This window comes from Clostridium sp. 1001275B_160808_H3 (assembly GCF_015550425.1).
GTDB lineage: Bacteria > Bacillota > Clostridia > Clostridiales > Clostridiaceae > Clostridium.
On record NZ_JADNAT010000008.1, the window covers coordinates 1 to 57,671 of the forward strand.

The 57,671-nt window shown below is 29.1% G+C and carries 50 protein-coding genes, 2 riboswitches and 2 other annotated features (1 of these 54 running past the window's edge); of the genes, 11 read left to right on the forward strand and 39 right to left on the reverse strand.

Going from position 1 to position 57,671, the window contains the following annotated elements:
• Positions 1 to 144: 144 nt before the first annotated feature.
• Together I2A75_RS07350 and I2A75_RS07355 are read right to left on the reverse strand one after the other, a co-directional pair.
• Complete coding sequence (locus tag I2A75_RS07350; protein ID WP_207733780.1) at positions 145 to 1,641, reverse strand: SIR2 family protein; 1,497 nt, start codon at positions 1,639 to 1,641, stop codon at positions 145 to 147.
• A 148-nt stretch (positions 1,642 to 1,789) separates the two neighbouring features.
• Positions 1,790 to 3,265, reverse strand: coding sequence for a leucyl aminopeptidase (locus tag I2A75_RS07355; RefSeq protein WP_195263833.1), 1,476 nt, complete (start codon positions 3,263 to 3,265; stop codon positions 1,790 to 1,792).
• A gap of 546 nt (positions 3,266 to 3,811) precedes the next feature.
• Between I2A75_RS07355 and I2A75_RS07360 the strand changes: the two genes are divergently transcribed.
• Positions 3,812 to 5,752 (forward strand): penicillin-binding transpeptidase domain-containing protein, encoded by a 1,941-nt coding sequence (locus tag I2A75_RS07360; protein WP_243242075.1) that lies wholly within the window; start codon positions 3,812 to 3,814, stop codon positions 5,750 to 5,752.
• Between the two features lie 148 nt (positions 5,753 to 5,900).
• On the opposite strand, the gene I2A75_RS07365 is transcribed toward I2A75_RS07360, so the two are convergent.
• The 6 genes from I2A75_RS07365 to I2A75_RS07390 form a co-directional block, all read right to left on the reverse strand.
• On the reverse strand, positions 5,901 to 6,473 hold the full coding sequence (locus I2A75_RS07365; RefSeq protein WP_195263835.1) for a xanthine phosphoribosyltransferase: 573 nt from the start codon (positions 6,471 to 6,473) through the stop codon (positions 5,901 to 5,903).
• Positions 6,474 to 6,567: 94 nt separating this feature from the next.
• Positions 6,568 to 6,669, reverse strand: a riboswitch (purine riboswitch).
• A gap of 418 nt (positions 6,670 to 7,087) precedes the next feature.
• The gene (gene nrdG / locus I2A75_RS07370) at positions 7,088 to 7,597 is read right to left on the reverse strand and encodes an anaerobic ribonucleoside-triphosphate reductase activating protein (RefSeq protein WP_195263836.1); all 510 of its coding nucleotides are present in this window, start codon (positions 7,595 to 7,597) and stop codon (positions 7,088 to 7,090) included.
• Positions 7,598 to 7,643: 46 nt separating this feature from the next.
• A complete protein-coding gene (locus I2A75_RS07375; protein WP_195263837.1) occupies positions 7,644 to 8,936 on the reverse strand; it encodes a CapA family protein in 1,293 nt (430 codons plus the stop codon).
• 119 nt (positions 8,937 to 9,055) lie between these two features.
• Positions 9,056 to 10,978, reverse strand: coding sequence for an aconitate hydratase (locus I2A75_RS07380; RefSeq protein WP_195263838.1), 1,923 nt, complete (start codon positions 10,976 to 10,978; stop codon positions 9,056 to 9,058).
• A 21-nt stretch (positions 10,979 to 10,999) separates the two neighbouring features.
• Positions 11,000 to 12,163, reverse strand: coding sequence for a homocitrate synthase (nifV, locus tag I2A75_RS07385; protein ID WP_195263839.1), 1,164 nt, complete (start codon positions 12,161 to 12,163; stop codon positions 11,000 to 11,002).
• A 317-nt stretch (positions 12,164 to 12,480) separates the two neighbouring features.
• On the reverse strand, positions 12,481 to 14,598 hold the full coding sequence (locus I2A75_RS07390; protein ID WP_195263840.1) for an anaerobic ribonucleoside triphosphate reductase: 2,118 nt from the start codon (positions 14,596 to 14,598) through the stop codon (positions 12,481 to 12,483).
• 326 nt (positions 14,599 to 14,924) lie between these two features.
• Here I2A75_RS07390 and I2A75_RS07395 point away from each other — a divergent pair, with 326 nt between their 5' ends.
• The 3 genes from I2A75_RS07395 (at position 14,925) to I2A75_RS07405 (ending at position 16,502) form a co-directional block, all read left to right on the forward strand.
• Positions 14,925 to 15,770 (forward strand): DegV family protein, encoded by an 846-nt coding sequence (locus I2A75_RS07395; protein WP_195263841.1) that lies wholly within the window; start codon positions 14,925 to 14,927, stop codon positions 15,768 to 15,770.
• A 1-nt stretch (position 15,771) separates the two neighbouring features.
• Complete coding sequence (locus I2A75_RS07400; protein ID WP_195263842.1) at positions 15,772 to 16,233, forward strand: PadR family transcriptional regulator; 462 nt, start codon at positions 15,772 to 15,774, stop codon at positions 16,231 to 16,233.
• A gap of 68 nt (positions 16,234 to 16,301) precedes the next feature.
• Positions 16,302 to 16,502 carry a hypothetical protein gene (locus tag I2A75_RS07405; protein WP_195263843.1) on the forward strand — a complete coding sequence of 67 codons (201 nt, stop codon included), beginning with the start codon at positions 16,302 to 16,304 and terminating at the stop codon, positions 16,500 to 16,502.
• A 35-nt stretch (positions 16,503 to 16,537) separates the two neighbouring features.
• On the opposite strand, the gene I2A75_RS07410 is transcribed toward I2A75_RS07405, so the two are convergent.
• The 13 genes from I2A75_RS07410 to I2A75_RS07470 form a co-directional block, all read right to left on the reverse strand.
• A complete protein-coding gene (locus I2A75_RS07410) occupies positions 16,538 to 16,726 on the reverse strand; it encodes a ferredoxin (protein WP_008681536.1) in 189 nt (62 codons plus the stop codon).
• Between the two features lie 71 nt (positions 16,727 to 16,797).
• The gene (locus I2A75_RS07415) at positions 16,798 to 17,640 is read right to left on the reverse strand and encodes an Mrp/NBP35 family ATP-binding protein (protein ID WP_195263844.1); all 843 of its coding nucleotides are present in this window, start codon (positions 17,638 to 17,640) and stop codon (positions 16,798 to 16,800) included.
• A gap of 12 nt (positions 17,641 to 17,652) precedes the next feature.
• Positions 17,653 to 18,492: a hypothetical protein gene (locus I2A75_RS07420; RefSeq protein WP_195263845.1), complete on the reverse strand. Its 840-nt coding sequence runs from the start codon at positions 18,490 to 18,492 to the stop codon at positions 17,653 to 17,655.
• Positions 18,493 to 18,630: 138 nt separating this feature from the next.
• Positions 18,631 to 19,071, reverse strand: a complete 441-nt coding sequence (locus I2A75_RS07425; RefSeq protein WP_243242076.1) for a hypothetical protein — start codon at positions 19,069 to 19,071, stop codon at positions 18,631 to 18,633.
• A 108-nt stretch (positions 19,072 to 19,179) separates the two neighbouring features.
• Positions 19,180 to 20,631 (reverse strand): hypothetical protein, encoded by a 1,452-nt coding sequence (locus I2A75_RS07430; protein WP_195263847.1) that lies wholly within the window; start codon positions 20,629 to 20,631, stop codon positions 19,180 to 19,182.
• A 167-nt stretch (positions 20,632 to 20,798) separates the two neighbouring features.
• Positions 20,799 to 21,641 (reverse strand): 16S rRNA (adenine(1518)-N(6)/adenine(1519)-N(6))-dimethyltransferase RsmA, encoded by an 843-nt coding sequence (rsmA, locus tag I2A75_RS07435; RefSeq protein ID WP_195263848.1) that lies wholly within the window; start codon positions 21,639 to 21,641, stop codon positions 20,799 to 20,801.
• Positions 21,641 to 22,195, reverse strand: coding sequence for a ribonuclease M5 (gene rnmV / locus I2A75_RS07440; RefSeq protein ID WP_195263849.1), 555 nt, complete (start codon positions 22,193 to 22,195; stop codon positions 21,641 to 21,643). The genes rsmA and rnmV overlap by 1 nt, the downstream gene beginning before the upstream one ends.
• A gap of 135 nt (positions 22,196 to 22,330) precedes the next feature.
• Positions 22,331 to 23,383 (reverse strand): G5 and 3D domain-containing protein, encoded by a 1,053-nt coding sequence (locus I2A75_RS07445; RefSeq protein ID WP_195263850.1) that lies wholly within the window; start codon positions 23,381 to 23,383, stop codon positions 22,331 to 22,333.
• Positions 23,384 to 23,638: 255 nt separating this feature from the next.
• Complete coding sequence (locus I2A75_RS07450) at positions 23,639 to 24,424, reverse strand: TatD family hydrolase (protein WP_195263851.1); 786 nt, start codon at positions 24,422 to 24,424, stop codon at positions 23,639 to 23,641.
• 167 nt (positions 24,425 to 24,591) lie between these two features.
• Complete coding sequence (locus I2A75_RS07455) at positions 24,592 to 26,205, reverse strand: Na/Pi cotransporter family protein (protein ID WP_195263852.1); 1,614 nt, start codon at positions 26,203 to 26,205, stop codon at positions 24,592 to 24,594.
• A gap of 337 nt (positions 26,206 to 26,542) precedes the next feature.
• Complete coding sequence (metG, locus tag I2A75_RS07460; protein WP_195263853.1) at positions 26,543 to 28,171, reverse strand: methionine--tRNA ligase; 1,629 nt, start codon at positions 28,169 to 28,171, stop codon at positions 26,543 to 26,545.
• A gap of 170 nt (positions 28,172 to 28,341) precedes the next feature.
• Positions 28,342 to 30,285: a methionine--tRNA ligase gene (gene metG, locus I2A75_RS07465; RefSeq protein ID WP_195263854.1), complete on the reverse strand. Its 1,944-nt coding sequence runs from the start codon at positions 30,283 to 30,285 to the stop codon at positions 28,342 to 28,344.
• Positions 30,286 to 30,357: 72 nt separating this feature from the next.
• Positions 30,358 to 30,596 (reverse strand) — a binding site (T-box leader).
• 57 nt (positions 30,597 to 30,653) lie between these two features.
• On the reverse strand, positions 30,654 to 30,992 hold the full coding sequence (locus I2A75_RS07470) for an SdpI family protein (protein WP_195263855.1): 339 nt from the start codon (positions 30,990 to 30,992) through the stop codon (positions 30,654 to 30,656).
• Between the two features lie 257 nt (positions 30,993 to 31,249).
• Here I2A75_RS07470 and I2A75_RS07475 point away from each other — a divergent pair, with 257 nt between their 5' ends.
• Positions 31,250 to 31,762 (forward strand): aromatic acid exporter family protein, encoded by a 513-nt coding sequence (locus I2A75_RS07475; protein WP_195263856.1) that lies wholly within the window; start codon positions 31,250 to 31,252, stop codon positions 31,760 to 31,762.
• A gap of 37 nt (positions 31,763 to 31,799) precedes the next feature.
• A complete protein-coding gene (locus I2A75_RS07480; protein WP_195263857.1) occupies positions 31,800 to 32,291 on the forward strand; it encodes an aromatic acid exporter family protein in 492 nt (163 codons plus the stop codon).
• A gap of 352 nt (positions 32,292 to 32,643) precedes the next feature.
• Here I2A75_RS07480 and I2A75_RS07485 read toward each other — a convergent pair whose 3' ends face one another.
• Positions 32,644 to 34,410 carry an aminopeptidase P family protein gene (locus I2A75_RS07485; RefSeq protein ID WP_195263858.1) on the reverse strand — a complete coding sequence of 589 codons (1,767 nt, stop codon included), beginning with the start codon at positions 34,408 to 34,410 and terminating at the stop codon, positions 32,644 to 32,646.
• Between the two features lie 174 nt (positions 34,411 to 34,584).
• On the opposite strand from I2A75_RS07485, the gene I2A75_RS07490 reads away from it, so the two are divergent.
• Positions 34,585 to 35,040, forward strand: a complete 456-nt coding sequence (locus tag I2A75_RS07490) for a DUF5680 domain-containing protein (RefSeq protein WP_195263859.1) — start codon at positions 34,585 to 34,587, stop codon at positions 35,038 to 35,040.
• Between the two features lie 136 nt (positions 35,041 to 35,176).
• Here I2A75_RS07490 and I2A75_RS07495 read toward each other — a convergent pair whose 3' ends face one another.
• The 6 genes from I2A75_RS07495 to I2A75_RS07520 form a co-directional block, all read right to left on the reverse strand.
• Positions 35,177 to 36,904 carry a Na+/H+ antiporter NhaC family protein gene (locus I2A75_RS07495; RefSeq protein WP_195263860.1) on the reverse strand — a complete coding sequence of 576 codons (1,728 nt, stop codon included), beginning with the start codon at positions 36,902 to 36,904 and terminating at the stop codon, positions 35,177 to 35,179.
• 119 nt (positions 36,905 to 37,023) lie between these two features.
• A riboswitch (Lysine riboswitch) is annotated at positions 37,024 to 37,199 on the reverse strand.
• A gap of 85 nt (positions 37,200 to 37,284) precedes the next feature.
• On the reverse strand, positions 37,285 to 38,517 hold the full coding sequence (locus I2A75_RS07500) for an aminopeptidase P family protein (protein ID WP_195263861.1): 1,233 nt from the start codon (positions 38,515 to 38,517) through the stop codon (positions 37,285 to 37,287).
• 18 nt (positions 38,518 to 38,535) lie between these two features.
• A complete protein-coding gene (locus tag I2A75_RS07505) occupies positions 38,536 to 38,976 on the reverse strand; it encodes an ACT domain-containing protein (RefSeq protein WP_195263862.1) in 441 nt (146 codons plus the stop codon).
• Between the two features lie 110 nt (positions 38,977 to 39,086).
• A complete protein-coding gene (locus tag I2A75_RS07510) occupies positions 39,087 to 39,299 on the reverse strand; it encodes a hypothetical protein (protein WP_195263863.1) in 213 nt (70 codons plus the stop codon).
• A gap of 122 nt (positions 39,300 to 39,421) precedes the next feature.
• Positions 39,422 to 39,946 (reverse strand): nucleoside recognition domain-containing protein, encoded by a 525-nt coding sequence (locus tag I2A75_RS07515; protein WP_195263864.1) that lies wholly within the window; start codon positions 39,944 to 39,946, stop codon positions 39,422 to 39,424.
• 17 nt (positions 39,947 to 39,963) lie between these two features.
• Positions 39,964 to 40,539, reverse strand: coding sequence for a nucleoside recognition domain-containing protein (locus tag I2A75_RS07520; RefSeq protein ID WP_195263865.1), 576 nt, complete (start codon positions 40,537 to 40,539; stop codon positions 39,964 to 39,966).
• A 115-nt stretch (positions 40,540 to 40,654) separates the two neighbouring features.
• Here I2A75_RS07520 and I2A75_RS07525 point away from each other — a divergent pair, with 115 nt between their 5' ends.
• Positions 40,655 to 40,840: a hypothetical protein gene (locus I2A75_RS07525; RefSeq protein ID WP_195263866.1), complete on the forward strand. Its 186-nt coding sequence runs from the start codon at positions 40,655 to 40,657 to the stop codon at positions 40,838 to 40,840.
• Positions 40,841 to 41,099: 259 nt separating this feature from the next.
• Here the strand turns inward: I2A75_RS07525 and I2A75_RS07530 are convergent, their stop codons facing one another.
• Together I2A75_RS07530 and ileS are read right to left on the reverse strand one after the other, a co-directional pair.
• Positions 41,100 to 42,098, reverse strand: a complete 999-nt coding sequence (locus I2A75_RS07530) for a LacI family DNA-binding transcriptional regulator (RefSeq protein WP_195263867.1) — start codon at positions 42,096 to 42,098, stop codon at positions 41,100 to 41,102.
• Between the two features lie 362 nt (positions 42,099 to 42,460).
• Entirely contained in the window at positions 42,461 to 45,571 is a 3,111-nt protein-coding gene (ileS, locus tag I2A75_RS07535) for an isoleucine--tRNA ligase (RefSeq protein WP_195263868.1), read from the reverse strand.
• 183 nt (positions 45,572 to 45,754) lie between these two features.
• Positions 45,755 to 46,011: a binding site (T-box leader), on the reverse strand.
• Positions 46,012 to 46,312: 301 nt separating this feature from the next.
• Between ileS and I2A75_RS07540 the strand changes: the two genes are divergently transcribed.
• Positions 46,313 to 46,531, forward strand: coding sequence for a (2Fe-2S)-binding protein (locus I2A75_RS07540; protein ID WP_008681498.1), 219 nt, complete (start codon positions 46,313 to 46,315; stop codon positions 46,529 to 46,531).
• An 81-nt stretch (positions 46,532 to 46,612) separates the two neighbouring features.
• On the opposite strand, the gene I2A75_RS07545 is transcribed toward I2A75_RS07540, so the two are convergent.
• The 7 genes from I2A75_RS07545 to I2A75_RS07575 form a co-directional block, all read right to left on the reverse strand.
• Positions 46,613 to 46,795: a hypothetical protein gene (locus I2A75_RS07545; RefSeq protein ID WP_195263869.1), complete on the reverse strand. Its 183-nt coding sequence runs from the start codon at positions 46,793 to 46,795 to the stop codon at positions 46,613 to 46,615.
• Between the two features lie 129 nt (positions 46,796 to 46,924).
• Positions 46,925 to 47,287 carry a hypothetical protein gene (locus I2A75_RS07550; RefSeq protein ID WP_195263870.1) on the reverse strand — a complete coding sequence of 121 codons (363 nt, stop codon included), beginning with the start codon at positions 47,285 to 47,287 and terminating at the stop codon, positions 46,925 to 46,927.
• Positions 47,288 to 47,309: 22 nt separating this feature from the next.
• Complete coding sequence (locus tag I2A75_RS07555; protein WP_195263871.1) at positions 47,310 to 48,275, reverse strand: oligopeptide/dipeptide ABC transporter ATP-binding protein; 966 nt, start codon at positions 48,273 to 48,275, stop codon at positions 47,310 to 47,312.
• Positions 48,268 to 49,314: an ABC transporter ATP-binding protein gene (locus tag I2A75_RS07560; RefSeq protein ID WP_195263872.1), complete on the reverse strand. Its 1,047-nt coding sequence runs from the start codon at positions 49,312 to 49,314 to the stop codon at positions 48,268 to 48,270. The genes I2A75_RS07555 and I2A75_RS07560 overlap by 8 nt, the downstream gene beginning before the upstream one ends.
• 14 nt (positions 49,315 to 49,328) lie before the next feature.
• Complete coding sequence (locus tag I2A75_RS07565) at positions 49,329 to 50,252, reverse strand: ABC transporter permease (protein WP_195263873.1); 924 nt, start codon at positions 50,250 to 50,252, stop codon at positions 49,329 to 49,331.
• Positions 50,253 to 50,268: 16 nt separating this feature from the next.
• Positions 50,269 to 51,222, reverse strand: coding sequence for an ABC transporter permease (locus I2A75_RS07570; protein ID WP_195263874.1), 954 nt, complete (start codon positions 51,220 to 51,222; stop codon positions 50,269 to 50,271).
• Between the two features lie 81 nt (positions 51,223 to 51,303).
• Positions 51,304 to 53,016 (reverse strand): peptide ABC transporter substrate-binding protein, encoded by a 1,713-nt coding sequence (locus tag I2A75_RS07575; protein ID WP_195263875.1) that lies wholly within the window; start codon positions 53,014 to 53,016, stop codon positions 51,304 to 51,306.
• Between the two features lie 356 nt (positions 53,017 to 53,372).
• Here I2A75_RS07575 and I2A75_RS07580 point away from each other — a divergent pair, with 356 nt between their 5' ends.
• Together I2A75_RS07580 and I2A75_RS07590 are read left to right on the forward strand one after the other, a co-directional pair.
• Positions 53,373 to 54,548: a class I SAM-dependent rRNA methyltransferase gene (locus I2A75_RS07580; protein ID WP_195263876.1), complete on the forward strand. Its 1,176-nt coding sequence runs from the start codon at positions 53,373 to 53,375 to the stop codon at positions 54,546 to 54,548.
• An 849-nt stretch (positions 54,549 to 55,397) separates the two neighbouring features.
• Positions 55,398 to 55,694 (forward strand): hypothetical protein, encoded by a 297-nt coding sequence (locus I2A75_RS07590; RefSeq protein WP_195263877.1) that lies wholly within the window; start codon positions 55,398 to 55,400, stop codon positions 55,692 to 55,694.
• A gap of 184 nt (positions 55,695 to 55,878) precedes the next feature.
• On the opposite strand, the gene I2A75_RS07595 is transcribed toward I2A75_RS07590, so the two are convergent.
• Positions 55,879 to 56,748 carry a CAP domain-containing protein gene (locus I2A75_RS07595; RefSeq protein WP_195263878.1) on the reverse strand — a complete coding sequence of 290 codons (870 nt, stop codon included), beginning with the start codon at positions 56,746 to 56,748 and terminating at the stop codon, positions 55,879 to 55,881.
• A 576-nt stretch (positions 56,749 to 57,324) separates the two neighbouring features.
• Positions 57,325 to 57,671: the end of a 2-phosphosulfolactate phosphatase family protein gene (locus I2A75_RS07600; protein WP_195263879.1), read on the reverse strand. It continues 385 nt past the right edge of the window; 347 of the gene's 732 nt are visible here — the last part of the coding sequence; its start codon lies off the right edge, out of view — the gene reads right to left on this strand; it ends in the stop codon at positions 57,325 to 57,327.

Consider the following 57,671-nt stretch of genomic DNA (forward strand, 5'->3'; position numbering starts at 1 on the left):
ATTTATTTAATTATATAAAAAATACCTATAGCCATAAACCCTTTTATTTAAGTGTCTAGTCTATAGGTATCAGTTTAAAACGCGAGCCCCTTTATATAAATAAGATATTAACCTTTTTAATGTAATAAAGCTTACTTCTTTCATTTAATTCTCTCTAATTCTATCTATTATATCCGAGATTTCATCATAACTTTCTACCCATATAATATTTATTCCTAATTGTTCAAAAGCTGCTTCATGAAGCTCATTGTTTATATTATTAAAAGATTTAAGGATATTTTCATTTATACTAAAATCCTCCATTGATAATCTAAAGTCCTTTTTTCTCATAATTGCATAATGTTTTCTAAGTTTATTCTTTCTGTTACTTATAGATAGAAGTCTTCTTAAATTTGGATCTGTTAATGATAATCCAATCATTAATGTAGTATTTTCCCTTAGAAAATTTAGTTGAGTTATATTAGTCCAAGAATATGGATCATTATATAGACTATGGTATCTATCTTCAGAAAATACTAATAACCCTTCTGATAATCGTTCATATTTATCAGGATTCCGTGGTAAAAATCCATGAACATGATAAATTCCTAGTTTATCAGAAGTTGAGTAATCTAATTCACTATATAAAGAGTTATATTTTATACCATATTTATTGAAGTTATCCTCTAGTAAGTCATCAAAATTATATGTAACAATAGCTTTAATTCCAGTTCCATTATTTCCTTCTAAACATAATTTTGAAATACTATTTAATAAACTTGAATTTCCATTACCATTATTAATATTCTTATATAATAATTGTGCTAAACTTTCTTCAAAGGAATCTCCCAATGCTGATTTTATAAGTGCCGATTGCAATAGAGGCGATTTATTATTTGTTTCTTTCATTTTCCTTATAATAAACTCTTTTTCCTCGGAAGTTATACTAATATTTTTCTCTTCTAACTCCTTCATTATCATAAGTATTAATAAATCAGACATTAAATCATCCCAATCTCCTATACCAGCCTCCTTAGATACACCTGCCCCCAAGAATAAAACTAATTCATCTCTACTGTATATCTTTTTAAGTTCATTTATTCGTTCTTCTCGTATTTTCTTCCATCCATCGTCACTTTGATTTAAAGCTTCACTTACTAAGTTGCTTAATAAAAACTCAACTATCTTTGAAAAATCCCCATTTCTAAAATTATTAAACTTATTGTCAATTTTACATAATTCATCTAACCCCCATACTTTGACCTTATAATCTATTTTTTCTCCATATATCTTCTCTAACGTAGACACTTCTTCTTGTGTAAATTCACTTCCAAATACAAACAATATACTTTTTATAGATAATTTTGAACTTTTTATTGAATTTTTTAACTTTTCAATAAGTTCCTTATCTACTCTAAAGTAATCCTTTCTATTTTTATGCAATATTACTTCTATAATCGTCTCTCCACTTAGTCCATCTATACCCTCGGGTATAATTGCATTAATAGCCGAAAACTTTCCTACTTTAATATTTTTATTTAAAGATAATTTATTTTCCTCTTTTAATTTCTTATTTATAGAATTTAAAACTAATGATTCAAAATAATACATAATATTAATTAAAGTTTTATTACTGGTAGCATTCTTGTTTTCGCTATACATACTCGAGCACTTTCTTTCTTCATAACTTTATTTATATTGTATCTTATTCTTTAGTTTATTATAAAAAAATCCTATAAAGTACTACTAAAAAAGTATACTTTATAGGATTAGTCAAGATTATAAAAATCTATATTTTATCTTATTGTGATTATTTACTTCTTCTCTTTGCTAATTCATATAATGTGTGAACTGGAGCACCTGTTCCACCCTTTACACATAAGTCACTATTACCTGAAGCCCAAGCTGTTCCAGCTATGTCTAAATGTAACCAAGGCTTATCTTGTACGAATGCTTCAATAAATAATCCAGCAGTTATTGTACCTGCAAATCTTCCACCACTATTTTTTAAATCTGCTATGTCAGATTTAATTAATTTCTTATAATCATCAAATGCAGGTAATTGCCACATCTTTTCTCCAGTATATTCTGAAGCTGATTTTAATTCATCAAAGAACTTATCATTATTTGTAACTACAGCTGTTGTAGTTTCTCCTAGTGCAACTAAAGCTGCTCCTGTTAATGTAGCTAAATCTATAACTTCATTAACCTTTTCTTCAGTTATTATATAATGAACAGCATCTACTAAAGTTAATCTTCCTTCAGCATCTGTATTAACAACTTCTATAGTCTTACCAGCCATAGATCCAATTACTTCACCTGGTTTATACGCATCTCCAGATATTAAGTTTTCACAAGCTGCTACTACTGCTACTACATTAAGCTTTAAACCTCTTTTTGCAATAATTGACATAGCTCCAATTACAGACGCTGCTCCACCCATATCTGATTTCATATCTAGCATACCATCAGTTGGCTTTATTGAATATCCACCTGAATCATAAGTTAAGCCTTTTCCTACTAAACCAAGAACATTATCTTTATTATCCTTATCTCCAAAGTATCTCATAACTATAAGCTTAGGTTCCTTTGAAGATCCCTTAGCTACATTATAGAAAGCTTCCATGTTTAATTCTTTAATTTTTTCTACTCCATGAACTTCAACTTCAAATCCACTTTCTGCTCCAACTTCAACAGCTTTATTAGCCAAAGTTTCTGGATAAATTACATTTGATGGTTCATTTACTAAATTTCTAGCAACTATAATACCATTTGCTATTTCTCTGCCCTCTTCAATTGCAGATAATATTTCTGGAGTTGCTTCCTTAATTCCGCATCTTCCAATTGATACTTCTAATTCATTTTCTTCTTTTACATCAGACTTATATTTGTTGAATGTATATTCTGATAAAAATGCTGCAATTTCTGCATTTTTAATTAATTCTTCAATTTCTATTGTTTCAGTCTTTGGAAGTCTTAAGAACACTGAGTTCACTTTTAATTCCTTAGCTTTTTTAATGGCTTTTGCAGTTGCTTTTCTAACTACATCAACAGTAAATTCTTCCTCTTTTCCTAAACCTACTAGTATAATTGTTTGAATTGAATCATTAGAATCTATTGTAAATGTATATAATTCTCCTTCTTTACCATTAAATAAATTTCTACTTTGTGCTAAAACAACGTGTTTATTTATCTCTTCTTTTGGTAAGTTAATATTGTTCTCAAATAAATAAAATACTTTTACATCTCCTTGAGAGCATGTAAAGCCCCTATATGATACCTTCATTTAATCACCTCGTCTAAAACTATCTTTTAATCATAATACCACTATTATAAAAGCTATTCAATGGATAATAATTATTATTTGTTTGAAAAAATATTTTATTTAAATAATTTTTTATTTTATTGTATAAAAATTTTATTTCTGTAAATAATACTAATGTAGATACAAAACCTGTTTAATACAGGTCCCATCCCCCATTTATTTATAAAGCGCTTCGGCGCTTTTTTATTTTATAAATTATCTTAAGAGTTCAAATATCTTATAATATAGACCGCCTTCCTAAAGTATTTTACTATAATAATTTCTTTTCTTAATAGATTACTCTTTTTTGCAACTTACTGTTAAATCCAATAAGGTTATGAGCTAAACATATCATTAATTTATTCATATAAAATATACAAAATTATGTAAACCTATTAATTTAAATGATATAATTAATAGTAAATATAATAATTTATGAAGGTAGATGAGAATATGAAAATTAAGAGGATAATCATAATTCCTACAATATTATTGTCATTTATACTATTAATCAGTGGATGTTCAAAAATGGATAAAGCTCAAAAGGCTTATGATAACTACACTGAAAAATGGATTCAAAGTGACTATGTAGGTATGTATCAAATGCTAACAAATGATTCAAAATCAACTATATCAGAAGAAGATTTTACTACACGATATTCTAATATATTTTCTGCAATAAATGCTAATAATTTATCCTTAGAGGTTTCTGGTGATAAAGAAAAAGCTGATAATCAAATTATTGTTCCCTTTAAATTAAGTATGAATACTATAGCAGGTGATGTTACTCTTGCAGATTATAAATTAACATTAGTTAAGGAAGATAAAGAATATAAAGTAAAATGGGATGAAAGCTTAATTTTCCCTCAAATGACTAAGGATGATAAAATAAGAGTAAGTACTATTCCATCTAAAAGAGGAAGTATATTTGATAAAGATGGTAATCCATTAGCGCAAGACGGGACTATTGATACTATAGGCTTATATCCTGCTAAGTTTAATTTGTCAGATATAGATTCTAAAATCGCTGAAATAGCTAGTATTCTTGATATTAGTGAAGAAAACATAAAAACAAAACTTGAAGCAAACACTAATCCTGAGCAATTTATTCCATTGGTTGATATATTACAAAATGACTCTAAAGTTCCAAGGTTAGCTAATAGAAAAGGAGAAGGAATTCTAATTCAACCTAAACCTGGTAGAGTATATGTCGGTGGTGAAGCTTTTGGAAGATTAATAGGTTATATAGGAAGTATAACAGCTGAGGAACTTGAAGCTAATAAAGATAAAGACTATCATGATACAAGCCTTATAGGTAAAGCTGGCTTAGAACAAGTTTATGAAGATACATTGAGGAGTAGAGATTCAGCTGAAATATATATCGAACGTGGGGAAGAAAAAATAACTATTGCAAAAAAAGATGGCGAAGATGGAAAGAATATAAAAATATCTATAGACTCTGAACTACAAAGTAAGATATATAGTGAAATGACTGGTGAAAAGGGAGCTGCTACTGCTGTTAATCCTAAAACCGGTGAGGTACTAGCTATGGTGAGTGCCCCTTCATTTGACTCAAATGTGTTTACAACTTATGTAACTAAAACTCAAAAAGCAAAATGGGAAGAAACAAATAATGCTGATGAAATAAATAGATTTAACAAAACATATTCTCCTGGATCAACTATGAAGCTTTTAACTTCTGCAATAGGGTTACAAAATGGTGTTATAGATCCTAATGCAACAAGAGATATTAGCGGCTTAGGTTGGCAAAAAGATAGTTCTTGGGGAGATTTTAAAATAACTAGAGTAACTGATCCAGGAAAAGCTGTAAATCTAAAAGATGCAGTTAATCATTCAGATAATATTTACTTCGGACAAGTGGCCCTAGAACTAGGTAGTGAGAAGTTTATAAATGGAATTAAAAATTTCGGAATCGGAGAAGAGTTAAACTTTGAGTATCCTATGCAAGAATCTCAAATTTCTAATGATGGAAATCTAAACAGGGAAATTCTACTAGCAGATACCGGATATGGACAAGGTGAACTTATGGTTACTCCATTAAATGTAGCTTTATCTTATAGTGCCTTAGCAAATGGCGGAAATATAATGCAGCCAAGATTAGTAATAAGTGAAAATACTGATGCAAAGGTTTGGAAACAAGGTGCTATAGCACAAGAATACTTACCAACATTAATAGATTCTTTTACTGCATTAATCAATGATTCTGGTTCAACTATTCCAGATGGAGCTGTCCCTGGCTTTAGAGTTGCAGGTAAAACAGGTTCTGCTGAAATTAAGAAGACCCAAGATGATACTACTGGAACCGAAAATGGCTGGTTTGTATCTGTAGATCCAGATACAGCTAAAATTTCTTTAGTTATGATTGTAGAAGATGTTAAAGGTAGAGGTAGTAGTCATGTTACTGTACCTAAGGTAAGAAATGTTATGGAATACTACCTTAGTAAATAGTGAAAAATGAAAGAGTAAAAAATTATAGAATTATAGTGGAATCTCAAGCATTTGCTTGAGATTCTTTCCTTTATATAAATAATAGAAACTCAACATAGGTTGAGTTTCTTCACTAATTCTTTCATTCTTTAATTTCTTAATTTTTTAATTATCTAAATACTACCTTATTATCTTCAAATTTATCAATTATAGCTAATGACTCGACTCTAGCTCCCATACTTTCTAAAATACTTCTGCCTTCTTGGAATCCTTTTTCTATAACTATTCCCACTCCAACTAAATTAGCACCTGATTGTTTAACTATATCAATCATTCCCTTAGCTGCACAACCCATTGCTAAAAAGTCATCTATAATTAATATGTTTTCGCCTTCATTTAAAAACTGTTTTCCAACTCTAACTTTGTATGTCTTTTTCTTAGTAAATGAATGCACTTCTGATTCATATACATCTTTATCAAGATTTAAGCTTTCTGTTTTCTTTGCAAAAACTACTGGAGCATAATTAAAATATTGAGAAGCTATAGCTGCTATCCCAATTCCTGATGCTTCAATTGTAAGTATTTTATCTATTCTTTCACCATTAAATCTTTCTCTGAAAGCTTCTCCTACTTCATTTAAAAACTTTATATCCATTTGATGATTCAAAAAACAATCAACCTTTAATATATTTCCTTCTCTTACTTTTCCTTCAGTAATTATTTTTTCTTTTAACTTTTCCATATAACTATCCCCTTTATTACTTTTCTATAGTATTCTTAAAAAGCTTGTCTTCTTTTTTTTTATAATTCAAGTAATAAGGCCAAAGCAAATTACATGGCGATAATCGAATCTTCGTAGTTAGGATATTTACGGTTTCCTAGTAGAGACACTTGAACCATATCTTCAAGCATATACGAATACTATATGTATATTTTTTTTATTTATTATAACACTATTGTTGTATTTTGCGAAGCAATTTATTTAGTGAAAATTTAAGCGTGAAAGAGTGAAATGTTAATGTTGTTTTATTCTGCAAGATTAAAAACAATAAGTGCAAAGCATCTTTTATACAAAATCCGTAAGTTTTTTTCCTCAACTCTTTAACTTAGTATTATAAATTATAAATATAAATTGGCGAAGATAAATAGAATATGAGAAATAAGCTTATAGCGAGCGATTAGAAGTACTTGGTGAAGGAGAAGCTACTATGCCTTAGTGTTGTTGGTTTGTTTGAGCATAGCGAGTTAACCAAAACTCTTGGCATAGTAGTTTTTCTGAACCTAGTACTTCTTTGCGCAACTATTAGCTTATGGAACATATCTATTTACCTTCGCCTTTATATTCGCAAAATATAACTAATACTCTAATTCACATATTTTTTTTTCTTGCAAAGTTCTTTTTACATCTATTATCCTTTGATTGGTTGACCCTCTGAATCTCAAACCATCCTTCATCTTATTTTTATCAAATTTACCATCTACTAAAACATCTATATTACTAATCAATTCTCGCCAACCATTTCTTTTATCTAAATTAATTAATATTTCTTCAAAAGTATATCCTGTATAACTCCATACATTTAATTTATTTTCTTTAAAACTTTTTGCCATATATGCAAACTCTTCTGCTCTTTCAAAAGGATCTCCTCCACTAAAAGTAACTCCTTTAATCATAGGATTTTTTACTACATCTTTAATTAGTTCATCTATATTACGTTCTTCTCCACCATTAAAATCATGTGTATCCGGATTAAAACATCCTTCGCAGTTATGTTTGCATCCTTGAGAAAAAAATACTCTTCTTATTCCTGGACCATTAACTAAACTTTCATAAGCTATCCCTGAAAGTCTTATAGTATCTTTCATCTATGACTACATCCCCTTTTATTTTTAAATTACTCCTTTATTTAAATTAATCTCTTATTTTAATTTTATCATTATATTTTTCTATTATTCCTTTAGTTCTATTTAATGACTCAATCAATCTACCTTTTCCTTCTTCAGTTAAGTAATCTGCATCATTAATAGTAGCAGGAACAACTTCATAAAATAATTTTTCGTCCTTTTCATACCAATTAACCCAAGTCGGTATATATGTTGGATACTCAACTTCAATCTCATTTGTATTGATGTTCTTTTTTAATTTTACTGATACAATAATTCCATCTTCTGTATATGGATTTTGTATTCTCTCAGTTCTTTGACTTGATAAAAAATTACCCATTGAATAAATTACAGCTGTTTCGTTAAGCCCATCTTCTGATTTAATAATATCTATAGGTTGTAATGAATGTGGATGTGTCCCAAATATTATATCTACATTTTGATTTGCTAGAAATTTAGCCATATTTATCTGTGTGCTATTTGGTTCTAATTCATATTCTTCTCCCCAATGCATATAAAAAATAATAACTTCCGCTCCATTATTTCTCATATCAAGTATCTGCTCTTTCATTTCTTGAAGATCTAAATCTAATGTATCTTCTCTAAATGTATTCATTAATGGATAAAGTTCTTCTGGTATAGTTGTACCATTTAATCCCCTTGCTCCACCTTCAGCAGTCATTGAATAACTATATGATATTATACCAACCTTAATTCCATTAACATCCTTTATTACATACCTATTATCATTCGTACTCTCTCTTGTTCCTATTATATCAAAATTTTTTTCTTTAAGAATACTTCTAGTTCTATTAAACCCTCGTACATCTCTATCTAAAGAATGATTATTCATATTATTAACAACATCTACTCCAGCCCACTTCATAGCATCTGCTAATTCATCTGGAGCATTAAAGCTTGGATACCCTGAATATCCATAATTCTCTATACCAGAAAGTGTTCCTTCTAAATTCGCAATAGTTAAGTCTGCACTATTTAAATAATCTTTTACATATTGAATAGTATTTTTGAAATCATATGTATTATTTTCTTCATTATATTGAGTTTCCAGTATCTCCTTATGTATTAAAAAATCCCCTGTAGCAACTATTTCTATGGTTTTTATATCATTATCTTTTACTTCTATATTTTCTATATCTTCATTTAAATATTCATCAGGGCTTATATTGTCAGTATCCTCTACAGCTTTGTTATTAAAGTTATTTAATAACACTTCAACTCTAGGAATAAAAAATACCCCTACTGTCACTATAATAACCATAGCCATTAATAAAATGATTCTTTTTCCCTTACTTTTCATAATTCCCCCTATGTTATACACTTTTACCTTTATTATATCCTATTAAATATAAAAAATGGCATACAAAACAATTAAATTTTGCATGCCATTCATTTTATTATTGTCTATTCATTTTATTATTATCCATTTATCTTAACATAATTTAACCTTCCGCCAGCCTTTATTACATCAATCTCCTTTTTAGTTAAGTTAATATATACATTAAAGCTAGTTCCATTGGTTATATCCTTTATTCTAGCTTTACCATCAACTAAAGCTCTTTTAATATCACTTATTAAAAGCTCATCTAAAATTCCTACCTTATCATAATCTACTTCTGCTTCAAATTCCATTGGTATAATTCCATTATTTATAAGGTTTGCCTTATGAATTCTTGCAAAAGATTTAGCAATTACAGCTTTTACTCCTAAATATAAAGGTGCCAATGCTGCATGTTCTCTACTTGAGCCTTGTCCATAATTATTACCAGCAACTATTATTCCACCATTGTTTTCTTTAGCCCTCTTTGGAAATTCTTCATCAACTGTATTGAAACAATACTCTGATAGATAAGGTATATTAGATCTAAATGGTAATAATTTTGAATTAGATGGCATTATATGGTCAGTTGTGATATTATCTTCAACCTTAATTAACACTTTTCCTTCAACCTTATCGCCTAACTCTTTATTTACAGGAAAAGGCTTTATATTAGGTCCTCTTACAACTTCTACTTTATCTCCCTCTTCCTCAGGAGCTATAATCATAGAATCATCTATTAGGAATTCTTTTGGCATTTCTATATTAATATCTACATCAATTTCTCTCGGATCTGTAAGAACTCCATTTATCGCTGAAACTGCAGCTGTTTCAGGGCTTACTAAATATACTTTAGCAGATAGTGTTCCACTTCTTCCATAAAAGTTCCTATTAAAGGTTCTTAATGATACTCCATCCGTTCCAGGAGCTTGCCCCATTCCTATGCATGGTCCACAAGAATTTTCTAATATTCTTGCTCCTGCACTTATTATATCTCCTAAAGCTCCATTTCTAGCTATCATCTCCATAACTTGTCTAGAACCAGGTGCTATAACTAAACTTACATCTTTATGCACCTTTTTCCCCTTTAATATTCTAGCTACCTTCATTAAATCTTCATAAGAGGAATTTGTACAACTTCCAATAGCAACTTGATCTATTTTTATTTTTCCGATTGACTCTACTTCTTCAACATTATCTGGACTATGTGGCTTAGCTGCTAAAGGCTTTAAATCACTTAAATTTATTGTAATTTCCTCATCATATACAGCGTCTTCATCTGGTTTAAACTCTATCCAATCCTCTTCTCTCCCTTGTGCTTTAAAGTATTCTAGTGTTTTTTCATCGCTAGGGAATATAGATGTAGTTGCTCCAAGTTCAGCTCCCATATTAGTAATTGTAGCTCTTTGAGGAACTGAAAGTGTTTTTACTCCATCTCCGCAATATTCAAATATTCTAGAAACACCACCTTTAACTGTTATCATCCTAAGAACTTCAAGTATTATATCCTTAGCTGTAACCTTTGGTTTTAATGAACCAATTAAATTAATTTTACATACCTTAGGGGTAGTTATATAATAAGCTCCTCCCCCCATGGCTAATGCTACATCTAATCCACCTGCTCCCATAGCAAGCATTCCAACTCCACCAGCTGTAGGAGTATGACTGTCAGATCCTATAAGAGTATCTCCAGGAACTGAAAATCTTTCCAAAAATACTTGATGGCATATTCCATTACCTGGCTTTGAAAAATAAACACCATATTTTGATGCCACCGTTTGTATGAATTTATGGTCATCAGCATTTTCAAATCCTTGTTGAAGCATATTATGGTCTATAAATGCTACAGACTTCTTTGTTTTAACTCTATCTATTCCCATTGCTTCTAGTTGCAAATACGCCATTGTTCCTGTAGAGTCTTGTGTTAATGTTCTATCTATTTTAATTCCTATTTCCCTGCCAACTCCTACGCTACCTTCAATCAAGTGATTTTTTAGTATCTTGTAAACTAAGTTGTCCCCCATTAATTTATTGCCCCCTTTTATTTAATTAACTTTCTCTTCATTTATCCTCAAGTACTCTTTATATATTTTAACAAGTTCTTTATCGAATAAACTTCTCTTTAATCTTACTGAAGTAGCTCGTACCATTTCTAATATATCTTGTGCTGAATTAGTATCTAACTCTATTCCATACTCTCTAAATTTATTTATAATTCCAGCCTTACCAGAATGTTTTCCTATAACTATTTGCCTTTCTAACCCAACTATTCCAGGATCAAAAGCTTCATAATTTTTAGGATTTTTTATTGCCCCATCCGCATGTATTCCTGACTCATGCGCAAACATGTTATCTCCTACAATAGCTTTCCATGACGGTAATATTCTACCTGATGCTCTGGATACATATTCTGAAACTTCCCTAAACATAGTAGTATTTATATTACCTTCATAGTTATATACAAACATTAATGCCATTAAAACTTCTTCTAATGCGGCATTTCCTGCTCTTTCTCCTAAACCATTAACAGTCACCCCAACATGAGATGCCCCGCCCATGATTCCTGCAATAGCATTTGCAGTTGCCATTCCAAAATCATTATGAGTATGCATTTCTATATCAAAATTTGTTTGAGAACATAGATATTTTATATCTTCTTTGATTTTAAATGGCTCCATTATTCCTACTGTATCACAATATCTAAACCTATCTGCACCTGCTTGTTTTGCAGCTTCTATAAATTGAATCAAAAATTCTCTATCAGCCCTTGAAGCATCTTCTCCATTTACAGATACATACAAACCATTTTTCTTTGCAAACTCTACGGATTTCACCATATTGTCTAAAACCCATTCCCTAGAAGTTTTAAGTTTATGCTGTATATGAATGTCAGAAACTGATATTGATATTGCCACTGCATCTACTCCACAATCTATTGACTCTTGTATATCTCTTATAACTGCCCTATTCCAAGCCATAATACTTGATTTTTGATTTCTTTTTACAATTTGTTTTATGGCTTCTTTTTCATCTCCACCCATAGTAGGAATTCCTACTTCTAGTTGATCAACCCCAAGTTCACTTAGCATAGATGCTATTTCAATTTTTTCTTCATTTGCAAAAACCACTCCTGCTGTTTGCTCTCCGTCTCTTAAAGTAGTATCTACAATAAAGACTTCTTTGCCATTATTTAAATTTTTAACAGACATAAGCTTCCCCCTTTAATTTTACTTATTACTTATTGCTAATTAATTAACCCCAACTTCAGATAATAATTCATAATTTTTTGAAAATTATTAATAATCATTTTATCATATCCACTAGCTTCAAACAAGTAAAACAAGGTTAATTATTATAAAAATTGCAAGTTTTAAGAAAATTATTTCAAATTTTATGCTCATTATATTTTAATAGCCTAAATAAATACAATAAATTGCAATAAAAATAAAAAATCTTGCATTTATTTAAAACATAAAAAAAAATAGGGTTATTTAAAAACCCTACTTTTTTTAATAATTATAAACTTCTATAAAACTCTATAATTATTTTTTTTACTTCCAGAATGAGATATCCTATCTGCTCTTTCTTCAAACTTACCAGGTCCAAACCTTTCATCAAGACTTAAATATCCAGTCACTCTTGAAACCCCTTGAATATCCTCACTTCCGCAATCTGGACACTTTCTCTCACTACTATTTAAATAATTTCCGCAACTCTTACAATATCTTATATGAAAGTTTATTCCTAAGTAACTTATATTTGTGCACTTATATGCATAATTTAATATATCCATTATTGATTCTCCTGATGGAGTATCATCTACTTCTATATAACTTATATGTCCAGCGTTACATAGCTTATGATAAGGAGCTTCAATGTCAATTTTATCTTTTATTGATATAGGATATTTAACTGGTATATGGAAACTATTAGTATAATAATCTTTATCAGTTACACCTTTAATAATTCCAAATGATTTTTTATCTTTCTTTATAAATTTTCCAGAAAGTCCTTCTGCTGGTGTAGCATAACAACTCCAATTTAATTTTGTTTCTTCTGTTGCTCTATCAATGAAACTTCTTATATGACTAACAATCTTAAATCCTAACTTTCTAGCTTCATCATCTTCTCCATGATGATGGCCAGTTAATGCAATTAAAGTTTCTGCAAGCCCAATAAATCCTATCCCCCAAGTTCCTTGCTTTAATATAGGTTCTATAGAATCCTCTTGAGATAGACCTTCAGACCCCTTAAGTAAGCCTTGCCCTGCAACAAAAGGTAAATCCTTAACCTTAAGTTTCTTTAATACGTCATATCTATAAAGTAATGATTCCTTTGCTAACTCTAATCTTTTATCTAAGATATCAAAGAAATCATTAATATTTCCTTTTGCTTGAATTCCTATTCTAGGTAAATTCATTGTCACTGGAGCAATATTACCTCTTCCCTTGCATCCTGGTTCTCCATTAATATTTTTCATTAAATAAGTTCTACACCCCATAGTTGCTGGCATATATCCCATATCATAATATTCCTTGTTAAAATCAGCATCTATATTCATAAATGTAGGATTCATCCTCTTAGCTGCAACTCTGCATGCTAATTGATATAAATAATGATATTTATCTTCTGGCTCTCTATTTATTCCCTCTTTAACTCTAAATATTATATTAGGGAATATTGGTTGTTCACCCTTGCCTAATCCCTTCTCATATTCTAATAAGAATATCTCACATATTAATGCTGCATCCTCTGAATTTGGTATCCCTAGATTTATAGAACTAAAAGGAACCTGTGAGCCTGCCCTAGAATGCATTGTATTCAAATTATAAACAACACCTTGCATTGCTTGATGTATCTTCTTTTTTAATCTTTCTTCTGCTAATTTTTCTATCTTATCCTTATCTAATCCAAGCTCTTCTAATTCTAACTTTATTTCTTTTCTTGTAAGATCAACAAATACAGCCATATCATTATCAAAGTCAGGATGTGACTGCCCTCCAAACATATCATTTTGACTTGATTGAAGTAATATACAAGAAAGTTCCGCCGCTGTTTCTATCCTTTTAGGGACTTTAATAGTTCCATAACCTGTATTAAATCCTCGTTCTAATATTTCTTTTGTCGGTATGTGTAAACAATTAATGGTTAGATTATAGCTATCTAAATCATGATAATATAAATCTCCATTTTCATGTGCTTTTGCTAGATGTTTTGGCATCATAGCTAAGTTATGCCACTTATTAGACTCTGATGCTATTCTTAATAATTTAGAACTAAAATTATTTCCAACATTAGCATTATCCCTATCAGTTTCTATACCTATCTGTTCAATAGCCCTCATTAAATCTGATTTTATTTCTCTAACCTTAGTTCTCTCTTTTCTATAGCTCGAATATGCAATTTTTATATTTCTATAATTACTATCAATTAAAGATTTTTCAACTAAGTTCTGAATTTCTTCAACTGTTATCTTTTCATTGCCTGTTTCTTCAATATAATTTATTACCTTTTTTACAATATCTAATAATTCAACTTCCTTAAGCTTTTCCCCTATTTCATCCCCTGCTTTTCTTATTGCCGTAGCTATTTTCACTGAATTGAAGGAAACTTCTCTCCCATCTCTTTTTACTACATATAGCACTTAAACTACCCCCGTTACACAATATATTGTATTTATTATAGTATTCATTATACGCTCTAAAAATATTCATTTCAAATTATAATATAACTAGATTTCAATAGATATACTTCCAATACGTGGTATTTTCTTCTATATTTACTTCTTTTTATACTTATCTAAAGTTGACAAATAAAAATTTCTCTTAACAAAACTATATCAATAGTGATATAGTTTTTAATTATCAGTATTGATATATACATTTGCTATGATATAATAAAAATGTATAGATTTTGAAGATTTTGAGATGATAGAATTATATTAAATGATTTGATATTAGGAGGATTTTTATGCAAAAAATAGCATTAATAGTTGATAGCGCGTGTGATTTATCTCTTGAGACACTTAAAGAAAAAAATATTCATTTACTTCCACTTAGAATTGCTTATTCTCATAAAGAATATAGAGATAAGATAGATATATCTGCTGACGAAATTTACAATAACTTAGAAAAAGAAGTTCCTAAAACCTCTTTACCTAGTGCAGAAAATATGGAAGAAATTTTAGTTTCATTAGAAAATGAAGGATATACCCATGTTATTGCTGTAACTATTTCTAGCGGCCTATCAGGAACTTTTAACTCAATAAGATTAGCACTAGAGGATCATCCTAAGCTAACATCTTATGTATTTGATACAAAAATTTTAGCTATGCCTGAGGGTATTGTTGCATTAGAAGTAGCTAATTTAATTAATGACGGAAAAACATTTGAAGAAATAGTATCTGAAATTCCAAAAATAAGAAAACGTATTACTGGATACTTTACGATAAATACATTAGAATACTTAAAAAGAGGCGGAAGAATAGGAAAGATATCTGGTACAATAGGAGAAATGTTGAATTTAAAACCTATTGTAACTGTTGATGAAGAAGGTATCTACTATACTGTATGTAAAGCTAGAGGAAGAAAACAATCAATATTAAAGCTTACAAATATATTAAAGGATGAACTTGCTTTAGGACCTTGTAAAGTTTGGGTACTTCAAGGTGGAGCTCTAGAAGAAGCCAAAAATTTCATGGAATCTCTAAAGGGCTTAGAAAACATAGTTAGTCTTGATATCTCTCAAATAAGCCCTGCTTTAGGAGTACATGGAGGACCAGGGTTACTTGGACTAGCAATTCAAAAGGTTAATTAATATGGATAATTACAACCTTCACCTAAGCAGTATAGAAGATATAAAAGAGGAAGAAAAAAGACTCCATGAAGAATACAAAAGAAAACTTTCAGAATTAAAAAAAATTCAAAAGGAAAAGGAATCCGTTGGTCAAGTATTTACTAAAGGACTATTACCTATATATGTTCTTCATATACTTAGCATTGGTCCTTCAAATGGAAATGACATTGCAAATAAGATAGGTGAGCGTACAAACGGACTTTGGCTTCCTAGTACTGGTGGTATTTATCCTTTACTAAAAAAACTAGAAAAAGATGAATATGTAATTGGTGAATGGGATGATCCTAAAAAGAAATTTCAAAAAGTTTATTCCTTAACTCAAAAGGGAAAAGAAGAATATGAATCTAGGAAGAACCTTTTAAAACCTAAGATAGAAGAAGCATTAAAGGTATTTAAAATAATTTATAAGGACCTTTATAAATAGTTTACTTCTTGTATTATATTCTTTGATTTTGCACAAAATAACATTATTAATATTTAGGTGGTGTTATTTTGAAAGGTAAAATTATTGACTATAATTATTTTGAAGCTTTTGTGGCTTTAGATGATGATACTGTTGTTAAAGTTCCACTTACTCAAGTAAGTGATTATTTAAGTGTTGGTGCAATAGTTAATATTGATTCTAATAACTTGAGCTGTAGCACTAGTAATAAGCCTAAAATGACTCAAGATAAAATAGTAGATTTTTTTTAATAATAAAAAGATGCTTGATATCAAGCATCTTTTTATTATGATACGCTTATTGCATTTACTGGACAACTAGCTTCTGCATCCTTAGCTTCATCTTCTAATTCACTAGGAACATCAGGATTTTTAGCTACAGCCTTCCCATCATCATCCATTTCAAAAATTGATTCACAAATTGATGTACATAATCCACATCCAATACAAGTATCTTTATCTACATGAGCTTCCATACTATAATCTTCCTTTCTATATTAATATCAATAATATTTTACCCATCAATATATATTTTATGTATTTCCTACTAATACAAACCTTCAAAAATTAATGAATATAAATCATTATTTATTACATATTCCTCTGCTATTCCTTGCTCTAAAGCTTCAGTTAAATCTACATTTATAGGAAGTTCTCCAATTAAAGGCACCCCTAAATATTCAGCATGTTCCTCTGCTGACTTCTTACTAAATACTCTCATTTTAGTATCACAACCTGGACAATTTATATAAGACATATTCTCCACAACACCTCTTATTGGTAAAGGCATCTTATTTGCCATTGTTATTACCTTTTTAACTATCATAGATACCATGTCTTGTGGTGTTGAAACAATAATAAGCTCTGTAATAGGGAAGCTTTGCATTACTGTTAAAGTTATATCTGATGTTCCTGGCGGCATGTCTATTAATAAGTAATCCAGTTCTCCCCAAACCGTATCAGTAAATAATTGAGTTAGAACGCTTGTAACTATAGGACCTCTCCAAACAACAGGATCATCTTCTTTTGGTATTAGTAGATTCATTGATAGTACCTTTACTCCACCTTTTGATTCTACTGGATTATATTTAAAATTATTTTCATCAATAGGCTCAATAACCGCTCTTTTATTACTTATACCAAAGAATCTTGGCATTGAAGGACCTGTTATATCAGCATCTAAAACGCCTACCTTATATCCTTTTTTTCTTAATGTACTTGCTAGTATTCCAGTAACTGTAGATTTACCAACTCCACCTTTACCACTTATTATTCCAATTACATTTTTTATTTCACCATACTTCGGTAATAACTTACCACAACCTTGTGCTCCAACAGTATCCTTTGAGCTACATTTATTTTGACTTGGACAAGTTGAACAACCTGACATATCACTTACCTCCTACCAATTTTTCTCTATTTCCTTTGGAATATTATCCTTTGTATAAATCGAAATATTCCATTCCTTAAATTCATTTTCCCCAACTACATAATAATAATACTCTATGTTATTTTTCTTATCTTGCACCGTTATATTACTCTTATAATTAGTTGAATTATGACCTCTATTTTTGATGTTTATAACAATATCAAAATCATTTTGATTATTATTTACCATCTCTACATTAGGTGTAATCTTTCTAGCTCTCGTAAGAAAATCTTCTATATCTGAAGAAAATATATATTTTAAACAATCTACATCTTCTTGTATATCAATTCCAATCTTATTATTCTCATTATTAAGAGCTTCTTTTTGCAAATTCATAACATCTAATATAGGATTATAATATATGTATTCAAAATCCCTAGGCTTCCTAATTATTGATAAATTTTGAAGAATCCCTTCATCTAATCTTTTAGAAACTGTAAAACTTATATCATCGTTATAAAAGTTTCCATCATAAGCTCCAACTACATAATTAAAAGTTTTAACTTCATCACCAATTTTCACTTCAAAAATATAGTCTGGCTGTAAATCAGATTTTTTTTCACTTACCTTTGCTTTTGATAAAAGGTTATACATGTTTAATATAGCTTTATCATCTGTTACAAGAAATTTGAATGACTTATCCCTAACACTTTGAATACTTATAACGTCTACTTTTCCACTTCCTAAGTAATCAAAATAACCATTGTCACTTCTAAATTTATTTTTTATATTATCTATCATCCCGCAAGATGTTAAGTTAAACGACAGTATTATTACTAATATAGTGATTATATTCTTTATTGGCTTTTTCAATTATATCCTTCCCCCTCTATTAAAAAGTCAATAGTATCCCTACAATAACTTATAGTTAATTAGGAGAAGCATTAGCTTCTCCTAATTATAAATAAATTATAATACTTTAATTCTTTAATAGCAAATCTTATTAAATGATTATTGAAAACTCTTTGATATACTATCAAAGACAACATTTATGCTATTTTTTTCGTTCCCTTTTATATAGGAATATTTAATCATAAGAACTTTTCCCTCTGAGTAATCTCTAAGATAATATTTATTTATAGTATTGTCTTTTTCCTTATTTATAATATGCCAAGTACTATCATCTTCTACTATTTTTATATCATCTTTATTTATAGCTATATCATTACAAATAGTTTCAATATCACCATTTGTTATAGATATATTTCCATAAATATCATTCCCATCATTGAAATTAATATTTATATAACTATTAGAATTATCATCTATTTCCCACCCTACTGGTAGTGAAACTTTATATTTTCCCTCTCTCAACAAATAAACATCAAATTTTTCTATATTATTATTTGAAATTGCAACTTTCCTTATATCATTTATAAATAGATTTTTCATACAGACTATAAGAAACATCAGGAATACCATTAGGGTTATTACATAGATTTTTTTCTTATTCATTTAATATACTCATTAGGATTTATAAGTACACCTTATTATAGTACTCTATTGCATAGGTACTACAACAGTTGAATTTCTGAAATCGTAGAACATTAACCAACATCCCATTCCATCCCTAGTTTCATTACTAATCCAAGTTACAAATCCAGTTTTTCCTTCATAAGGTTGCTCATCCCTATTTTTCTTTCCTGGAATACCATAAACTATATATCTTAGATTTCCATCCTTATCACACTTATATCCAAGCATAAAATGTCCATACTTTCTTATATATGGATAATAATTAAGCATTGGATAATATGCTACTGTATATCTATTATAATTTGACATATTGCACATTTCATGCAAATCATGAACCGGAATTTTATACCACTTACAGTATTTTATTTCTTGATATTCTCCTCTGCAGTGTTCAAATCCATTAGCAATTCCCTCGAAGTATTCTCCGACACTTCCCCTTATTGTAAATACCTTTGGATCCTCTTCCACCATTTCCTCTACTTTTTCTTCTATCTTTTCTTCGTATTCATCAAATTTATTTCTATTATTGCCCCTATTTGATGAATCCATTCCATAATAATTAATGCCTTCAGCTTTATTTTCAAATTGATTTTCTTCAATATCTTTATCAACAAATGGATTATCTTTATTGATAGTTTCTTCTTCATCAATATTACTCTTATCGCTATCTCTATTTAATGAATTCATTCCATAATAGTTAAGATCCCCAGTTTTATTATCAAATGGATTTTCTGCAATCTTTTGATCAATAAACGGATTATCTTCGCTAATAATCCCTTCTAAATCAGTAGGTTCTTCTGCAATTTCCTTTTCTTCTTTCGCTTCTTCTAAATATTCTTCATCTTCTACATTTATAGGATCAATATTATCAATTTCCTCTATAATAGGTCTTTCACTTCTAATATCTTCTTCTCTATGTTCATCACAGATCTTTTCTTCTTTCTTCTCTTCATGATGTTTATTTTCGTGATGTTTATTTTCTTCCTTTTTCTTCTTTTCATCTTTCTTAATGTATTCAATCTTATCCTTTATTTTTTCATGAGCAGATTTTACTATCTTGTAATTCTTCCAACTTTCACTTGGTTGTTCTCCATTTATAAATCCACACATTATTATAATTGGAATTCCATCCTTCACCTTAGCTATTGCCGCTCCTGATATCTTATCATAAGATAATCCTAATCCTGCTATATCATCAACAGAATATTCCTTTGTTATTTCTGCTTTGCCACCATCTGAAATAGTGATCTTGCCTAAGTCTACTATTTTCTTAGTATCTTTCTTATTGCATATAGCCATAATGCAATAATCATCATCATTCCTTAGATTTTGAGCATAAAAAGAAATTTTGCATGTATCTCCCCTTGCCTCTATCTTTGAATATCCTGATAAGGTTTTGTCATTAGAATTAGAGTAACCTCTTTCATCTTCTTGTAAAATAATAAAATTTCTATACAACTTATTTAATTGTGACAAACCTCTAGAACCTCCACTTTACATTAATTCAATACATTATATGCATTGCATATCTAAATATGTTAAAAATAAAACTCGTGAGATTATTTGATATTACACCAAATTTCTCACGAGCCTTATTTAAGCTATAAAATAATTTTATAAATTCAAATTAAGAATTAAAAATACTACATTTTTTCATATATTCTATCTGACAAAGTTGCAAACTCTTCTATAGTTAAAGTTTCCCCTCTTCTTTTTGGATCAATTCCAGCTTCATTAAATGCTAACTCTAAATTTTCTTTACTTAATCCAATATTTTTCACACCATTCCAAAGAGTTTTTCTTCTCATATTAAAAGAATTCCTAATTATATCAAAAAATAATTTTTCATTTTGAACCTTAACTTTCGGTTCACTTAATTTATCTAATCTTATAACTATAGAATCAACTTTTGGCCTTGGTATGAAGCATTGAGGCGGTACTCTTCTAACTATTTTAGTATTACAGTAATATTGAACTAATAATGAAAGAGATCCATAATCTTTATTCCCAGGATCTGCATTCATTCTTTCTGCAACTTCCTTTTGTATCATTATAGTTAATGATTTAAATTTATAACCTTCCTTTAATAACTTAACAATTATAGGTGTGGTAACATAATAAGGTAAATTAGCAACAAGTTTTACACTTTTTTCTTCTCCGATTATATCATTAAAGTTAACCTTTAAAGCATCATTATGTATTAATGTAAATTTAGGATTATCTCCTATTTCTTGATTTAAAATAGGTATAAGATCATTATCCAATTCTATGGCTACTACTTTTTTAGCCTTATTTAATAATTGAGCTGTTAGCGTACCAACTCCTGGTCCTATCTCTATTACTAAATCATTTTCATCTACTTCAGCTCCAGCTACTATATCTCTTGGAACTGAATCATCTATTAAAAAGTTTTGACCTAAACTCTTAGAAAACTTAAAATTATATTTTTTAACTAACTCAGCCGTTTTTACATCTTGTATCTCCATTACTTTTTCACCCCTAAATTTTCTTCTATTTTCTCTATTGCTGCAATAAATTCTTCTTTTGTTATAGAATATTTATTTAATCTACTTAGCATTTGGTTTGCATTACCATACCCTATTCCTAACTCTTTTCCTAAGATTATTCTTCTTCTTTTTGAGTCAACATAGCCCGTAAGTTTAAAATGAAACATATCTTCTGAAGTATATATTTCGTTAACTACTTCTTCTGATATTTTTGCTCTATTTAATGCCTCTATGATAACCTCAGGAGTTGCATTTTCTACACCTATATCGTCACCTTTTATTCCATCTTCTTGAGCTATATATGCATGCTTTATTCCTTTTACTCTTTTTGCTATTATGCTTCTAATCTTTTCTCCTGCAAAATCAGGATCTGTTAAAACTATTACACCTTTTCTTTTTTGAGCCTCTTTTATTCTTTCTATTACTCTAGCATTTATTCCAAATCCACCAACGGCTATAACTTCAGCATCAACAGCTTGTTTAACAGCAGTTATATCATCTCTACCTTCAACAACAATAACCTCTTTTATCAAAATATTTACTTCCTTTCCGTAAATAAAGATATACTTTATTTATTACATCTAAATAATAATTTATCCTTATATTCTTATTATGTCAAATTAATTAGAAAATAAAAGGGTGCTCTAACTTTAGAGCACCCTCTTATTTTACCATTCTCCTGGATAAGCTAAAATATAAACAGGAACGTTATACTTCCTTCCCCAGTCGGTATATGCTTCTGCTTCAGAATTTACATATACATCTATGATATTTCCTTTAATAGCACCACCAGTATCTGCCGCTACAGCCTTTCCATATCCCTCTACATAAACTAAACTTCCTAGAGGAATAACCCTTGGGTCAACCGCTATAGTACTTATGCCATTTGGATCTCTAACAGGTACACTTCCTGTTGCTGTAATCCCACCTCCACTATATGCAGTAGACTCACAATATATTACGCTCTTATAATTTAATAGCTGACCATCTCTACTTGCAAAAGCTTTTCTTGTTCCTTGTGCAATTACTTTATTAACTGGCTCTGCTAATACCTTGGAACTTTTTACAGATCTAGAAAATTCAGCACCATTTTTGTAAACTATTTCATAAGTGACTTCCTTTTCTCCTGAAGCTCCATCTTGTCTCACTTCTTCTAGTCCACTATCAAGGTTTTCGTCTGACTCAACTACTACATCAAAATCAATAGCCTCTTTGGCTAACTCTTTTTTAACTTCAACCTTAACAAGGTTAATTTTTAAATCCGATGTAATTTTCGTACTTAATGCAGGAGCTATCTCGTCCAAATTTTCATTAAATTCAATTCCTTGATTCTTAAGTTCTTCTTTTTCTACTTCTAGCATTTCTTCAATAGTATCTTCTGCAGTATCAATTTTTACTTGTTTATCTCCTACAGTCAGTTCTACTGAAACAGCTCTCTTAATAGATATTGTATCTCCTTCAGATACCTTACCATTTAAAGCTGGTTGAACCTTATCTTTAGGGTTAACTTCTACCCCTTTCGTATCCAACACATCTTTAACAGTCCCCTTATATGTGACAAACGTTTCTTCTTTACCGTCTATTTTCATTGTTACTGTCTTTCTCATGTTTATGAACGTCACTGATAAAACAATAGCAGCTAGTACTACACCTATCAGTATTTTTGCCTTTGGACCGTTAGAAAAGTTGTTTTTCATGTATTCCTTACATTTTTCTACCATCTACTTTACCTCCTTTGGCAAGAGCGTCTTTTGCATTATAATTGAATTAAGCGCTTTTGTCAAATTAAGACCTCCTGCATTAATAAAACTGCGGATAAATGCATCATATGCATACTCAAAATATAAATTATAAATTATAGCAACTTTGCAGCCTTTCATAAAAAGTAGACTTAAGTTTTCTACAATTTCAACATTATGTAATAACAAAACATCAAAATTGTTAAATTTTTGAAATTATTACTTTTTTATTTTACTTTATAAACTATTTCCAATCAACCTCTTAAAATTATCATTTACGGCCAAATTAACTTCTTTAGGCTCTAATTCTTTTATTATAGCTATTTGTTCTATTATATAAGCAATATAGTCCGATTTATTCCTTTTTCCTCTATTTGGTACTGGAGCCATATATGGACAATCTGTTTCGACCAATAATTTTTCTAGTGGGACATGCTTAACTACCTCAACTATTTTTTTTGCATTCTTAAAAGTAACTACGCCTGTTATTCCAATATAGTATCCAAGTTTTATACATTCCATAGCAAATTCAGTACTACCTGAAAAACAGTGCACTATTCCATTTACTTTAGGAAATTCCTTCATAATTTCCAATGTATCTCCGTGCGCTTCTCTATCATGTATTACAACAGGAAGGTTTAACTTTTCTGCAAGCTTCATTTGTTGCCTAAAAACTTTCTTTTGTATATCTTTTGATGGATTCTCATCCCAGTAATAATCTAATCCAATTTCCCCAACAGCAATTATCTTTCTATTCTTTTCAATTAAATCTAAAATCTCTTCTTCTACATCATCATTGAATTCATTTGCATTTTCTGGATGTATTCCCAAAGCTCCATAGATAAAATCATTTTCTAAAGTCAATTTATTTGTTTTTGATATACTTTCATAACTAGATGCACAATTTAATATCCCTATAACTCCATTTTCCTTAATTTGCTTAAATACACTTTCTCTATCTTCATCAAAAGCTTCATCATCATAATGAGCATGTGTATCAAATATTACATATTTATTTTCCATATCTATTCCTCCAATTCCCTTCTGAAATTATTATAAATATTATTATATTACAAAAAGCGATATAATACACATTTTATCTTTATCTAATATATATTAGACTTTATAACTAAAAATAGAAAGAGTCTGCTAAAAAATTAAGCAGACTCTCTTATATTGTTTATATACTATTATAAATTATGCTTTTTCCCTGCATTTCCAATGTTATTGGCATGATCTCCAATTCTCTCTAGATTACTTATTAAATCTAAGAATATAACGCTAGATGCTGCAGAACATGATTTTTCATTTAATCTCTTTATATTATTCTCTCTAAACTTTTTCTCTAATTTATCTATTTCATTTTCTATTTGCTCTATTTCCTTTGGAGCTGTTGAATTTTTACTATTATAACTTCCAATAGCAATCTCAATAGCCTTAATAGTTCTATCAAATATTAAAGATAATTCCTCTTTAGCATTATCTCCAAGATGAATGTTCTTGTTCATTTTTTCTAAGGCTAAATCTGCTATATTTTCTGCATGATCGCCAATTCTTTCTATATCATTAATTACGTGATATGTTGAACTAAATAATTTTATGTCTTCTTCTGGTAAATCCAGTTGTGAAAGCTCAACTAAGTAATCAGTTATATCCTTTTCTAATGCATTTATTATTTTTTCATTTTTATATACCTTCTCGGCTGATTCTGTACTATTTTCTGTGAGTGCTTTCATAGCTAACTCTAAATTCTCTTTTGCTTTATTTGCCATTCTTATTGTTTCTTTAAATACTTGTCCATTCGCTACGATAGGAGTTTCTAATAAATTTTTGTCTAAATAAATAGCTCCTTCTTTTTCTATTTCAGAATCACCTGGAAGAATCATGTTAACTATTCTAACTAAATATGCTGATAACGGTAATAATAACACAGTAACAGTAATATTAAATATAGTATGCGCATTAGCAACTTGTCTTGCTACATTTGTTGGATCAGTTGATTCTACCAATCTTATAAATGGATTTATAAATGGTAGGAAAATTAATGCTCCTAATGAGTTAAATAGTAAGTGTATTAATGCAGCTTTTTTTGCAGTTCTATTTGCTCCTAATGATGCTAATATTGCTGTTACACAAGTTCCTATATTACAACCTAATATTACAGGAAATGCCAAGTGCATATCTATTGCACCAGTTGTCGCTAAAGCAACTAGAATACCAGTTGTTGCTGATGAACTTTGCACAACAGCTGTCATACCAAGCCCTGCCATTAGACCTAAAATACTATTGTCTGCAACTACAACTACAAAATCTTTAAACCAACTTGCTTCAGCAATTGGTTTCATAGCATCAGCCATTACGCCCATACCCATGAATAAAATCCCAAATCCTAAAGCTATACTTGCTATATCTCTAACTCTTTTCTTCTTTGCTATTAGCATTATTATAGCACCTGCGCCTATGAATAATGGTGCAATTGCATCTAAATCAAAAGATACCATTTGAGCTGTAATAGTTGTTCCTATATTAGCTCCCATTATTACTCCTGCCGCTTGAAATAAGTTCATTAATCCAGCATTTACAAAGCTTACAACCATAACTGTCGTTGCACTGGAACTTTGTATTATCGCAGTAACTAGTGCCCCTACTAAAACTCCTATGTACTTATTGCTCGTTAACTTTTCTAGTATTGATTTAAGGCCCTCACCTGCAGCATTTTCTAGACCATCTCCCATAAGCTTCATGCCATATAAAAATAAGCCTAATCCACCTATTAAACCTGTTAAAATAGCGAACTTGTCCATCAATTATTCTCCTTATAATTTAAATAATTTCAACTGTTAACATAAAATTAATATTTTGTTAACAAAATTACTATACAACTAATAGCTAAAATTGTAAATATTAAATAGCATGTAAAGTTATCCTTATTTTGAAATTTATCTAGTTATTTTAAGAAGAATATTTATATTGTATTCACAGTTTATTTATTTTTTTGTCACACTATTGTCATATTATTAATGTATTATAATAACTGTAAAGTAGTTAAAGCATTATTATTTACCCCTAAAACCATCTAATGGTCCCTAGATTAAATTATTCCCCAAAGTGATTTAATCTAGGGTTTTTCTATAATTAATATTAAAACTTCTCTTCTTTTAGTCTTTTAACTTCTTCAGAAGCCCTTTTTTTATCAAGTTTTTTAAATAATATTTCTAAATTTAAAATTTCTCCACTCTGCTTTTCTACATAGCTCCATATAGGCTCTTCTAAACTTAAAGATTCTCTTATCTTGTTGCAAGTATAAGGTATAAAAGGTTCTAATAAGTTGGATAAATTTACAACTGACTGTATGCACTCATAAACCTTATTTTTAATTTCTTTGTTACTCTTTTCTGATCTTGTCTTTAATAATTCATTTTCAATATATTTATTCATTTTTTTCACATAAGACATAATATCTAAAATTGCATTTTTAAACTTTCCTTCTTCTATATTATCTCCTACATCAAAATATAAATTTAGTATTTCATTTTTGAAATCATTTGATATATTTCCATCAGGTATCTTCGAATCATAATTTTCATTTATATAATCAATTGTTTTATTAACAAAATTACTTAATGAACTAACCAAATCTCTATTTACTACATTTATAAAATCTCTCCAAGTAAAATCAGTATCCTTTACTTCTGGAGAATTCAATGCTAAGTAATATCTAAATTCATCAACATCATAATTATCAACTATATAGTCACCCCATATAGCCCAATTTTTAACTGACGAAAAATTTTTTCCTTCTAATTTCATATATTCGCTTGATATAACTCTCAAATTAGGATTTTTTATTCCAATTCCCGCTAATATAGCTGGAAATATTACAGTATGGAAAGGAATATTATCTTTACCATGAACAAAGTAAACCCTTGAGTCCTCTCCCTGCCAATATTCTCTCCAATCTTCATTTCTTTCTTCTAAGCACTTCATACTAGCTGTTAAATACCCCATTACAGCTTCAATCCAAACGAATATTTTTTTATCATCATATCCTTCTAAAGGAACATCTACTCCCCAATTAAAATCTCTTGTAACCGCTCTATCTCTTAATCCTTCATCTAAATATCTCTTTACTATTTTTTGAGCATTTTCTCTCCACCCCTTTTGCCTAATTAAAAGTCTTCTAACGTCATTCTCAAAACTTGAAAGTGAGAAAAATAAATGTTTTGTTTCTTTTAATATTGTTTCATTTCCGCAAAGCTTACATCTTCTATCTAAAAGTTCTTCTGAATCTATTACCTTCAAGCAGTTTTCACATTGATCTCCTGAGGCAATCTCTCCACAATGTGGACACTTTCCTTCTATATACCTGTCTGATAAAAATTCATTGCAATTTTCACAATACGTTTGCTCAATTTCCTTTTCATATATATACTCCTTATTATATAATTCAAGGATAAATGCCTTAACCTTTTCTTCGTGATAATCAGAATGAGTCTTCTCAAACACATCGAAAGAGAATCCTAAACTATCAAAACATCTCTTAAACTCATCATGATATTTAATAGTTGCTTCTAATGGTGTTATCCCCTCTTCCTTTGCTTTCATAGTTACTGGAGTACCATGACAATCTGTTCCTGATAAAAATACAACTTCATCTCCCATAAGTCTATGATATCTGGCAATTATATCACCTGGAAGTAATACTGCAATTCTTCCTAAATGTAATGGACCATTTGCATAAGGCCATGCGTTTCCAACAATTATATTCATAAAAACCCCCTTATATTTAATTGACAATTTATAATGCACAATTGATAATTATGGAGAAAACTCAGCTAATAGCTGAGTTTTTGTAATAAATATATTATTAGAAATTTCTCCTTTTGGAGAAATTTCATCCAAAATTGTCCATTGTCAATTATCCATTATTCATTCTTTAATTATCTAACTACGCTTCCTGTTGGTAGTTCTCCTGGATTTACTAATTTTAGTAAGCTATCATCATCTGTTGATGCTGCTAATATCATACCTTGTGATAATTCTCCTCTTAATGTTACAGGTTTTAGGTTTGCTACTAATACTACATATTTACCAACTAAGTCTTCTGGTTTGTAGTATTGTGCTATTCCTGAAACTACCTGTCTTTCTTCTCCATTTAAATCTACTTTTAGTTTTAATAACTTTTTAGCTTTCTTTATAGGCTCACATTCTAATACTTTTACTACTCTTAAGTCTATTTTTTCGAAGTCTTCTATAGTTATTTCTTCTTTAATTGGAGTTATTTCTCTCTTTTCTTCCTTTTTATTAGCTGCTAATTGTGCTTCTCTTAATGCTTCTAACTCTGCTATTTTTTTATCTACGTCTATTCTTGGGAATAAAGCTTCACCTTTTTGAACCTTAGTTCCAACTATTGTTCCATTAAAATCATTTAATGATTCAAATGTAATATTGCTTGCATTTATTTGCTCATTAATTTTCTTACTTGTATCTGGTAAGAATGCAGATAATAAAACTGATGAGAATCTTAAGCTTTCTATTAAGTTATATAAAACTGTTCCAAGTCTTTCTTTCTTATCTTCGTCCTTAGCTAATATCCAAGGAGTTGTTTCATCTATATACTTGTTTGCTCTACCTATTAATTCAAATATATTTTCTAATGCTTCTGGAATTCTTAAGTCATCTATAGCCTTATTAACTTTCTTTGGAGTTTCTAATGCTAAGCTTATTAATTCATCATCTATAGCTTCTTTTACATTATTGTTTGGGATTACTCCATCAAAATATTTTTCAATCATAGCTACAGTTCTTGATAATAAGTTTCCTAAGTCATTACATAGATCTGAATTTATCTTCTTTATAAATATCTCATTATTAAATAATCCATCTGATCCAAACGGTATTTCTCTTAATAGATAATATCTAACTGCATCAACACCAAAGTTTTCAACTAATGTTACTGGATCAACTACATTACCTTTAGATTTAGACATCTTTCCCCCATCAACAAGTAACCATCCATGACCGAATACTTGCTTTGGCAATGGTAAATCTAATGCCATTAACATAATTGGCCAATAAATAGTATGGAATCTTAAAATATCCTTACCAATTAAATGTACATCAGCAGGCCAATATTTATCGTATAAATCTTTGTTATCACTACCATATCCTAAGGCAGTTATATAGTTTGAAAGTGCATCTATCCAAACATATACAACATGGTTTTCATCAAATGTTACAGGAACTCCCCAGTTAAAGCTAGTTCTTGAAACACAAAGATCTTGTAATCCTGGCTTTAAGAAATTATTAACCATTTCATTTTTTCTTGATTCTGGTTGTATAAAATCTGGATGAGTTTCAATATACTCCATTAACTTATCAGCATAATTACTCATCTTAAAGAAGTAAGCTTCTTCCTTTGATTTTTCTACTGGTCTACCACAATCAGGACAATTTCCATTAACTAATTGAGTTTCTGTCCAGAAAGATTCACATGGAGTACAATATAAACCTTCATATGATGATTTATAAATATCTCCCTTGTCATATAATTTTTTAAATATATCTTGAACAGCTTTTATATGATAATCATCAGTTGTTCTGATAAACTTATCATAGCTAATATTCATCATCTTCCATAAATCTTTTATTCCTGATACTATTTCATCTACGTGCTCTTTTGGTGTTATTCCCTTTTCTTCTGCTATCCTTTGTATCTTTTGACCATGTTCATCTGTTCCAGTCAAAAACATTACATCATATCCAGTTAATCTCTTATATCTTGCAAGAGCATCTGCTGCTACAGTTGTATAAGTGTTTCCAATATGAAGTTTAGTTGATGGATAATAAATTGGTGTAGTTATATAATATGTCTTTTTACACATACCATTTCTCCTCCCTAACATTGTTATCTTCTTTATAATAAAAAAATCTCTATATAGGTATATTAAGACCTATATAGAGACGTATTATACGTGTTACCACTCTAATTCATACTTATTTCACAATAAATATCTCAATAGGTGAATTTAATCACCCTGCAATATAACGGTTGCTCCCGTATTTCTCTAACATTTATAGCTCAAGAAATATGCTCCAAGTCCATCTTCATAAAGATTCTTGTCGCTAGCTTTCACCTTACCTAGCTCTCTTTAAGACATTCTTTCTTTACTACTCTTCTTTTCATCGCATTTTTTATTTATTATTATGATATTCTATATTAAAAATACTGTCAATTCTTTTTAATACATCATTATTTATCAAATTTCTTTTTTATTAGCTTATCTATCATTGTCCTTGATAATAAGACCATAAATAAACTAAATAGCAATATAAATGTAAAAGTGTTTTCACCAATTATAAATAATAATATTGCATTAAAAATAAATACCCCTGTACCTACAGCTCCATATATTTTAGCTGCTAATTTATTTGAATACTCCCATGAATATTTATCCTTTAATGAATACTTATTTTTATATCCAATTTTCGTATCTGGATATTTAGTAGAACTCGCTTCAAATAGTCCCCCTAAAATAAACATCCCTAATGGAATTATTTCTACTATTAATAAATAAAGCCAAAAACTCATATAATCAATCCTTATTAAACATATTTGTAATATTTATATTTTATAATATCAATAACTGCATCTGCAATATATATTTATAAGTATGTGGTTACTATTTATTTCTATTTAGTAACTACATACTTATAAATATAATTGTTACTCTAAAGGCACTTACACTTTTTTACATAATCCCATCAACCTAAGTTATATTTCCATGCTAATTTTGTATAATCTATATGATATAATATGTATAAGGGATTGGGATTGGAGTTGATGCTATGGAAAAATTTGAATTACCTCATCTAGGTTCTAGAAATATTAAAACAGGACTTTCAGTTTTAATTTGCCTTATATTTTGGCCAAATTCTCTTTTTGCCGCAATAGCAGCTGTAATCTGTATGCAAGATACAGTAGAAAATTCAGTTAAAATTGGCCTTAATAGATTGATAGGTACTTTACTTGGTGGTACATTAGGAGTTTTATTACTTTTCACAATTAACAAATTAAATTTAACATCATTTGCAACAGTAATAACTGCTTTAGGTGTATCACTAATAATTTATATTTGTAATATTATAAAAAAGCCTGCTGCGTGTTCTATTGCTTCTATTGTATTGATTGGGATACTTATTTCTCATAGATATGATGATCCATTAATGTATTCTATTAGAAGAACTGTAGAAACAGCATTTGGAATAATAATTGCTCTAATTATTAACAAATATATTCATCCACCAAAAAGTAAAAAACAAAAGACAAATGAAAAATTAGAAAATGTAAATAATAAATAAAATAAATATATTTACAAAAGATTAAGGAGAAAATAATATGAATTTCATGATTCCTAAAGTTGGACTTAGAACCATAAAAACTGCAGTTTCAGTATTTCTGTGCTTATTACTATTTCCTAATGAGCCTTTCTTCGCTTGTTTAACTGCTGTTATCTGTGTACAAGATACAGTTGCAAACTCAGTTAAAATGGCAATAAACAGAGGCCTTGGAACAATAGTTGGAGCAATTATAGGATTATTATTTTTAATTATTTGTAGATACTTCAAATTTAATATTGAATTCATGACTTTAAGTAAGATATTAATTTATATATCTATATCTATCGGTATCATAGTAGTTATCTATTCTTGTAACTTACTAAAAAAGCCTGGAGCAATTAATGTATCATGCATTGCATTTCTTGGAGTAACTACTATTCACGCTTTCACAGACCCATTCTATTATGCAGTTAATAGAATAATAGAAACTCTTTTTGGTATTTTAATAGCATTACTTGTTAATAAATTTATTTTACCACCTAAGGAGTAACTTCTTATGATAAGAAAACTTGGTTGTAGCAAAATAAATTTTGATATTAACCAGTAAAAATGGAAGTTCTAATTCGAGCCTCCATTTTGCGCATATATAATATACACCAAAATTTCTATTTAAATTTAAAAACATCTTTAATTAAGTAAAATTAACGGTTTAAAAAAGGCTCTCGTTTCGTAATCCACTTTATAAAAAGTTAATATGCAAGTATAAAGGGAGTCGCGAAACGCGACCGCCCTTTCATAAAATAAAAAATTCACTTTTTCAAGATACTAAAGCTTACTTGAAATTTAATAAATTAAATCTTAAATTAAATAGATTTATAAGACTGTACCTTTTTCATTAATAACTATATCTCTCTTGTTTGAATTTTTAGGAATTCCTTTTCTTCATCATTCAGATATGGATTTAACTTTTCAAATACAGTTTTATGATAGTTATTTAACCAATCCTTTTCTTCGTTTGTAAGCATTTCTACAATTACTCCATTTAAGTCTATTGGACAGTATGATATCGTCTTAAATCTATAGAACTCTCCAAACTCTTTAGAATTTATATCTTCTACCACTAAAAGAGTATTTTCTATTCTTATTCCATGCTTACCTTCCTTGTACACACCAGGCTCATTAGTTATTATCATTCCTGGTTCTAATACTGTTAAATTTCCTTCTGGTCTTATTCCCTGTGGTCCCTCATGGACATTCAAGAAGTATCCAACACCATGACCTGTTCCACACTTATAATCTATTCCATAATTCCATAATGGCCTTCTAGCTAATATATCTAAATTCATTCCTGTAGTACCTTTTAAGAATTTTGCTGTTGATAAAGCTATATGTCCTTTTAGTACAAGGGTAAAATCTCTCTTTTCTTCTTCAGTTACATTTCCTAAAATAAAAGTTCTAGTTATATCTGTTGTTCCATCAAGATATTGCCCACCAGAATCTACAAGAAACAGCCCTTCTTCTTTTAACTCATAGTCAGTTACTTCCGTCGCTGAATAATGCATCATAGCTGCATGATCTTTATAACCTGCTATAGTCCCAAAGCTGTCACCCTTGTAGTTCTCTCCTTTAGATCTAAATTCAGTTAACTTTTTACTTGCTGATATTTCTGTTACCTTTTCTTTTCCTAGAGTATCATTTAACCATTTTATAAATTTAACCATAGCAATACCATCTCTAACTTGAGATTTTTCAGTATTTGCTATTTCAACTTCATTTTTTATAGCCTTTAATTTTGTAGTAATATTCATTTCATTTATCACTTTTATATCACCACTTAAGCATGAATATATCTTAGCATTTACTTTATTTAGATCCAACATAGTCGTACCCTTTATTAATTTCACATGCTCTTCTATTTCATCATATTCATATATTTCAAAGCCTTCATTTTTCAGCTTCTCTCTTGTATAATTATCTACCTTATCATTATTTATATATAAGTTTGCATGACTTTCATTTATAAGAACATAAGAAAGTGCTACGGGATTAAATTTAACATCATTTCCTCTAATATTACAAAGCCATGCTATATCATCTAAAGAAGATATTATATAATTTTTAGCACCTTTTTCTTTCATATATTTTCTAACTTGCTGTAATTTTTCTGAAGCATATTTACCAGAATAAACTTCATCATGTATAAATATTTTACCTTTTGGTAATTCAGGCCTTGTTATCCAAATATCTTTTAATAAATCGTACTCCATGCTAATACTAAAATTATTTTCTTTAGCAATGTCTAAAAATACTTTGTATTGATTAACTGAAAATAATCTTCCATCAAACCCCAAAGTTTTTTCAGATTTAATATTTTCCTTTATCCATTCTTCAATAGTTGGATATCCAGGAGTTCTCATTTTCATAAGCAAAATTCCGCTTCCATCAAGTTCTCTTTCTGCCTGAATAAAATATCTACCATCAGTCCATAAAAATGCTTCTTTTAACCCAACCAAGAGTACTCCTGCTGAACCTGTAAATCCTGATATAAATTCTCTTCCCTTAAAATACTCAGCAACATATTCGCTTTGATGTGAATCGCTACTTGGAATAATATAATAATCTATTTTCCCTTTTTTCATAAATTCTCTAAGCTTTTCTAAATTATTCATATTTTCTCCTTTCATAATCTTATATATTTTTTATAAATAATATTATATCTATATATTTCATGATAATCTATACATTCATTTCACCCTAAATATAGTATATTTTTACAAAAATTGTTGATTTAGTTATAGTTTTTTTATATAATTTATTTGTTGTATAAAAAGGGGGAGACTTATATGGGAGACTTATCTAAATTTAAAGATTTTATTGTAGAAGCTAAGAAAAACACTTATGCTTCTGGAGCTAAGAAAGAAAAATCATCTAGACCAAACTCAAAAGACTACGCTTATAAAAAATATAATTATTATTACCTTGATAGTCATGTTGGAGATAAGGAATTCATAGGCGAGGAATTAGTTTGGCTTAATGAAAAGGTTTGCTGGGGGATGAATTATAAAGGACAAGTTCTTCTTAATGAAACACCATCTGGATTTAACAAGTTTTTAAAAAAAGCTTTAAAAAATGTATCCGAAGATTCTCCATTCAGAGGCCCAAAATATTTTGAAGATGAAGATTTTATTTATGAATGTAAGTGGGATGGAGATTTATCCTTATTTAATGGAGTTGAATCAATATCTCATAAAGGAAATGAAGTATTCAGACTTTATTTCCATGGTGGAAACCTTAAATAAATATTTCCAACTTAGAATGAAGCTCTACAAATAAACATCTTGTAGAGCTTCATTTACTATATATGGTATTTCAAATCTTTAATATAACTAGACTATAATACTAGTTAATTATTATTCCAAGTTAATTTATCATTTTTTACTTTACTTCTTCAACCTTCTTACCTAATATTTGTACTCCTAAGAACACTGCTATTATTGATATCGGGAGAACTACATACCACTGTAATCCAAAACCTGCTGGTATATATCCAAATATAATTGTTATGGATGCTATAAATAAAGCATACCACATTTGAGTATTTACGTGTGCTATATGATTGCATCCAGCTCCCATTGATGAAAGAATAGTAGTATCTGATATCGGTGAACAATGATCACCAAAAATAGCTCCTGTTAATACTGCACTTGTACTAACAATTACATAACTCATATCAGGATTCATCGAATATGACAATGGTATTGCAAGCGGCATCAATATTCCCATAGTTCCATAAGCAGTTCCTGTTGCAAATGAAATAATTGCACCTAGTACAAATATAAGGCTTGGTAATAAGAAATTAGGTAATGATCCTGAAAGTAATGAAACAAGATATTTTGCTGTTCCTAAATCTTTTATTACAGAACTAAGTGACCACGCTAATAATAATATTACTCCTGTTATTAATAAAGGTTTCATACCGTCTATCCATGTATCTATAGCTTCTGAAATTGTAAATATTTTTTTAGCTACTCCCATTATTATAGATACTATACTTGCTACTAATGCTGATTGGAATAACGCAACAGATGCATCTGATGCACTAAAAGCTTCTTGTATAGCTTTAAATGATAATGGTGAATTAGTAATTATTTGTTGAAGTGAAACGTCATCTCCTCCCATTATTGCAGAGTAACCACTAAAATAGAAACAAAGTAATGCCGTCACAACTAGTACACCGATTGGAATTATGGCATTCCATATACTTAGCTTTATTCCTTCTTTTGGTTCAAGTTCAGCATGATCCATATTGGACTCTACTGCAACTTCTTCATATTTAGAATTTAATCCCCTTCTCCTTGCTTCTATTTCTGCCTTATACATAGGTCCAAACTCTTTTAATAATATTGAAGTAATAAATACAAAAAATAGTATCAGTATATTATAAAATCTATAAGGTATAGTTTGTAAGAAAACCCCAAAGGCATCAACTTCTTGACCTATACCATTAATAAAGGCATCATTTATTAAACCAACCTCTAATCCTATCCATGTCGATACAATGGCTAATCCAGCTATTGGTGCTGCTGTTGCATCTATAATAAATGCTAATCTTTCTCTTGATATCTTCATTTTATCTGATACTGGTTTCATGATAGGTCCAACTATTAATGAATTAGCATAGTCATCAAAAAACACAGCTAATCCTAATAAAAGAGTAACTACTTGAGTACTTTTGGCAGTTTTAGCTTTTCTTGCTAGTGCTTCTGCAACAGCCTTAGCTCCCCCCATCTTAGCAACTAAATGTATAACTCCTCCTATAACTAATACCTGAAGAATTATACCAGCATTCCAAGGATCAGCTAATGAGTTTAAAACTCTAGATACAAAATCCAAAAACGAATTTATAATAGCGTTAAAAAGTGAATTGTCCACTAGTTGTACTAAGAAAGTTCCTGATAATGTTCCAATAAATAAAGATATAATTACATTCTTCGTTAAAAAAGCTAATACTATTGCAATAACAGGTGGTATTAAAGTTAATAACCCATAATGATTTGCATTAGATGTAGCTATATCTACCTCTTCTGCAAAGACTATTGATGTTGATAGTAATATCATCATAATAGTCAATAATGCTACTTTTAAACTTTTTTTATTATTCATATTTAATCCCCCTTAATGTAATTTTGTAAATAATTAAAGGGCAGAAATTAAAAAGAGCCTTGAGTTTTCACTCAAGGCTCTAAATATACTTTAAACTATAATAGAAAAAGTAAAATTCCTCAAGCGATAGCTCACCACAAAGCAAGTTTGTGACAGTGTTACATATATTTTATGCAACCCCAGCCATATGATTTTAAAGCATCAATCATACGCTTCGGCGATAATTCCTTTCCTATTAAATCACTGTGCTTACCTCATTAATAGTACTCTTAAGTATCGCTCCTCTACCCTTGTCGTTATTCACATTTAATTTATACCTATATTATACAGATATTAACTTGTCAAATCAACTATAACGTAAATATTAATTTCTAATAATCTTATTTATCCGCCATAAATTCTTCTATTTCCTCTACTGTTTTAATCATTTCTTTTGTTAATACTTCATTTCCTTCTTCGGTAATTAAAACATCATCTTCTATTCTAATTCCAATTCCTTCATTCTCGATATATATTCCAGGCTCAACAGTATATATCATTCCAGGCTCAAATGTAACATCTCTATTTTCTAATTCTATATCATGTGTATCCATTCCTAAACTATGTCCTATACTATGGTAATAGAATTTTGAAACATCATCTTTTTCTGTCATTAATCCAAGAGAAATACATTCTTCTGAAATCCAATCCTTTGCCTTTTTATTTAAATCAAGAAATTTAACTCCTGGCTTCATTTCCTTAATAACTTTTTCATTCACTCTAAGAACAGCATTATAAACCTCTTTCTGCCTTTCAGTAAATTTACCATTAATAGGGAAGGTTCTTGATATATCACCATTATAGTATTTATATTGAGCACCTAAATCAAATAATATTAAGTCTCCATCATTTAATTTTGAATCATTCGTTACATAATGTAGTACTGTAGCATTTTTACCTGCTGCTGCAATAGTTTTAAAAGCAAAATCTTTTACTCCATTTTTCTTGCATATAAAATCAAAATATGCTTCTAGTTCATATTCCTTAATACCAGGCTTGGAATTTTTCATTAACTCTTTTACGCCTTCTATTGTAATTTCTATTGCTTTTCTTATTGTATTAACTTCTTCCTCAGTCTTAATAAGTCTTAAATCCCCTATAATTTTAAAAGCATTCTTAATATTTATATTATAATATTTATTGTTAACTTCATTCGCATATTTATATGACGCATTACCTTTTTCTAGATCAATATATATATTTAATTCTTTTTTATTAAGAACTAATTTCTCTATAAAATTATCAAACTCCCCAAGGTATTTAATATCCTCTATTCCACAAATTTCAGGAACCTCTTCTTTTCTAATAGTTTTTCCTTCCCACTTTTCTGCAATAGGATCAACTTCTTTTATAAATAAATATTCATTGACCTTACCATTAATCTTAGATAAAACTAAAATATGATTTTCTTCATCAACTCCAGTTAAGTAATAAAAATTTCTATTTGGCGTAAAATGATAATTTTCATCAGCAGTTTTCTTTGGTGCATTTCCTGCAAATAAAATTAGTAAAGAATTATCTTCAATACATTCTAACACCTTAGCTCTATTATTCTTATAGAATTCCTTATTCATAAATTCACTCCCTCTTTTTTACTCCATAGCTAATACCTTAACACTAACAACATTAGGTAATGCTCTTAAAGTATTAACTAAGTGTTTTAAATCTTTTTTCATATTAGATATATCTAATGTTATAGTTACATTTGCAGCCATATTTATAGGTATATCTTGATTTATCGTTAATATATTTCCCTTATTAAAAGCAATACAATCTAAAACCTTAGATAAAGTTCCAGTTTCGTGAGATAGTAGTACAACTAAGGTTATCTTTTTACTATTTATCCCCTCTGACATAGGAAAAACATAATCCTTATATTTATAAAATGTACTTCTGCTTATTCCTGTTTGTTTTACAGCTTCACTTATATCTTTTGCCTTTCCCGTAAAAAGACTTTCTTTAACGTCTAAAACCTTTTTAAAAACTTCCGGCAACACTTTACTACTAATAATATAAAACTTTTCTGAAGCCATAACATCACCTGCCCCTATATGAAAATTAAATAAGCTATATAATTAATAATTATATAGCTTATTTAAAAGAAAATACATATTATTCGTAATGTTTATTTTTTTCATTGTATTTATATATGAATCTTATTTGATTTCTTAACTCTTCCTATAAAAATTTTTATAAGTGAAATCAAAATAGATATAACTCCCCCTAAAGCAAAGCAAAGTTGTATGTTTCCAACAAATAGACCAACTAATACTCCTAATCCTACTCCATACGCTAAAAATATAGCTAAAATTTTTATTTCTTCATCTGACAAAAATAATCTGTCATTCCACTCCATCTCTTAAACACTTCCCTCCTTTATTTATATAATTTATTATAGAATATTTTGCTTATTAACTAGTTACAAAATTATTACGTATTACTTAAAAGTTATTAATTATTCTGTACACCTTTTTCTATTTATAATAAAAGTCTACTTACTAGAAAAACCGCAGTTATTATTGCAGTTATATCAGCTAATACTGCCGCCCACAATGTATGTCTAATTTTTTTAATTTGCACAGCACCAAAATAAACTGTTATTGTATAAAATATAGTTTCAGTTGTCCCCATAATTACTGAAGATATTAATCCTATAGTAGTATCTGGTCCATAAGTCTTTAGAATGTCTGTTAAGATTCCAACAGCACCACTACCTGACAAAGGCTTGACTAATACTAATGGGATAACTTCTTTAGGTAGTCCAATTACCCCACCTATTGGAGCTATCATATTATTTAATATATCTAATAACTTTGCCTCTCTAAATATGTTTACAGCTATAATCATAGCTAATAAGTATGGAAATATATTCAAACAAACTTTTAATCCATCCTTGGCTCCCTCTATAAACCATTCATAAACTTTTCTCCCCTTAAACATTCCATAAGTAATAATTATTATAACTATTATTGGAATTATGCTTTTCGTTAAATATTGAAACACCTTAAAAATCCCCCCTTTTAAAAATACCGTTGTAGTATTTTACAAAAAACAACTCCCATAACTGCTGCAATAGTGCTTGCCAACACAGCTGGCATTATTATTGCTCCTGGATTACTTGATCCACAAGCTGCCCTTATTGAAATTACTGTAGATGGAACCAGCTGTATGCAAGCTGCATTCAAAACTAGAAAAAGAGACATATCATTTGAAGCTGTTCCTTTTTCCTTATTTAATCTATCCATTTCTTGCATAGCCTTAATTCCAAATGGAGTTGCTGCATTTCCAAGCCCCATCATATTAGCAGTTATATTCATTACTATTGCACCTAAAGCTCTTTCATCTTTTGCTGCTTCTTTAAATATTAATTTTAAAATTGGCCTTAAAACTTTTGCTAATTTGCTAGTAAAACCACTTTTTTCTGCTACTTTCATTACTCCGCACCAAAAACACATAAGACCAACCAATCCTATAATAAGAGAAACTGTTGAATCAGCTGAAGATATTATAGCCTTAGATATTACCTCTCCATTTCCTGTGAGCAACCCAATTAGCACTCCTAAAAATATCATTCCAAACCAAATATAATTTATCAAAATCTCACCTCTTATGAATTACTTATACAATATATGCCTTGCATCTAATATTTATTAGTGATAGGATAAATATATGTAATATTAATTATGTTTATATACATAAAGGAGACGAATTATGAAGGAATCTAACTTAAAAATAGCCCAAAAAGATATTGATGACGCCTTAAAAACAGTAGAAGATATAGTAAGTGTTCTAGATGACACTGATCTTCCTAGAAATGTATTAAAAGAAAAATTTGTTACATTAACAGAAAAAGTTCAAGAATTAGAAAACATATTAAAAACTGAAGGAATTCTTTAAATTTATAATAAAACAAAAAAACAACTTCATTTTCTGAAGTTGTTTTTTTGTAACCCATAACTCACATTTTCTAATTGATTAGATAACCCACTTCTAATCAGACCATACACTATCATACTTTCTCATACACATAGTTGAAACTGAAAACGTTTAATAATATATTAACATAATTATATCATGCTTTCTATTTTGTGGCAATACATAAAATGTAAAAAAGTAGGAATACTGAATATATTATTCAGTATTCCTACTTAAAACTTTACTTACAGCTTTCTCTCTCTACAAGCTGATAGTCAAGAACATATTGTGATTCTTCTAATTCCTTTTTATTTAACATCTTTATAAGCATTCTCATAGCCACTGATCCCATATCATAACTTGGTTGCTTTATTGTTGTTATCTTAGGATAGAAAACTGAAGAAACTGCATTATCATTAAATCCTATAACGCTTACATCTTCTGGAACTTTTTTACCACGCTCTCTTAATGCATTTATTACTCCCATAGCAATTTCATCTGAAGCACATACTACAGCTTCATAATTCTTCTTACTATTTTCAAAGTACTCAACTGCCTCATATCCAGTCTTAACTTTTAATCCTTTAGTATAAACTAAATCTTCATCTACATTAAGGCCTTTTTCTTTTAAGGCGTTTTCATATCCTATGTATCTGTCTCCCCAAGCATTCATACTATCTTTTTTAGCACCTACATATGCTATGTTATTTAATCCTTTATTTAATAGATAATTAGTAGCTTCCTCTGAAGCCTTTATATTATCTATTATTACACTTGGTAAACTTTCTTCTTTATCTTTGGATTCAACTAATACTGTAGTTAAATCTAATTCATTTATAATATTTAAAGTTTCTTCTTGTAATGATGAACTCATATATATAACTCCATCAACCATTTTTTCTTTAAGTACTCTTAAATATTCCTTTTCCTTTTCGTCATCAAAATCAGAGTTACACAATATCACGTTATAATCGTATATATTAGCAACATCCTCCGCTCCTCTAACTATTTCAGGATAAAAACCACTTGAAATATCAGGAACTAAAATACCGACTGTTTTTGTCTTTTGCGTCTTTAAGCTTCTTGCTACTATATTAGGTCTATATCCAAGTTTTTTTATAGCGTCTAAAACCTTCTTTTTTGTATCTTCATTTACAACATCTATATCATTTAAAACTCTGGAAACAGTAGCAATTGAAACGCCCGCTTCTCTAGCAACATCTTTTATAGAAGTAGCCATACCAACATCACTCCATTTTTCTTTATAATCTTTTATCCTATTCTAACTATATATTATACTATTTGCAAATAGTTAATACAATATTCAAGGTCTCTCTTTATAATAATTCACTATATATTCGCAATAAAGATGTCACTTTTAACCAAAATATTCCATAACATCATGATTTTCATATAATTCTTGAATCGTTAAATTTACCTAAAAATTAAATAGAATTTTTTTTAAAATTTATCACTACTAAATAGCCCTCTTTCACTATTTAACTAACTACATATTAATTATCTAGCAATTGAAAAACTATATTAGAGTTAAAAAGTTAGAAGTTTAATAAAACCTCTAACTTTATTAACTTATTTTTTAATTTAGTTAATTACTTCAACTGTCATATTTAGCTTTTCACCATTTATAACAATTTCAGTATACTCTACTTTTTCATTAATAACAATTTCTTGAGTTAGTGTTTCTCTCTTTATTACATCAGAGTACTTATTAACAACACCTATAAGCATATCATTATCTGCAACAAATAACTTAATCTTATCTGCTACCTCAAAGCCTCTTTCTTTTCTCATGTTTTGTATCTTTGATATTATTTCTCTTAGGTGACCTTCTTCTTTTAATTCCTCTGTAATAGTTGTATCTAAAACAACACCTATTTCACCTTCACCTGCAAAAGCATATCCTTCTAATCCTTGCATTGTTACTAAAACACTCTCACTATTTAAAACTATTTCTGTTCCATCTACTGATATAGTTTCAGTTCCTCCACTTTGAAGCTTTTGTGCTAATTCCATTTGATTTCTTGAAGCTATTTCTCTTCTTATTCCCGGAATTAATTTACCATACGCTCTACCTAATACAGGTAAGTTAGGCTTAATTTCAAAATTAACATATTGTGATAAATCAGCACCAAACTCTACTAATTTTATATTAAGCTCATCCTTTATGATATCTCCATAGTATCCTGGTATTGCATCTGTTGATAATAACATTTTTGAAAGTGGCTGTCTATTCTTTATATTAGCACCATTTCTAGCACTTCTTCCAAGTTTAACTATTGTGTAAGCTAAATCCATTTCTTTCTCTAGTTCTTCATCAATAGCACTTTCATCTACAACTGGCCATGAACATAAGTGTACACTCTCTGTAGAAGATTTATCTAATCCAACAACTAGATTTTGATAAATTTCTTCTGTTATAAATGGTACAAAAGGAGCAGCTACTTTAACTAAAGTAGTTAAAACTCTATATAAAGTTACATAAGCACCAATCTTATCTTCTGTCAAATCTTCTGACCAATATCTTGCTCTATTTCTTCTTACATACCAATTTGATAACTCATCTGTAAACTCTTCAATGATTAATGCAGCTTGAGTTATTTGATATGAATTTAAATTGTTATCTACATCTTTAATTAGAGTATTAAGTTTTGACATTATCCACTTATCCATTACATTTTCTGATTTGAAATCTTTATAATCTAATGGATTGAAATTGTCTAATTCTGCATATAACACATAGAATGAATATACATTCCAGAAAGTGCTTAAGAACTTTCTTTGAGCTTCTGCTACATCATCAATAGAGAATCTTGTTGGAAGCCATGGTGCACTTGCAGTATAGAAGTGCCATCTTGTTGCATCAGCACCTTGTGCATCTAAAACTTCAAATGGATCCACAACATTTCCTTTTGATTTTGACATCTTTAATCCCTTTTTATCTAATACGTGTCCTAAAACTATACAGTTTTCAAATGGATTAGTATCAAATATTGCTGTTGAAATAGCTAATAATGTATAGAACCAACCTCTAGTTTGGTCAACAGCTTCTGATATAAATTGAGCTGGGAAGTTCTTTTCAAATAGCTCTTTATTTTCAAAAGGATAGTGTAATTGTGCAAATGGCATTGAACCTGAATCAAACCAACAGTCAATAACTTCAGCTGTTCTTGTCATCTCTTTATTACACTTAGTACAATTTAAGTGAATATTATCTATATATGGCTTATGAAGCTCTATATCATCTGGAACATTAATTCCTTTTTCCTTTAACTCTGCTATACTTCCTATACATTCTTTGTGGCCACATTCACATTCCCAAATAGGAAGTGGAGTACCCCAATATCTATCTCTTGATATACCCCAGTCGATAACATTTTCTAAGAACTTACCAAATCTACCTGTTCTAATGTTATCTGGATACCAATTAATTTTATTATTATTTTCTAAAAGCTTATCTCTAAGCTTAGTCATTGCAACAAACCAGCTTTCTCTTGGATAATAAAGAAGTGGTGTGTCACATCTCCAACAATGTGGATATGAGTGCAGATGTTTTTCAGATTTAAATAACTTGTTGTTTTCATCTAAATACTTAACTATGCTTTCATCACACTTCTTAACAAACTTTCCTGCCCAAGGAGTTACTTCTTCTACGAAATTACCACTAGCATCTACTAAGTTTATAAAACCTATTCCATTTTGCTTTGCAACAAAACTATCATCTTCACCATATGCAGGTGCTATATGAACTATACCAGTACCATCTGATAAAGTTACATAGTCCCCATGTATAACTTCAAAAGCTTTTCCTTCAACTTCACCAAAAGGAAGTAATCTTTCATATTTAGTTCCTAATAATTCAGTTCCTTTAAACTCCTTAACTACTTCGTAGTCTTCACCTAAAACTTTTGAAGCTAAATCTTTAGCAATTATTAATATTTCATCTCCAACTTTAGCTTCAATATAGTCATATGCTTTGTTTACGCATAACGCTAAGTTTGATGGCAATGTCCATGGAGTTGTTGTCCATGCTAGTATATATTTATTTTCTTCTCCTTCAACCTTAAACTTAACTATAGCAGTTAAATCCTTAACATCTTTATATCCTTGTGAAACTTCATGAGAAGATAGTCCTGTTCCACATCTTGGACAGTAAGGCATTACCTTATGACCTTTATATAAAAGACCTTTATCCCACATTTGACTTAATGCCCACCAAACAGATTCTATATATGAATTATGATATGTAACGTAAGGTTTCTCCATATCTACCCAATAACCTATTTGATTAGTCATCTTTTCCCACATGTTAACATAAGTAAAAACTGATTCTTTACATTCAGTAACAAATTTTTCAACTCCATAGCTTTCAATTTGCTCCTTACCTGAAATACCTAATTTCTTTTCAATTTCAAGTTCAACAGGTAATCCATGAGTATCCCAACCAGCTTTTCTTATAACCTTATATCCCTTCATTACCTTATATCTTGGGATAATGTCCTTCATAACTCTTGTTAAAACGTGTCCTACGTGTGGTCTTCCATTTGCTGTTGGAGGTCCATCATAAAATGTAAAATATTCACCATCTTGATTCATATCAAAATTCTTTTTGATAACATTATTTTCTTTCCAAAGGTCAGCTACTTCTTTTTCCATACCAACAAAACCCTTTGGTAATTCAACCTTTTTGTACATATCTTAACTCCCTTCTGTTAATTACTTCATAATAAAAGCTAATTGCTTTAAGGATATACTTATTACTAATTATTAATCTTAAATCTATATTTTACATTATTAACTATAGTTTAGTAATTATTCATTAGCTAACATCAACTATAAAATAATAAATATATAGATTCAAATAAAAAAAACTCCGCCCAATAGGACGAAGATTATTCGCTATACCACCTAAGGTTAGAAGTTCCCCATAAATAAATATGAAAAACTATTTGAATTCGAGTACAAACATACTCTATCCCTTAACGCAGGATAACGTGAAAAACTTAATCAGTAATTATAAACCTTTCAGCCTCAAACTCCTAGGTGATTTTCCTTAATATTCTCTATGACTTTTCACCAACCAGTCACTCTCTTAAAGTATCCAACTAAGTACTTTTCCTAATCACAGTCTTTAACTAATTATAATGAAATAATATTAATACATCATTATATTAATAATAACTATATTCTACTACAAAGTAAAATAATATAAAAGATTATATTTAAGAATATTTAAGAATATTTAAATATATTTTTGGCAAAATATATTTATAATGTGTATTATTAATACTAAAAATTAACTAATAATTTTTATCAATTAGTATTGACTTTCTTTATTGCTAAATATATAATATAAACATAAAGAATAAACATTAAATTTATTTTTTATCCCCTTTATTTTCCTTAGTCGATTTCTTAATATAGGAGGAAAACTAAATGGAAAATAACTTAAACGAACAAGTCCTTGATAAGATTACTAAAGTTTGTACTTGCAAGGCAATACCAAGATCCAAAATTAAAGATGCAATCAAAGCCGGAGCCCACACTGTAGCAGAAGTTTCTAAGGCAACAGGAGCTTGTACAGGTGGATGCAGAGGCTACAGATGTACCCCTACAATCCAAAATTTGATTGATAAACATCTGGAAAATAACTAATATAGTTCCCCCAAACTATATTAGCATATAGATTATATCTCCCCTAAAACCACCTGTTATGGAAACAGGTGGTTTTTTTATTTAAAAGATTCTGATGGATAATCCAAAATTTTTAAATGTATCTTTTGTCATATCAATATGTTCTAAATCCTTATTTTCAACCTTATCTTTTGTTATACTTTCACAAGTTAATTCATCAATTTTATTCTCCACGTATCTTCTAATTCTTCTTGGAGTTGGTATAACAATCGCCTTAAATATCATATATATCTCCCCAAATAATTGCTTTATACTATAATTATATTTACATTTATATTTAATATTCATCAAAATAAATAAAATCCCAAACTCCTTAAAGAATGGGATTTATAATTAAATTTAACACAAAATAATTCAGTTCATTATGCTAGAATTCACTATAATCCAATCTATAATTCCTCCATACAAAATGATAATTAAACTAACTGTTATTAAAACTATTTTATATGAAAATACTCTATACCTTTTTTTCCACTGGTCAATAAATAATAATTCCTTCTCATCTCTTTTCTTTAGTATTAAAAGGGCCCCCAAAATCATTCCTAATGGTCCAATTATAAGCAATGCACTTCTTACAATATTTAATGACTGTTGCCAATTAAACTTTGATATTAATAAAGAAATTACCCCCAAACCAAAAATAATTGCTAAAGATATAAAACTTCCAACAAGCACGCATTTAGCAAAATCATTTATTATTCCATTCAAACTTTTCATGTGTTTATCTCCTAAAATTTAATTAATATAAATGACAAGCGACAAAATGCCCTTTCTCTACTTCTTTAAATTCCGGGTATTCATTTTTACATATATCCATACATTTGCTACATCTACCTTGGAACTTACATCCTTTTGGAGTATTAATTGGGCTAGGAACATCTCCATCTAACATAATTCTTTCCCTATTTTCTTCTATATCAGGATCTGCTATTGGAATTGCTGACATTAAGGCTTCTGTATATGGATGTTTAGCATTATTAAATAATTCTTCCGATTCAGCCAATTCAACCATACTACCTAAGTACATAACTGCTACTCTATCTGAAATATGCTTGACCATAGATAGATCATGGGCAATAAATAAATATGTTAATCCTAATTCCTTCTGTAAATTAATTAATAAGTTAGCAATTTGTGCTTGAATTGATACATCTAGAGCAGAAATAGGTTCATCACATAAAATGAATTTAGGTTCAACAGCTAAAGCTCTAGCTATACCTATTCTCTGTCTTTGTCCACCCGAAAACTCATGTACAAATCTATTTGCATGCTCTTTGTTTAATCCTACATACTCTAATAGTTCATAAACCCTTTTATCCCTATCCTCTTTTGATTTAGCTATACCATGAATATCTATTCCTTCTGATATTATATCAGCAACAGTCATTCTTGGATTTAACGATGCATAAGGATCTTGAAATATAATTTGAACTTCCTTATTAAATTGTTTTTTTTCTTTACCTTTTAATTCATCTATTGATTTACCCCTATAAAGAACTTCCCCAGAAGTTTTATTATACAATCCTATAGCAGTTCTTCCACAAGTTGTCTTTCCGCATCCTGACTCTCCAACTAATCCTAAAGTCTCTCCTTCTTTTATGGCAAATGAAACATCATCTACTGCTTTTAAAATATCTTTATTCCCAATTTTAAAATACTTTTTTAAGTTTTTTACTTCTAAAATTATATTTGATTCATTAGCCATTTCTTCTTTCCTCCTCAATTTTCTTTAAAATTTCCTCAGGAATCTCTTCACTGTATAACCAGCATTTAGCCTTATGTGTATTTCCAAATGAATACTCCTTTGGTTCCATTTCTAAGCATATATTCATACAATATTTACAACGAGCTGCAAATGCGCATCCTTCTGGTGGTGCAATTAAATCAGGGGGTGTTCCTTTTATTGTGTCTAGTAACTGCTTCCCTTTCCATCCAAGCTTAGGAACTGAGTTTAAAAGTGCCCAAGTATATGGATGTTTAGGCTCATAGAATATCTCTCTCTTTTCTCCCTGTTCTATAATTTGTCCAGCATACATTACAGCAATTTTATCTGCCATTCCCGCAACTACTCCAAAATCATGAGTTATTAATATTACCGCTGTATTAAGCTTATCTTTTAATTCATTAATAAGTTCAAGTATTTGTGCCTGAATTGTAACATCAAGAGCTGTTGTAGGCTCATCTGCTATTAAAATTTTAGGATTACAAGCAACTGCTATTGCAATCATAACCCTTTGTCTCATTCCACCTGAAAATTCGTGTGGATACTGATCAACTCTCTTTTCAGCATTTGGTATTCCTACAGATTCAAGTATCTTTATAGCTTCTTCTCGTGCAGACTTTTTATCCATATTTCTATGTGCTACTAAATTCTCTATTATTTGCTTACCAACCTTCATAGTTGGATTAAGAGACGTTAATGCGTCTTGGAATATCATTGCACATTCGCCACCTCTGAACTCTCTAACCTTCTTTTTATCATAAGTTAATATATCTTCTCCATTATAAAATATCTTACTGTCTGCTTTAATTTCTCCCTGTGGAGCTTGTATTAATGCCATAATTGATCTAGCTGTAACGCTTTTTCCGCATCCCGATTCTCCTACTATAGCTAATACCTCGCCTCTATCAACCTCAAAAGACACCCCTCTAACAGATTGTACCTCTCCTGCATAAGTATGATAAGATACTCTTAGATTTTTAACATCTAGAATTGATTCATTTATTTTCACTAACTTTTCCATACCTTATATACCTCCTATTGTCTTAATTTTGGATCTAGAGCATCTCTTAAGCCATCACCTAAAACGTTAAATGATAATATTAATAAACATAAAACTATCGTAGGGAATAGCAATTGATAAGGATAAAATGCCATGGCTTGTTGTCCTGCTGATAATAACGAACCTAAACTAAATACTGGAATATTTAATCCTAAGCCTAAAAATGACAATATTGTTTCAGAAACTATTACACTTGGAATTGTTGATGCAACATCTAATATTATTAATCCAATTGTGTTAGGTAATAAATGCTTTAAAATTATTCTCATTGGAGATGCACCTAAAGCTTCCGCTGCTAAAACATATTCACTTTCTCTTAATTGAAGAATTTGTCCCCGTATCATTCTTGCTGTACCAGTCCATGCTGTTAAACACAAAGCTAACATTAACTGAAAATATCCATTTCCTAAAACAACTAAAATCAGTAAGGTAATTATTAAGTATGGAATACTATTTAATACTTCAACTATTCTCATCATTATTTCATCTACTATTCCACCTAAATATGCAGCTATGCCTCCATATAAACATCCAACTACTATATCTATTACAGTAGCAATCAATGCTACGCTTATTGATATTCTTGTTCCTATCCACACTCTTGTAAATAAATCTCTTCCCATAGCATCTGTTCCCCACCAGAACTCACTACTAGGAGATAAATTCTTTTTTTCTGTTACAACAGTTTGATAATCCATATTTCTTATTATTGGAGCAAAAATTGCCATTAGCACAATAGCAACTAATACAAATAAGGCACCCATAGCAACTGGATTCTTTTTAAGCCTTCTCCAAGCATCTTGCCAATAACTAATATTGGGCCTTACAACTAAATCGCCATCTAATGTAGATGAGTCTACAAGTTCAAATCTTTTATCTTTTACCTCTAATTTATTCATAAAGTTACACTCCTATCTACTTAACTAATCTTATACGCGGATCTACAACTGTATAAAGTATGTCAGTTATAAATATTGCTATAAGATAAATTAATGCATACAATAATGTTAATCCCATAAGTATTGGAATGTCTCTATCATTTGCTGCTTGAATAAAATATTGTCCTGCTCCTGGAATAGCGAAAACCCTTTCTATAAAGAAAGATCCAGAAATTACTCCTGATATCGCTACTGGTAATACTGTAATTATTGGAATAAATGAATTTCTAAGAACGTGCCTTCTAACTATCTCCACTTCTGATAATCCTTTTGATCTAGCTGTAAGTGTATAATCTTGATTTATACTATCCAACATGCTTGTCTTCATCAATCTTGCATAATAAGCTAAATATGTTCCTGCACCCGCTAATGTAGGTAAAAGTGTGTACTTCCACCCTCCAAGCCAAATATCTGTCCCCTTCGGCCATCCTATTATAGGTAAATTTAATAATGGACCCTTTGCTAAGTACTTTTGTAATAATAGTGATAATACTAGCGAAGGCACTGAAGCAAGTAGCATTACTCCTACTAAAATTACATAATCAATGATTTTACCTCTATTCATTGCAGCAACTATTCCTAAAAGAATACCTAGTGTTACTCCAACTGCTATCTGTTGTATTCCAAGCCTTGATGATACTGGCATCTTATTTTTAACTATGCTTGAAAGTGTATCACCTGCATGTACTAAAGACTCACCAAATTCACCCTTTACAATATAATTTTTTATTGTTATAAAATACCTCTCTACTACAGGCTTATCATAACCATACTTAGCTATAACAATTTGTTTTGTTTGCTCTGGCAACTTTTGAATCTTCTTATCTATAGCTGTTCCTGGAATTGCAGCTAAAAGAAAAAAAGTAGCTGTTCCAATTAAATAAAGTGTAATAACCATTTCAAAAAATCTTCTTACAACATACTTTGCCATATTCCCACCCTTTCTATATTGAATTAATGCACATCAACAATAGTTGATGTGCATCCTACTAATTTTATATGATAACTTTAATTAGTTTTTCCCTTGTATATATGCATGTTTAAATTCATACACTGCACCAAATGAAGTAAATTGAATGCTCTTAACATAGTTTTGATAGAATGTATATTTATCAGTATAGTAGAACGGTGACATAACAACATCTTCATTAACTAATTTATTTTCTAGCTTTTTATAAATGTCTGTTACTTTAGCTTGATCTGTTTCTTTATATACAGACGCTAATAATTCATCATATTCAGTATTAGCATAACCAGTATGATTATTTCCACCATTTGATACCCATATATCTAAGAAAGTCATTGGATCATTATAATCTGCTGACCATCCAGCCATTGTAAAATCATATTCTAACTTTTCTAATATATCATTATACAATCCCCAGTCACCTTGAGTTTCAACATTAATCTTAATTCCTAAATTTCCATTAATTTGTTGTGCCATCCATTCAGCTCTTTGTTTTTGTAATTCTGAACTTCCTTGAGATAAATAAGTTAATTCATATTGACTTAAATCATCTGTTTGAAGTCCTAATTCTTTTAATCCTTCTTTAAATAGTTCTTGAAGTTTTTCCTTATTATTTACATAAGTCTTTGCATCACTTTCTAAAGGTCCTTCTACTTTATCTCTATATTTTTCATCTCCGACATTTATAGCTGTTGGAATTACTCCATATGCTGATTGATATCTACCAACTAAATCTTTTGTATAAACATCTCTATCCACAGCTAGTCCAATAGCTTTTCTTATTTTAGCATTTTTTAATATTCCATTAGCTGATTCACTCTTTTGATTGAAATATAAATAAAATGATCCTGGATCCGATCCTGTTAGCTTTTGGAATTCACCTGCATCAGCTCTTTCAGTCCATTTGTCTATATAATCTGTTTGAGCTCCTGATATATCTAATTCTTGTGCTTCAAATAATTGAGCTTGAGTAGCAAATTCTTTAATATTTGTCATGTTAACCTTTTGAAGATGTACATTATCTGCATCCCAGTAGGTATCATTTTTTACTAATACCATTGAATTTCCATTGTCCCAGCTTTCTACTTTAAAAGGTCCATTATATACTCTATCTGCAATATTGCTAGCATATTGGTCACCTAATTTTTCTATAATATCTAATCTAATTGGATGGAATACTGCATAGGATACCTTTGATACAAAGTAAGGTACTGAATGTTTTAACTTAAATTCTAAGGTATAATCATCAGTAGCTTTTATTCCTACAGAATCTAGTGAACCTTTACCTGTATTGTATTCTTCTGCTCCTTCTATATCATAAGCTAAGAAAGAGTAAGCAAAACCATTATCTGGATTTAATATTCTTTTGAAAGAATCAACATAGTGTTTTGCCACTACAGGTTCTCCATCCGACCAATTCATTTTTCTTAAATGGAATGTCCATGTTAATCCATCCTCTGATGCTTCCCATTTTTCTGCCCCAGCTGGTACTATTTCATCGCCTTTTCCACTATTTTCAATTCTTACTAATCCTTCTTCTACTGCACTAAGAATAGATGAGCTTTGATTATCTGTACAATCATTTGCATCTAATGTAACCACCTCAAAATAAATAGTATTTAGAACTTGTTCACTATCCATTTGTACACTACCAGACTCTCCATTCTGTGATTGTTCAGGACCCTTGTTTCCACAACCTCCAAGTACCATCATGCAAGTTAAGCCTATCGCTAGTAAAGAAATAAACCTTTTTTTCATAATTTGCCCCCTTTTTATTATTAGTATAATAAATATGCACATTAATATATTTATCTATTCAAAATAGATATAAACAAATTCTATTTAATTGAATAAATAGTTAAATATATACATTATTACATTTTATTACATTTAGTTTATTGTTAATATTATAGCACTTATTTTATTAAAGTCAATTTATTTACACATTATTTTTTAATAATTTATTTATATTTTATTGATTTATTTTTCAGTTTTACATATTTATTATTAAATACAAATAATTTTATTATTAACCTATATTATTCAAGTTTAATATTTATTTTGTTATAGTTATGATATAATCTTATAAGATTAATTTAGGAAGGAGCTATAATATGGCAAGTAAATTTTATTTACATAAAGGAAAAAATAAAAGAGCTGAGCAAGGAAGACCTTGGATATATGTTGATGAAATAAATGAATATGATGGCGATTATGAAAACGGTGATATAGTTGAGGTATATAATCATAAAGGATTCTTTATTGGAAAAGGCTACATAAATGATAGAAGTAAAATAACTATAAGAATAATGACAAATGATATCAATGAAGAAATAGATTATGATTTCTTTAAAAAGAGATTTGCTAATGCATTTGAATATAGAAAAACAGTTATAGATACCTCTTCTTGTAGATTTATATTTGGTGAAGCTGACTTTTTACCTGGACTTACTGTTGATAAATTTGAAGATTACTATGTAATTCAAATTTCTACTTTAGGAATGGATAAGTATAGGAATCTAATAGTAAAAGTTCTAGTTGAAGAATATGGTGCTAAGGGAGTCTATGAAAGAAGTGATATTAAGACACGAGAAATTGAAGGACTTGAACAAACTAAAGGTTTCTTAACAGAACCTTTTGATACAAATATTCAAATAATAGAAAATGGAGTCAAATACATAGTTGATTTAGAAAATGGTCAAAAAACTGGATTCTTCTTAGATCAAAAAGAAAATAGAGCTGCTATGCATAGAGTATGTAAAGATAAGGATGTATTAGACTGTTTTACTCATACAGGTTCATTTGCCTTAAATGCTGGTATAGCTGGTGCTAAATCAGTTCTTGGTATAGATGTATCCCAACATGCTATTGATTGTGCAAGAAGAAATGCTGAACTTAACAACTTACAAGATATAGTTAAATTCGAATGTCATAATGCATTTGATGTTCTTGGAGATTGGTCAAGAGAAGGTAAACAATTTGACGTTGTTATACTTGATCCACCAGCATTCACAAAGTCAAGAAATACTATCAAATCAGCAATTAGAGGTTATAAAGAAATAAATCTTAGAGGCTTAAAAATGGTTAAGCCAGGCGGATACTTTGCTACTTGCTCTTGTTCACACTATATGAGTGAGGAGCAATTAAAAAAGACAGTTCAAGAAGCTGCTCATGATGCTAGAAGAACATTAAGACAAGTAGAAATAAGAACCCAAAGTGCTGATCATCCAATTTTATGGAATTCTGATGAATCATATTATTTAAAATTCTTTATTTTCCAAGTAGTCTAATACAATTAAATAAAAACTAATAAGAATAGTAAAAAGAGCTTCATAATATAAAGCTCTTTTTACTATATCATTTTATTAATAAAGCACATTATAATATACATAATACATACTTTTAAAATCTATAGTGTCATTAAGGAGCATTTTTATGAATAAACTAATTTATTATATTAAGAACCTAACCCTTTTAAATTCATTATTTTAGCATCAATAATATCATATCTTTCTACTATTCCATTCACTATTCTATCAATATATAAAAATAAATCATATTCGCCTAATATAAGTATAAGCTTTATATTTATTATACTCTCTATATTTATAGTTCCAGTATTAGAATCAGGAATAATCTTACTAATTGTTAATATAGTAAATAAATTTATTAAAAATAAATTTGCTATAACTATTATATCTTCAATTATTTTTAGTTGTAGACATTATTACTCACTCATATATGTACTAGCTATTTCTATACCTTCTTTTATTTTTATTTATTCATATTTAATATATAAACCTAAGAATAGTAATTTAAAGCCAATAATAATTATGACATTAATTCATATGCTTTATAATTTATATAATTTTATATTTAACTTTATATTTTAAAATATTATTTATAATATTTTTCTGTTCTAATTATCAATTTACATAATTAATACTATTAGTATATAACATCTAAAATAAATAGTATTTTTGACTTTTTTGAAAAATAATATATAATTTATTCTAGGTAAATATTTCTATATAAGTATTATTTTAATAAATATATGTATTTTATTTATCTATTATATCCACGGCAATAATAATATGAATATTTTATATGGATTTTAAGTTTTGAAAGAAGGTTTTAAGGTGACATCAAATATTGAAAATGTAAATAAAAACTTTGAGGAATCAAAAATATCAAATACTAATACTAGTACTACAAATTCTATATATGAATTCAATAATGTAGTCCTAGATTTCAAAAATATTGATGAAGCAGTTAAGATTATAGAAAAATACTCCTTTTGTGAGTCATTGACTATATCTAAAAGAAATAGAATAAACATAAAAATAAAGACCTCAAATTTACTACTACTATTTAATCAATTATCAAAGGATAATTTGTTTTATCTTTATATAGATATAGTGAAATGTGATATATAATATTTAATATTTAAGTTTTATTTATACTAATAATACCTTTACTAAAATAATTACGTCACTCCTGTAATATCCTATATAAAATTAAAAGCTATTACTTTGCAAATCATATTGCAAAATAATAGCTTTTATAAGTTATATATAGGCTAGTAACTTAGTCTATCCAAGTTATCTTATATCTTTCATTCTATCTATAAAATTCTTGTGTTGCATAATATGTGTTTCCTATTTTGTAAACACCAATACCTATGCTACTGAAGTTTGATGATAGTATATTTGCTCTATGTCCTGATGAGTTCATCCAGTTGTCCATAAATTGTGTTGCTAAAGTCGCATTACCACTTACACCTTGTATGTATGCAATGTTTTCACCCCAAGCACTATATGATACTCCATCTGCCTTCATTTGTTCAGTAATTAACTTTCCTTGCGGATCTTTATGATCAAAATATCCTCTATCGCCCATATCCTTAGATTTAATTCTAGCATAGTGCTCCATTGTTCCATTATAGCTTAACGCAGGGAGCCCAGCTGCTGCTCTTTCTTGATTTACTCTTTGGAATATGGCTTGTTCAATTTCAGCTATATAGCTGCTACTATCTGAAACATTTGGTTTTTGATTTGATTCTTGCCCTGAATTAGAGTTAGAACCTTGTGATGGAGTAACCACCGGCTTTTGTTGTGGTGTGTATTGTCCATCAGTATAACAATCTTCATTTGAATTTTTATTTTCTGTTTGTTGATCAGCTTGTACACCTGTTTCAGTCTTACTATTTGCAGTTTGTTTATTATTTAAAGATTCATTATTTTCATTAGTCTTAGATTCAGTTGAAACCTTATCTGCTGAAGCTACTGTATTTTTACTTGTTTCTACTACACTATTAGATTCATCAGTTTTTGTTTCCTTATTTTCAGATGAAGTTTCACTGTTAGATTGAATCTTTGTAGCATCATTATTAGGTGCTTCAGTTTTTGAAGGCATAAAAAAGCTTCCTACTCCTAAGGCTATTGTTAATCCTGTTGATGCTAATAACATCATTAATTTTGATTTAATCATTTGTAATTCCCCCTTCAGATTTGTTTGTTCATCTGTGCCATTATACTAACATAATGTTTAGGGGGTCTAAATATGAGTTAGTTTCTAATTATTCAATATTATTCTATTAATGCCAATTTAATTTTTGATATTCATTTTTTACCATAAAAAACATCATATAAAACTCATAACATTTACATATATTTTTATTAATTTTTCATTCTTCCTTAGATTGCGTCATTCCAAAGTTTAAGTACATTAATTTTTATATAAAAATTAATAATCAAATATTTTTTTCATCAGCAAGTTGATATATTTACCATGATAAAATTACCAAAAAGTTTTTTTATATATTCTACATATTTTTGAACAAAAATAAAAGACGACTAAGCGTTGCTATTAGTCATCTTTTACTGAAATAAATTCTATAATTATAGGAGTTTAATTTATTTGTATATACTTCATATTATTAAAAGTGTGGAGCTTCTAATAATATTTTCTCTCTCTTTAACTGATATTGATTATCAATCTAATATTATGATATATTCTTTTTTTACCATTGTCAATAGAAAAATTGCAATTAATTGAAATTTATTATCAGTCATTTATTAATGATATAATGCCTGTATTTTTATTTACTATTGGAACTATATCTAATATATCTTTTTTACAGCAATATTCAAGATCATCCTGTAAATTTAAATCTTTCAATATATTATAATGTCTTGCCTCTTTTATAAAGCTTACTATATTTTGATTATTTTCATATATATATTTAGCTGTTTTAGCTATATCAGATAAATTATAAATACCCTTTTTACATAATAAATTAATCATATACCCTGAGCATATAAAGTCATCCATAGAAAACTGACCATTTGTACCTGAATTTATAAATACAACATCACTAGAATTTTCATTCAATCTATCTATAACAGCTTTAG

What these genes read in the sequence shown, in the direction of transcription:
- I2A75_RS07350 (WP_207733780.1), bottom strand. Translation starts at nt 1,641, where the DNA reads ATGTATAGCGAAAACAAGAATGCTACCAGTAATAAAACTTTAATTAAT.
- I2A75_RS07355 (WP_195263833.1), bottom strand. Translation starts at nt 3,265, where the DNA reads ATGAAGGTATCATATAGGGGCTTTACATGCTCTCAAGGAGATGTAAAA.
- I2A75_RS07360 (WP_243242075.1), top strand. Translation starts at nt 3,812, where the DNA reads ATGGATAAAGCTCAAAAGGCTTATGATAACTACACTGAAAAATGGATT.
- I2A75_RS07365 (WP_195263835.1), bottom strand. Translation starts at nt 6,473, where the DNA reads ATGGAAAAGTTAAAAGAAAAAATAATTACTGAAGGAAAAGTAAGAGAA.
- nrdG (WP_195263836.1), bottom strand. Translation starts at nt 7,597, where the DNA reads ATGAAAGATACTATAAGACTTTCAGGGATAGCTTATGAAAGTTTAGTT.
- I2A75_RS07375 (WP_195263837.1), bottom strand. Translation starts at nt 8,936, where the DNA reads ATGAAAAGTAAGGGAAAAAGAATCATTTTATTAATGGCTATGGTTATT.
- I2A75_RS07380 (WP_195263838.1), bottom strand. Translation starts at nt 10,978, where the DNA reads ATGGGGGACAACTTAGTTTACAAGATACTAAAAAATCACTTGATTGAA.
- nifV (WP_195263839.1), bottom strand. Translation starts at nt 12,163, where the DNA reads ATGTCTGTTAAAAATTTAAATAATGGCAAAGAAGTCTTTATTGTAGAT.
- I2A75_RS07395 (WP_195263841.1), top strand. Translation starts at nt 14,925, where the DNA reads ATGCAAAAAATAGCATTAATAGTTGATAGCGCGTGTGATTTATCTCTT.
- I2A75_RS07400 (WP_195263842.1), top strand. Translation starts at nt 15,772, where the DNA reads ATGGATAATTACAACCTTCACCTAAGCAGTATAGAAGATATAAAAGAG.
- I2A75_RS07410 (WP_008681536.1), bottom strand. Translation starts at nt 16,726, where the DNA reads ATGGAAGCTCATGTAGATAAAGATACTTGTATTGGATGTGGATTATGT.
- I2A75_RS07415 (WP_195263844.1), bottom strand. Translation starts at nt 17,640, where the DNA reads ATGTCAGGTTGTTCAACTTGTCCAAGTCAAAATAAATGTAGCTCAAAG.
- I2A75_RS07425 (WP_243242076.1), bottom strand. Translation starts at nt 19,071, where the DNA reads ATGAAAAATCTATTTATAAATGATATAAGGAAAGTTGCAATTTCAAAT.
- rsmA (WP_195263848.1), bottom strand. Translation starts at nt 21,641, where the DNA reads ATGGAGATACAAGATGTAAAAACGGCTGAGTTAGTTAAAAAATATAAT.
- I2A75_RS07445 (WP_195263850.1), bottom strand. Translation starts at nt 23,383, where the DNA reads ATGGTAGAAAAATGTAAGGAATACATGAAAAACAACTTTTCTAACGGT.
- I2A75_RS07450 (WP_195263851.1), bottom strand. Translation starts at nt 24,424, where the DNA reads ATGGAAAATAAATATGTAATATTTGATACACATGCTCATTATGATGAT.
- I2A75_RS07455 (WP_195263852.1), bottom strand. Translation starts at nt 26,205, where the DNA reads ATGGACAAGTTCGCTATTTTAACAGGTTTAATAGGTGGATTAGGCTTA.
- metG (WP_195263853.1), bottom strand. Translation starts at nt 28,171, where the DNA reads ATGAATATAATTGTTGGAAACGCATGGCCTTATGCAAATGGTCCATTA.
- metG (WP_195263854.1), bottom strand. Translation starts at nt 30,285, where the DNA reads ATGTGTAAAAAGACATATTATATAACTACACCAATTTATTATCCATCA.
- I2A75_RS07470 (WP_195263855.1), bottom strand. Translation starts at nt 30,992, where the DNA reads ATGAGTTTTTGGCTTTATTTATTAATAGTAGAAATAATTCCATTAGGG.
- I2A75_RS07475 (WP_195263856.1), top strand. Translation starts at nt 31,250, where the DNA reads ATGGAAAAATTTGAATTACCTCATCTAGGTTCTAGAAATATTAAAACA.
- I2A75_RS07480 (WP_195263857.1), top strand. Translation starts at nt 31,800, where the DNA reads ATGAATTTCATGATTCCTAAAGTTGGACTTAGAACCATAAAAACTGCA.
- I2A75_RS07485 (WP_195263858.1), bottom strand. Translation starts at nt 34,410, where the DNA reads ATGAATAATTTAGAAAAGCTTAGAGAATTTATGAAAAAAGGGAAAATA.
- I2A75_RS07490 (WP_195263859.1), top strand. Translation starts at nt 34,585, where the DNA reads ATGGGAGACTTATCTAAATTTAAAGATTTTATTGTAGAAGCTAAGAAA.
- I2A75_RS07495 (WP_195263860.1), bottom strand. Translation starts at nt 36,904, where the DNA reads ATGAATAATAAAAAAAGTTTAAAAGTAGCATTATTGACTATTATGATG.
- I2A75_RS07500 (WP_195263861.1), bottom strand. Translation starts at nt 38,517, where the DNA reads ATGAATAAGGAATTCTATAAGAATAATAGAGCTAAGGTGTTAGAATGT.
- I2A75_RS07505 (WP_195263862.1), bottom strand. Translation starts at nt 38,976, where the DNA reads ATGGCTTCAGAAAAGTTTTATATTATTAGTAGTAAAGTGTTGCCGGAA.
- I2A75_RS07510 (WP_195263863.1), bottom strand. Translation starts at nt 39,299, where the DNA reads ATGGAGTGGAATGACAGATTATTTTTGTCAGATGAAGAAATAAAAATT.
- I2A75_RS07525 (WP_195263866.1), top strand. Translation starts at nt 40,655, where the DNA reads ATGAAGGAATCTAACTTAAAAATAGCCCAAAAAGATATTGATGACGCC.
- I2A75_RS07530 (WP_195263867.1), bottom strand. Translation starts at nt 42,098, where the DNA reads ATGGCTACTTCTATAAAAGATGTTGCTAGAGAAGCGGGCGTTTCAATT.
- ileS (WP_195263868.1), bottom strand. Translation starts at nt 45,571, where the DNA reads ATGTACAAAAAGGTTGAATTACCAAAGGGTTTTGTTGGTATGGAAAAA.
- I2A75_RS07540 (WP_008681498.1), top strand. Translation starts at nt 46,313, where the DNA reads ATGGAAAATAACTTAAACGAACAAGTCCTTGATAAGATTACTAAAGTT.
- I2A75_RS07545 (WP_195263869.1), bottom strand. Translation starts at nt 46,795, where the DNA reads ATGATATTTAAGGCGATTGTTATACCAACTCCAAGAAGAATTAGAAGA.
- I2A75_RS07550 (WP_195263870.1), bottom strand. Translation starts at nt 47,287, where the DNA reads ATGAAAAGTTTGAATGGAATAATAAATGATTTTGCTAAATGCGTGCTT.
- I2A75_RS07555 (WP_195263871.1), bottom strand. Translation starts at nt 48,275, where the DNA reads ATGGCTAATGAATCAAATATAATTTTAGAAGTAAAAAACTTAAAAAAG.
- I2A75_RS07560 (WP_195263872.1), bottom strand. Translation starts at nt 49,314, where the DNA reads ATGGAAAAGTTAGTGAAAATAAATGAATCAATTCTAGATGTTAAAAAT.
- I2A75_RS07565 (WP_195263873.1), bottom strand. Translation starts at nt 50,252, where the DNA reads ATGAATAAATTAGAGGTAAAAGATAAAAGATTTGAACTTGTAGACTCA.
- I2A75_RS07570 (WP_195263874.1), bottom strand. Translation starts at nt 51,222, where the DNA reads ATGGCAAAGTATGTTGTAAGAAGATTTTTTGAAATGGTTATTACACTT.
- I2A75_RS07575 (WP_195263875.1), bottom strand. Translation starts at nt 53,016, where the DNA reads ATGAAAAAAAGGTTTATTTCTTTACTAGCGATAGGCTTAACTTGCATG.
- I2A75_RS07580 (WP_195263876.1), top strand. Translation starts at nt 53,373, where the DNA reads ATGGCAAGTAAATTTTATTTACATAAAGGAAAAAATAAAAGAGCTGAG.
- I2A75_RS07595 (WP_195263878.1), bottom strand. Translation starts at nt 56,748, where the DNA reads ATGATTAAATCAAAATTAATGATGTTATTAGCATCAACAGGATTAACA.